This window comes from Aeromonas sp. 601039, from assembly GCF_049174415.1.
Lineage (GTDB): Bacteria > Pseudomonadota > Gammaproteobacteria > Enterobacterales > Aeromonadaceae > Aeromonas > Aeromonas veronii_A.
The window spans coordinates 56,407-114,077 of sequence record NZ_JAAKTL010000008.1 but is presented as its reverse complement, the minus strand read 5'-3'; the positions used below and the strand labels follow the sequence as shown (position 1 = coordinate 114,077).

The following is a 57,671-nucleotide window of genomic DNA, read 5'->3' as shown; positions in this document are numbered from 1 at the left end:
GCAATCGCTGCTTCGTCGTTGTGTCCCTCGGGACAGACGGGCGGAGGGGAGGAAAGTCCGGGCTTCACAGGGCAGGGTGCCAGGTAACGCCTGGGGGGCGCGAGCCTACGACCAGTGCAACAGAGAGCAGACCGCCGATGGCCCGCAAGGGATCAGGTAAGGGTGAAAGGGTGCGGTAAGAGCGCACCGCGCGACTGGCAACAGTTCGTGGCACGGTAAACTCCACCCGAAGCAAGACCAAATAGGCCCCTATTGGCGCGGCCCGCGTTGGGGGCGGGTAGGTTGCTTGAGCCAGCGAGCGATTGCTGGCCTAGAGGAATGATTGCTACCCGGGGCAACCCGGTACAGAACCCGGCTTACAGGCCGACTCCGACCTCATTCCGAAGAGCCCCGCGATTTATCGCGGGGCTCTTTTTTATGCATGAGAAAATATGGCTTCGTTGGCAGGATATTTTCGGCCTTGTCATTTTGAATGAAATTATATGTTTTAAATCAATCGAATAGTTTCGTATTTGGCACGATGGCAGCGATAGATGGTGATAGAACCCAGGATGATTGTTCGCACCCGCATATTGTGTGTGTTCTCAGTTCATTCACTTATTTCAATTAATCACCAGAGCCTAAAGCCAAATAACTTGTGGAAAATCAACCCACTCAATCTGCGGTATGCAAATGCTGCGTCAATATGTTCCCTCTGCCCCATCTCCTTGCTTGAAAAGCCCCCTGCACGTCCTTAAACTTCAAGGTGGGGAAAAGTGGATCAAAGTGGTTTTTAGAGGGGCAATCAGCCTCCTCATTCACCTTCAGGGACAGCAATTTGTTGCGTGGCGCTCATGCCATCAGCCTGGACAGTAAAGGGCGGTTGGCGATTCCGACTAAATTCCGTGACTGGCTGCGCGACGAAAGCGACGGCCAGCTGGTCTGCACCATCGATATTGCCCATCCCTGTCTGCTGCTTTATCCCCTGAATGAATGGGAAGAGGTCGAGCGCAAGCTCAAGACTCTCTCCAGCATGAATCCGCAAGAGCGCCGTTTGCAGCGCCTGCTGCTGGGACATGCAACTGAATGCGAGCTGGATGGCAATGGCCGTCTGCTGCTCAGTCAGCCACTGCGCAACCATGCGGGGCTGGACAAGAAAATTATGCTGGTGGGCCAGCTCAACAAGTTTGAGTTGTGGGATGAAGCCCGCTGGCAACAACAGGTCAATGACGACATCTTGGGTCTGCCCGGGGACGATTGGGCAAGCTCACCACGACTACAGGATTTCTCTTTATAAATGACCCAAGCCGCTGAACACATCACAGTGCTGCTGCACGAAGCCGTTGAAGGTCTGGCCATCAAGCCGGACGGTGTCTACGTCGACGGTACTTTTGGCCGTGGTGGTCATTCTCGTCTGATCCTGCAGCACCTTGGCCCGAATGGCCGCCTGATCGCCATCGACCGCGACCCGCAGGCGATCGCCGAAGCGGCCAAGATCCAGGATCCCCGCTTCGAAATCGTGCACGGCCCCTTCTCCGGTATCACTCGCTATCTGAGCGATCGTGGTTTGCTTGGCAAGGTGGATGGCTTCCTGCTGGATCTGGGGGTCTCTTCACCCCAACTGGATGATGCCGAGCGCGGCTTCAGCTTTATGAAAGATGGTCCGCTCGATATGCGGATGGACCCCACTTCCGGCCAGAGCGCCGCCGAGTGGCTTGCCAAGGCCGATGTGGATGATATCGCCTGGGTGCTGAAGACCTTCGGTGAGGAGCGCTTTGCCAAGAAGATCGCCCGCGCCATCGTCCACGACCGGGTGACCGAGCCTTACGTGCGTACCCGTCAGCTGGCTGAGATGATTGCCCGGGTCAATCCGAGCAAGGAGAAGGGCAAGCATGCGGCAACCCGCAGTTTCCAGGCCATCCGCATCTATATCAACAGCGAGCTGGACGAGATCGAAACCGTGCTCAACGGTGCATTGGACGTGCTGGCACCACATGGCCGTCTGTCTGTGATCAGCTTCCACTCGCTGGAAGACCGGCTGGTGAAACACTTCATTCGCAAGCACGAGAAGGGGCCTGAAGTGCCCTACGGCATTCCCTTGACCGAGGCCCAGCTGGCTGGCGGTCGCAAATTGAAGTCGGTCGGCAAGGCGCTCAAGCCTTCTGATCATGAGGTCTCTGAAAACACCCGTTCGCGCAGCTCGGTGCTGCGGGTCGCCGAGCGGCTGGCGGAGTAAGCGATGAGCGAAGTACGCGTCCACCTAGCCAAGGAGATCGTTGCCGATCTCTGGCGGCACAAGCTGCAGATTTTTCTGTCGGTTGCCGTACTGGTGACCGCGTTTGCCGTGATCCTGGTGACCAACATGACCCGTGGCCTCACCGCCAAACAGAATGACCTAATGGCGGAAGAGGATCGCCTCAATATCGAATGGCGCCACCTCCTGCTGGAGCAGGGCACTCTGGCGGAACACTCCCGGGTCGCCACGCTGGCCATGGACAAGTTGCAAATGGGTCGCCCTCTGGTGACCACCGAGAAGGTAATTACTCTGCCATGAAACGGAAGGCTACAGCCAAAACCGCTAAAGCGAACGTTAAAGCGCCATCTATCTATCCGTGGCGCTTCCGCACGCTGGTCGTATTCATCGGCATCGCCTTTGTCGGGCTGATCCTCCGTCTGGCCTGGATCCAGGTGATCAATCCGGATCGTCTGCGTCAGGAGGGGGACATGCGCTCTCTGCGAACCACCTCCACCCAGGCGGTGCGCGGCATGATCACCGATCGCAATGGTGAACAGCTGGCTGTTTCCGTTCCGGTCGAGGCGGTCTGGGCCGATCCCAAGACTGTGCACGAGTCCGGTGCTATCCACAATGAGCGGGCTTGGATGGCGCTCTCAGCAGTCCTCAAAATCGATATCAATACTCTCAAGCAACGTATCGCCAACCCCAGCAAGCGCTTCGTCTATCTGCAGCGTCAGGTAACGCCCGCTGTCTCTGAATACATCAAGGGGCTCAAGCTGGGTGGTGTCTATCTGCGTCCCGAGTCGCGCCGCTTCTATCCGACTGGCGAAATCAGTGCCCACCTGGTGGGGGTAACCAACATCGATGGCAACGGGATCGAGGGGATCGAGCGCAGCTACAACGAGTGGCTGACGGCGACACCGGGCGAGATGCGGGTGCGCAAGGACCGGCAGGGCAGGGTCATCGAGCGTCTTGGTATCGTCAAAGAGGGCAAGAACGCCAACGATCTGCAGCTCAGCATCGATCAGCGGGTGCAAGCATTGGCCTACCGTGCCCTCAAGCGGGCAACCGACGAGAACAAGGCAACGTCCGGCTCCATGGTGATGCTGGATATCAAGACCGGCGAAGTGCTCGCCATGGTCAATACCCCCTCCTATAACCCGAACAACCGCGGCCAGTATCAGAGTTTCCGGGTACGCAACCGGGTGGTGACCGATACCTACGAGCCGGGCTCCACAGTCAAGCCGCTGATTTTGCTAAGTGCCTTGCAGGCGGGTGTCACCAGCTGGAAGGATTTCATTCCCGGTGGCCCGCTCTTTATTGGTGCCAAGCAGATCAAGGACGTCAGTATTCACAAGGCGACCAACCTTTACGATATCCTGCGCTACTCCTCCAACATCGGCATGTCGCGCATCGCGCTACGGATGCCGGCCCAAGAGATGATCAACACCCTCAGTATGTTCGGTTTCGGCATGGATACCGGCAGCGGACTGATGGGCGAGAGCGGTGGTATGTTGCCTCAGCGTCGGCGCTGGTCCGATATCGAGCGGGCGACCCTTTCATTTGGTTATGGTCTGCGGGTTACCCCGCTGCAACTGGCTTCCGCCTACGCCACCTTGGCCAACAAGGGCAAGCGAGTGCCCATCTCCATCGTCAAGGTGACCACGCCGCCCAAGGGTGAGCAGGTGATCGACCACAACAACGCCTCCGCCATGCTGCAGGCGCTGGAGTACGTGGTCGACAACGCTATTCCCAAAGCCAAGATTCCGGGTTATCGGGTCGGTGGCAAGAGTGGTACCGCCAAGGTCGCCGTTGCCGGAGGCTACGGCAAGGATTACATGGCCTGGTTTGCCGGTTTTGCCCCTGCCAGTAATCCCCGTTTCGTCATGGTGGTGGTGATTAACGAGCCAAAAGGCAGTGCTTACTATGGCGGTGCCGTGGCGACCCCGCCGTTTGCAGAGGCCATGGGCGGGGTACTGCAACTCTTCAACATTCGTCCTGACGCGGTGCCCACAGCGGTGCCCGCCAAACTTGCCCGTACGGAGGCTCCTCTTGTCCCGCGCACTTGATGCATTACTGCGCCCCTTCGGTATCCAGGCGCCGGCGCTCACTCTGACCGATATCCAGCTGGATAGTCGGCGGGTTGGCCCCGGCTCGCTCTTCGTGGCTATTTGCGGTCATCAGGTGGATGGCAGACGTTTCATCGAACAGGCGGTTGCTCAGGGAGCGACCGCTGTTGTGTTTGAGGAGGATGGTGAATTTATCCCACCATCGACTCCGGTTCCCTGTATCGGGATGCGGGATCTGCCCGCTCACCTCTCTGCTCTTGCGGGCTATTTCTACGATCAGCCAGCCCAAAAATTGGATCTGGTCGGGATCACCGGCACCAACGGCAAGAGCACTACCGCTTTGCTGGTCGCCAACTGGCGCACCCTGCTGGGTGGTAAGGCCGGGGTGATGGGCACCATCGGCAACGGCCTGTTTGGCCATCTGATCGAAGCGGAAAATACCACTGGCAGCGCCGTGCAGGTACAAGCCAATCTGGCTGCGCTGCAAGAGCAGGGGGCGGATCTGGTGGCGATGGAGGTCTCCAGCCATGGTCTGGTGCAGCACCGTGTCGCCGCGCTGCCCTTTTCCGCCGCTGTCTTTACCAACCTGAGCCGGGATCACCTCGACTACCACGGCACCATGGAAGCCTATGGCGCGGCCAAGGAGCAGCTGCTGCAGCTGGTCGACGAGTCGAATGCGGTGATTAACCGAGATGACGAATTGGGTGCCAAGTGGCTCGAAAAATACCCGGCAGCGGTGGCTTTCAGTGTGAATGGCCCGATTGAATACCATTTTGGCCGTCAATTAACGGCGCAGCAGCTCGATTTTCACCAGCAAGGTTTTCGCGCGCAGATTAACTCCAGCTGGGGGAATGGTGTATTATCCGCCCCCTTGCTCGGGCGCTTCAACGTCAGCAATGTGCTGGCGGCGATGGGCGTAATGCTGGTGCTCGGTTACGACTTCCATGAGCTACTGGCAACTGCCCCGAAATTGCAGCCAGTGACCGGTCGTATGGAGTGTTTCGGCGGTGGTGATACGCCGCTGGCGGTGGTCGATTACGCCCACACCCCTGATGCGCTGGAAAAGGCATTGCAGGCCCTGCGGGTGCACTGCACCGGCCAGCTTTGGTGTCTGATTGGCTGTGGTGGCGACCGCGATCGCGGCAAGCGTCCCATGATGGCCGCCATGGCCGAGCAGTATGCGGATCGCGTGATCCTGACCGACGACAATCCCCGTACCGAGGAGCCGGCCCGGATCATGGCCGACATGGTGGCGGGTCTTCGCGATCCTGCTGCGGTGCAGGTGGAGCACGACCGGGTCAAGGCGATTGCGCTGGCCATCGGTCAGGCGAGCAAGCAGGACATCATCCTGGTGGCCGGTAAGGGCCATGAGGATTATCAGATCATTGGAACCGACAAGCGGCACTACAGCGACCGGGAAACCGTCGCGGCCGCCTTGCACACATTATTGGAGTCATTCAAATGATGACCCTCAGGCTTGCCGAGCTGGCGCAGGTACTCGATGCCCGTCTGATTGGTGACGATGGCGAGATCACCGTTGTCAGTACCGACACCCGCACTTTGGGCGCGGGTGCCCTGTTCGTTGCCCTGCGCGGCGAGCGTTTCGATGCCCACGATTTTTGCGAGCAGGCTGTTCAGGCAGGGGCCTCTGCTCTGCTGGTCGAGCGTGAGCTGCCGCTGGCCATTCCCCAGCTGGTGGTGGCGGACAGCCTTAAGGGGCTGGGCCGACTCGGCAAGCTGGTGCGCGAGCGCATCAATCCGAAAGTGCTGGCCATTACCGGCAGCTGCGGCAAGACTACGGTGAAGGAGATGGCAACTGCCATCCTGCGCAACGAAGGGGAAGTGCTGGCCACCGCTGGCAACTTCAACAATGAGGTGGGCGTGCCGCTCACCCTGCTGCGCCTCGAGCCGCAACACCAGTTTGCGGTGATGGAGCTGGGAGCAAACCACAAGGGCGAAATCGCTTGGACTACCTCGCTGGCCAAGCCCGATGCCGCCATCATCAACAACGTCGCAGCTGCCCATCTTGAGGGCTTCGGCTCTCTTGAGGGGATCTACCACGCCAAGAGCGAAATTTTTGAGGGCTTGAGCGAAGGCGGCACCGCCATCGTCAACGCCGACAACGAATTCTGGCCGAAGTGGCGCGAGCGTGGCATTCGCTGCGCCTTCTCCATCGAGGATCAGAGCCAGCCGTTCCATGCTCGCGATGTGGTTCTCAACGCTCAGGGTTGTGCCGAGTTCGTCATGGTAACCCCGCAGGGTGAGGTGAGCCTGACTCTGGCGATCCCCGGCCGCCATAACGTGGCCAATGCGCTGGCTGCCGCCGCGGGCTGTCTGGCCCTCGGCGCATTCCTCGACTCCGTCAAGGTGGGGCTGGAGCAGATGGCACCGGTCAAGGGACGCTTCTGCGTCCAGCGCTGGGGCGGTCTGACTCTGGTGGATGATACCTACAATGCCAGCGTGGAGTCCGTGCTGGCGGGCATCGATGCCTTGACCGCCATGAGCGGCTTTAAGGTGCTGGTGTTTGGCGACATGCGGGAACTGGGTGAGGAGTCTGCCGAGCAACATGCCCGGGTTGGCCGTCATGCCCGCGAGTGCGGTCTGGATGCCGTGCTGACAGTAGGGGAACATAGTCGCTATACCGCAGATGCCGCGGCTGGCCGACATTTCGATAACAAGGCGTCGTTGTTTGAAGTGCTTGCGCAAATGATAAATACACATCAGGAAATTTCGATTCTGGTCAAGGGTGCCCGTGGCTCCCGCATGGAAGATATCGTCGAGATGGTCAAAGGCCATCAGGAGTCAGCCACATGCTAGTCTGGCTGGCCGAACTGCTCACCCCGCACTTCACCTTCTTCAACGTCTTCTCCTACCTGACGTTTCGCGCCATCCTGTCGATCATTACCGGTCTGGGAGTTGCGCTCTGGATGGGGCCGCGCCTCATTCGTCGCCTGCAGATCCTGAAGTTCGGTCAGGTGATCCGCAACGATGGTCCCGAGTCCCACCTCAGCAAGCGGGGCACTCCGACCATGGGTGGTCTGATGATCATTGCTGCGATTTTCACGTCTGTGCTGCTCTGGTGCCGCCTCGACAACCCCTATGTCTGGCTGGTGCTGTTTGTGCTGGGTGCCTATGGCGCCATCGGCTTTGCCGACGACTACCTTAAGGTGGTGCGCAAGAATACCGACGGCCTGATCGCCCGCTGGAAGTACTTCTGGCAATCCGCCGTTGCGCTGGGAGTGGCTGTATTCCTCTACGCCACGGCCACCCATGATGGTCAGACCCAGCTGGTGGTGCCCTTCCTCAAGGATGTGATGCCGCAACTTGGCCTGATGTTTATCCTGCTCACCTATTTCGTCATTGTTGGTACCTCCAACGCGGTCAACCTGACCGATGGTCTGGATGGCTTGGCCATCATGCCGACCGTGATGGTGGCGGGCGGCTTTGCGTTTATCGCCTGGGCAACCGGCAACGTCAACTTCGCCAGTTACCTGCATATTCCCTATGTTCCCTATACCTCCGAGCTGGTGATCGTCTGTACCGCCATCGTCGGTGCGGGTCTGGGCTTCCTCTGGTTCAATACCTATCCGGCACAGGTCTTCATGGGCGACGTCGGCTCTCTGGCGCTGGGCGGCGCGCTCGGTACCATCGCCGTACTGGTGCGTCAGGAATTTCTGCTGGTGATCATGGGCGGTGTCTTCGTGATGGAGACTGTCTCGGTGATCCTGCAGGTGGGGTCATACAAGCTGCGCGGCGTGCGGATCTTCCGCATGGCGCCGATCCATCACCACTACGAGAAGAAGGGCTGGCCGGAGCCGCGCGTTATCGTGCGATTCTGGATCATCACCCTCGTGCTGGTGCTGCTGGGTCTTGCCACCCTGAAGGTGAGGTAAGGCCATGGTCATCATCATCGGATTGGGTAAAACCGGACTCTCCTGCGTCGACTACTTCCTCGGCCGTGGCGTTACGCCGCTGGTGATGGATACCCGTACCAACCCGCCTGGCAAGGATCAGCTGCCGCCAGAAGTGGAGCTTATCCACGGGCTGGATGAAGAGCTGCTCAAGCAGGCGCACATGATCGTAGCGAGTCCGGGTATCGCGCTGGCTACCCCTGAATTGAAAGCGGCTGCCGAATGTGGTGTGCAGATCGTCGGCGATATCGAGTTGTTCGTTCGCGAGACCGAGACACCGGTCATTGCCATCACAGGTTCCAATGGCAAGAGCACTGTCACTACGCTGGTGGGTGAGATGATTGCCGAAGCCGGGCTCAAGGTGGGCGTGGGCGGCAATATCGGTACGCCTGCGCTGGAGCTGCTCAAGCAGCCGATGGATCTCTGCGTACTGGAGCTCTCCAGCTTCCAGCTGGAGAGCACTCACAGTTTGCGTGCTGCTGCCTCTGTGGTGCTGAACCTCTCTGAAGATCACATGGATCGCTATCAGGGTATGGCCGACTACCGTGCCGCCAAGATGGAGATCCATCAGCACTCCAAACACATTCTGGTCAATCGCGACGATCCCCAGACTTTGCCCGATGTGGGTCAGGTGTGGCAGAGCTTCGGTCTTGACTGCAATGGCTATGGCCGCTGCCTGCTGGATGGCCGCTACTGGTTGACCCTGCACGGCGAGCCGCTGCTGGCGGTGGACGAGATGAAGATCGTCGGTGCCCACAATCAGGCCAACGCGCTGGCCGCCATGGCGCTGTGCGATGCGGTCGGCATTCCCCGCGCTGCCCAGCTCACCGTGCTGCGCCGCTTTGAAGGCTTGCCCCACCGTGCCCGTTTCGTGCGCGAAGTGAACGGGGTGCGCTGGATCAACGACTCCAAAGCCACCAACGTGGGAGCTACGCTAGCTGCCGTTGCCGGTGTGCGCGAGTCGGTCAAGGGGCGCCTGTTGCTGCTGGCCGGTGGTCAGGGCAAGGGGCAGGATTTTGGCCCGATCCAGGCGCTGCTGGGCAACCAGATCGATCACATGTACTGCTTCGGTCAGGATGCCGAGGTGCTGCTGGCGCTGGGTGAGCAGACCGAACGGGTGGCCGACCTGGCCGCTGCGGTTGCCAAGGCGGCTGCCGATGCCAAGCCCGGTGACTGGGTGCTGCTGGCGCCAGCCTGTGCCAGCCTCGATCAGTTCAAGTCGTTCGAGGTGCGTGGCGATCGCTTTACCGAGATGGTGATGGCGCTATGAATGCCCTTCGCGCAGCCGCAGGTCTGTTCCAGCGCTGGCTATTGCCGGCGCGCCCTGCCGGCCTCTATGACCGGCAGTTGGTGTTGCTGGCGCTCTCCCTGATGGCGGTCGGGGTGGTGATCGTGGCATCAGCCTCGATCCCGGAGGGGATCTCCCTGGGGGATGATCCCTTCATGTTTGTGAAGCGTCACGCCATGTTTCTGGTGATGGCGCTCGGTATCTCCTGGTTTGTGTTGCAGGTGCCGATGGCGCGCTGGCAGGAGTACAACGGACCCATGCTGTTGCTGGCCATTCTGCTGCTGGTACTGGTGCTGGTGGTCGGGCGCAATGTCAACGGTGCGGTGCGCTGGCTGCCACTGGGCCCCTTCAACCTGCAGCCGGCCGAGTTTGGCAAGCTGGCCCTATTCGTCTATCTGGCCGGTTATCTGGTGCGGCGTCAGAACGAGGTGCGTGAAGCCTGGCTTGGCTTCCTGAAGCCCTTGGCAGTATTCGGGGTGTTGGCGATCCTGTTGCTGCTGCAACCGGATCTGGGGTCGACCGTGGTGATGTTCGTCACCTCGTTCGGCATGCTGTTTCTGGCTGGCGCCAAACTGTGGCAGTTCATGATCCTTATCGGTGGCGGTCTTGGTGGGGTGATCATGCTGATCATCGTCGAGCCATACCGGATGCGTCGGGTGACCTCTTTTATGGATCCCTGGGCCGATCCGTTTGGCAGTGGCTACCAGTTGACCCAGTCGCTGATGGCGTTTGGCCGTGGCAGCTGGTTTGGCGAAGGGCTCGGCAACTCCATCCAGAAGATGGAGTACCTGCCGGAAGCGCATACCGACTTCGTGTTTGCGATCCTCGGCGAAGAGCTGGGTTACGTTGGGGTACTGGGCGCCCTGTGTCTCATCTTTGCGTTGGCGATCAAGGCGTTGAAGCTGGGGCATCGCGCCCTGCAAGCCGACCGCCTCTATGATGGCTATCTGGCTATCGGTATCGGCATCTGGTTCAGTTTCCAGACTTTCGTCAACGTTGGCGCAGCCAGCGGCATGATGCCGACCAAGGGGTTGACCCTGCCGCTGGTCAGTTACGGCGGCTCGAGTCTCATCATCATGACAGTGGCGGTGAGCATGTTGATTCGAATCGATTTTGAGTTGCGTCAGGCGACTGCCCAGGCGCGGGTGCGGGAGGTTTAGTGAGCAAGACGCTGTTGGTGATGGCAGGTGGTACCGGGGGGCATGTCTTTCCCGGTCTGGCCGTGGCCGATCGACTGAGGGAGCAGGGCTGGACTGTCCACTGGCTGGGGACGGCGGACCGGATGGAGGCGGAGCTGGTGCCCGCCCATGGTTATCCCATCTCCTTCATCGATATTCAGGGGGTGCGTGGCAACGGCATCAAGCGACTGCTGATGGCGCCCTATCGCATCGTCAAATCAATCTTGCAGGCGCGTCAGGTGATCAAGACTGTTCGCCCGGATGTGGTGCTCGGTATGGGGGGCTTTGCCTCCGGTCCGGGGGGAGTGGCTGCCTGGTTCTCCGGCATCCCGTTGCTGCTCCATGAGCAGAATGCTGCTGCAGGCATGACCAACAAGCTGCTGGCGCGTATTGCCAAGCGGGTGCTGATGGCATTTCCGGGCGCCTTCGCGCCGAGCCGCCGTACCGCCGTGGTAGGCAATCCGGTGCGTCCCGAAGTGGTCGCCCTGCCGGATCCGCAGCTTCGCAGCGAAGCCGAGCCGCTGCATCTGCTGATCGTCGGTGGCAGCCTGGGTGCCCGGGTGCTCAACCAGCAGGTACCCGCTGCGGTGGCGGCGGCTGGTGTGCCTATCGAGGTGCGTCACCAGTGTGGCAAGGGCAATGCCGAGACAGTGTCTGCTGCCTATGCCCAGCACGGCATCAATGCCGAGGTGAGTGAATTTATCAAGGATATGGCCGGCGCCTATGCCTGGGCCGATCTGGTTGTCTGCCGGGCGGGAGCCCTGACGGTATCCGAGGTGGCCGCCGCCGGGGTGGCAGCCATTTTCGTCCCGCTGCCCCATGCAGTGGATGATCACCAGACCCGTAACGCTCTGACTCTGGTCGACGGTGGTGCGGCCGAATTCCTGCCCCAGTCCGAGCTGACCACCACCTCGCTGGCGGCGCGCCTCTCCTGGCTGGCTGGCCGCAGGGAGACCCTGTTTAGCATGGCTCAGGCCGCCCGTCGCGTTGCCATTACCGATGCGGCCGAGCGGGTTGCTGATGAGTGCAAGCGGCTCGCCAGTGGGCAGAGTGGTAAAGATTAATGAGCAAGGTTGCAGTGGTGACTCCGTGCAGCCTTGTACCTGTATGTATTGATGCCGCTGTGCAGCCGAGCTTTGACGGTACATGGCCTGCGGCAGACTAAAGAGACGATTATGACCAAGGTTGAACTGGCAAAACTGCGTACTGTGATCCCCGAAATGCGCCGCGTGCGTCGCATCCATTTTATCGGTATCGGTGGTGCCGGTATGGGCGGGATCGCCGAAGTACTTGCCAACGAAGGGTATCAGGTAACGGGTTCTGATCTGGCTCGCAATGCGGTGACCGAGCGGCTTGAGGCTCTGGGCGCCCATATCTTTACTGGCCACAACGCCGAGCACGTCAACGGCGCCAGCGTGGTGGTGGTTTCTACTGCCATCAAGCAGGACAACCCGGAGTTGCTGGCTGCCCGCGAACTGCGGATCCCGGTAGTACGGCGTGCTGAGATGCTGGCCGAGCTGATGCGTTTCCGGCACGGTATCGCCATTGCCGGTACCCACGGCAAGACCACCACCACCAGTCTGGTGGCGAGCATCTATGCCGAAGCCGATCGCGACCCGACCTTCGTCATCGGTGGCCTGCTCAACAGTGCCGGCACCAATGCCCGCTTGGGAAGCAGCCGCTACCTGATTGCCGAAGCGGACGAGAGCGACGCCTCTTTCCTGCATCTGCAGCCGATGGTCTCTATCGTGACCAACATCGAAGCGGATCACATGGACACCTACGGCGGTGACTTCTCCAGGCTGAAGGCCACCTTCATCGAGTTTCTGCACAATCTGCCCTTCTACGGACTGGCGGTGGTCTGCATCGATGATCCGGTGATCCGTGGCATGTTGCCGGAGATTGCCCGCCCGACCCTGACCTACGGTCTCTCTGAAGACGCTGACGTGCAGGTACTGGATTTTGTCCAGACCAACAACCACAGCCGCTTCCGGGTGCGCCGCAAAGAGGCGGGTGAACTGCAGGTCACCCTTAATTTGCCGGGCATTCACAACGCCTTGAACGCCGCCGCGGCGATTGCTGTCGCGACGGAAGACGGTGTCAGCGACGAGGCCATCATCTCTGCGCTGGCCAAGTTTGAAGGTGTCGGCCGTCGCTTCCAGCAGTATGGCGAGTTCGAAACTGGTCGTGGCAAGGCGATGCTGGTGGACGATTACGGCCACCACCCGAGCGAAGTGAAGGTCACTATCAATGCCGCCCGTGCCGGTTGGCCCGAGAAGCGTCTGGTGATGGTGTTCCAGCCGCACCGTTATACCCGCACCCGCGACCTCTACGAGGACTTCGCCGATGTGCTCTCCAAGGTAGACGTGCTGGTGATGCTGGAGGTTTATGCTGCCGGTGAGGAGCCGATCCCGGGCGCTGATGGACGGGCACTGTGCCGCTCCATTCGCTCGCGCGGCAACCTGGAACCCATCTTCGTCGCTACACCGGATGACGTGCCAGCCGTGCTGGCCGACCTGATTGGCGAGGGGGATTTGGTGCTGACTCAAGGCGCCGGGAACGTCGGGGCACTGGCCCGTCGTCTTGGCGAGATGAAATTGAGCATAGATAGCATGAAATCTGGTGCCTGAGGGCCCAATGAGTATTTTGACCGCCAAGCCGGGGCCTATATAATGGCGAACCGGTCTGTCAAAGGCCGGTTTAGCGCGTTACACGGGGATCGAACGGGTGGAGGCAAGGGCACAGGGGCGCACCAAGGGTGGCTTCATCGCAGGGGTGATGTTTTTCCTGCTGGTGATATGGGGCTGCTACCGGACGGCGCTGGATGTTAAAGATTGGCTGACGGATGCCAATCGGTTGCCCATGAGCGAATTGTTGCTGCAAGGGCAACATCAGTATCTGGAGACGGAGGAGCTGCGGTTAGCGGTACTGGATGGTGCCGAATTACGCAACTTCTTCGAGTTGGATGTCAATGAATTGCAGGCAAGGCTCAATGCCTTGCCATGGGTGGCCTCAGTATCGGTACGCAAGAAGTGGCCGAACAAGATCAAGGTCTACCTGACGGAACAGGACGTAGCGGCGCGCTGGAACGGCAACCGCTTTGTCAACACCAAGGGCAAGGTGTTCAGCGCCCCGGATCGGGTCAAGACGCCGCTGATGCAGTTGTCGGGGCCGGATGACCAGGCCGCCATGGTGTTGAAAGAGAGTCGGCAGTACGAGTCGCAACTGGCTGCCAAGGGATACAAGTTGCTGGGAGTGAATCTGACTCCCCGCCATGCCTGGGAGCTGACCCTGGATGGCAATATCAAGCTGTTTCTGGGTCGCAACGACATAGCGCTCAGGTTGCAGCGATTTATCGATGCCTTCCCGGTTATCGAACCCCGTTCGCAGGTTGCGTATGTGGATCTTCGATACGATACCGGTGTGGCAGTTGGCTGGAAGAAGAGCGAAGAGAAAGTGCATGACCAACACCGCAGATAGGAATTTGATTGTCGGACTGGATATCGGCACAACCAAGGTGGCGGTTCTGGTCGGGGAAGTATTGCCGGACGGTGAGCTGAACGTCATCGGTATGGGCAGTCACGCCTCCCGCGGGATGGAGAAGGGTGGGGTCAACGATCTCGACTCCGTGGTCAAGTCATTGCGCCGTGCGGTGGAAGAGGCCGAGATGATGGCCGACTGCCAGATCAGCTCGGTTTATCTGGGTTTGTCCGGCAAGCATATCGACTGCCGCAACGAGACCGGCATGGTGCCCATCTCCGATGAGGAGGTGACCCAGGAGGATGTGGACAACGTGATCCACACCGCCAAGTCGGTTCGCCTCTCCGACGAGCTGCGTGTGCTGCACGTGCTGCCCCAGGAGTTTGCGATCGACTATCAGGAAGGGATCAAGAATCCGGTCGGCCTCTCCGGCGTGCGGATGGCGGCCAAGGTTCACCTGATCACCTGCCACAACGACATGGCTCGCAACATCGAGAAGTGTGTGGAGAAGGTCGGTTTGCGCGTGGATCAACTGATCTTCTCCGCGCTGGCCTCCAGCTATGCCGTATTGACCGAAGACGAGAAAGAGCTGGGTGTCTGCGTGGTGGATATCGGTGGCGGTACCATGGATATGTCGCTGTTTACCGGCGGTGCCCTGCGCCACACCAAGGTGATCCCGTATGCTGGCAGCACTGTGACCAGCGACATCGCCTACGCCTTCGGCACGCCGCCGCTCGACGCGGAAGCGATCAAGGTGCGTTACGGTTGCGCCCTCGGTCGTCTGGTCAGCAAGGAAGACAATATTGAAGTACCCAGTGTCGGTGGTCGCCCGGCGCGCAGCCTGCAACGGCAGACACTGGCTGAAGTGATTGAGCCCCGTTACACCGAGTTGCTCTCCATGGTGAATGATGAGCTGGTGCGGGTACAAAGCGAGTTGAAAGCGCAGGGGGTCAAGCATCAGCTGGCAGCCGGTGTGGTCTTGACCGGCGGCGCTGCCCAGATTGAAGGTATTGTGGAGTGTGCAGAGCAGATCTTCCAGAGCCAGGTCCGGGTGGGAGAGCCCATGAACATACGTGGTTTGAGTGATTACGTGCAGGCACCGGTGTACTCGACTGCGGTCGGGTTGCTGCAATATGGCCGCACCCATCAAGCCACAGGTAGCAACAAAGAATATGCCGCCAAGGCAAGCGTCGGTGGCCTGGTCAAACGGGTTAGCAACTGGCTGCGTGGCGAGTTCTAAGAATTTTGCTGAGTCAGGCAAATAAAGCGGAGAGACAACATGTTTGAATTTATGGATAGCCACACTGACGAAGCCGTCATTAAAGTGATCGGTGTAGGTGGCGGCGGCGGTAACGCTGTCGAGCACATGGTTCGTCAAAATATTGAGGGTGTTGAGTTCATTACCGTCAACACCGACGCCCAGGCACTGCGTAACTCCAGCGCCAACACTACCCTGCAGATCGGCGGTGGCATCACCAAGGGTCTGGGGGCCGGCGCCAATCCGGAAGTGGGTCGTGATGCGGCCATGGAAGATCGCGAAGCACTGCGTGAGCTGCTGACCGGTTCCGACATGGTGTTCATCGCCGCCGGTATGGGCGGTGGTACCGGTACCGGTGCTGCGCCGATCGTGGCCGAAGTGGCACGCGAGATGGGCATCCTGACCGTTGCTGTGGTCACCAAGCCGTTCTCCTTTGAAGGGAAGAAGCGGATGGGTTTCGCCGCCCACGGTATCGAAGAGCTCTCCAAAAACGTCGACTCCCTGATCACCATCCCCAACGACAAGTTGCTGAAGGTGCTGGGTCGCGGTATCTCCCTGCTGGATGCCTTCAAGGCGGCCAACGATGTACTGCTTGGCGCGGTACAGGGCATTGCCGAGCTGATCACCCGTCCGGGCTTGATCAACGTCGACTTCGCGGACGTGCGTACCGTGATGCGTGAAATGGGTACCGCCATGATGGGTACCGGTTCCGCCTCCGGTGATGACCGTGCCGAAGAAGCGGCCGAGAAAGCCATCTCCAGCCCGCTGCTGGAAGACGTGGATCTGGCTGGTGCCCGTGGCATCCTGGTCAACATCACCGCCGGTATGGACATGACCATCGAAGAGTTCGAAACCGTGGGTAACGCGGTCAAGGCCTTCGCTTCCGAGAACGCCACTGTAGTAGTGGGTACCGTAATCGATCCGGAAATGCACGACGAACTGCGTGTGACTGTGGTTGCTACCGGTATCGGTGCCGAGCGCAAGCCGGACATCACTTTGGTCAAGAGCAGCCAGGTGCAAGAGCGCCCGGTGCGTCAGCCGCTAGTTAGCGACATGATGCAAGGCCGCGTGATGGACGAAGCCCCGGCCAAGGTGGTCAACGCCGAGCCGCAAGCTCGTCGTGAACCAGATTACCTGGATATTCCGGCGTTCCTGCGCAAGCAAGCTGACTAAGCCTCTTATGGCTCTCGTTTGTTTGTTGTTCAAGGAATGTGCTAAGATGGCCTGCCAACGACCATCTGGTCCGGATTTTAAGCTGTTTAGGGTACACCCATGATTAGACAAAGAACCTTGAAAACGAGTGTACAGGCGACTGGTGTCGGCCTGCATTCGGGCCGGAAAGTCACCATGACGTTCCGTCCGGCGCCTGTGAACACAGGGATCGTTTACTTGCGTACCGACCTGAATCCTGTGGTGGAGCTGCCAGCCAATGCCGATCAGGTGCGCGATACCGTGCTCTGTACCGCTCTGGTCAACGAAGCCGGTGTCCGTGTCTCTACCATTGAGCACCTCTCTGCCGCGCTGGCCGGGATGGGGATCGACAACCTCTACGTTGAGGTTGACGCGCCCGAGATCCCGGTGATGGATGGCAGTGCGCATCCCTTTATCTACCTGCTGCAGGAAGTCGGGATCCGTGAGCAAAATGCTGCCAAGCAGTTTGTGCGGATCAAGAAGAGCATCCGGGTTGAAGACGGCGACAAGTGGGCGGAATTCCACCCCTATCGCAACGGTTTCAAGATGGATCTCGAGATCGATTTCCAGCATCCGGTCTTTGAAGGGCGCAATCAGCGTTGCGTACTGGACTTCTCCGGTGCCTCCTTCGTGAAAGAGATCAGCCGTGCCCGTACCTTCGGGTTCATGCGTGATATCGAGTACCTGCGTTCCCAGAACCTGGCGCTGGGCGGAAGCCTGGAAAACGCCGTGGTACTGGACGACTATCGGGTGCTGAACGAAGACGGTTTGCGTTATGAGGACGAGTTCGTCAAGCACAAGATGCTGGACGCGATCGGTGACCTCTATATGTGTAACCGCAGCATCATCGGTGAGTTCCGTGCCTACAAGACCGGGCATGCCCTGAACAACAAGCTGCTGCGTGCCTTGCTGGCCGAGCAGGAGGCTTGGGAACTGGTGACCTTCGAGGGTGAGGGCGACAAAGCGCCTATCGCTTACTACGATAACGGTCTGGTTCTGGCCTGATAGCTGTGCAACGGAACGTCGGTCCTCTCTCCGCACCGACGTTCCGTCATTTGTTTACTCCATCCTTTAATACCGATTATCTCCCGGTTTTATTTCCCGTGCAGGCTCCTGGCCGCACCTGACCGAGCAGACTGATTTCTATGAGCATTACCCTGATCCTCCACGGCAAGCAGCGACGCAAGTTGCACCTGCCCAAACAACGTCTGGCCTGGGTCGGCGGTATTCTCTTCTCCCTGTTGGCCCTTGGTGGTGGTTGGCTCTGGCAGAGCTGGCACCAGAAAATGGAGGCGCTGGAAGTGGCGCTTGCCGTTGCCGAGCAACAGTCCGTCGACCAGAGTGGCGACGAAGCCCGTGAACAGTTGGCAATGCTGGCTGCTCAGGTGGGCACTATGCAAGGCCAGCTTGGCCGTCTCAATGCCCTCGGTGAACGATTGACCGAGCAGGCCGATCTCGATCCCGACGAGTTCAATTTCAAAGAGCTGCCCCCCATGGGCGGCCCTTCTTATGATGAAGAGCTGGAAGTGAGCCTCAACGAGCTGCAAGCCTCGATGAAACACCTCAGCCAGCAGCTCAGCAGCCGTGAAGAGCAGCTGTCGGTACTTGAATCTTTCATCATGAATCACCATATCACCGATGCCGGTTTTATTTCCGGCACGCCAGTCAAACAGGAGCGAGTTTGGGTCTCGTCCGGGTTTGGTGGACGGGTCGATCCGTTCAATGGGCGTGCCAAGATGCACAAAGGGGTCGATTTCCGTGGCAAACCCGGAACCCCGATTCTGGCCACCGGGCCCGGCATTGTCAGCTGGGCGGGCCGTCATCCGGAATTTGGCAATATGGTGGAGATTAATCACGGCAATGGCCTGGTCACCCGCTATGCCCACAACTCCAAGTTGCTGGTCGAGGTGGGCACCTTGGTTGATCAGGGTCAGAAGATTGCCTTGATGGGACGCACCGGTCGCGCGACCGGGGTCCATTTGCATTACGAAGTGTTGAAAGATGGTCGTCAGGTCAACCCCGCACGCTTTCTCAGTGCCAGACGGGGTTAGGTTTTTTTCTTCAGGTTCCAGTGACGGAACGCTTTTATAACCAGAAATAGTTGGTACCCATGATTAGCACACTGCTTACCAAGATTATCGGCAGCCGGAACGACAGAACGCTCAAGGCTTTGCGCAAAATTGTAAAACAGATCAATGCCATGGAGCCGCAGTTCGAGGCTCTGTCCGATGCCGAGTTGCAGGCCAAAACGGCTGAATATCGTCAGCGTATCGAGCAGGGTGAGACCCTGGAGCAGTTGCTGCCGGAAGCGTTCGCGACCGTGCGTGAAGCCTCCAAGCGGGTGTTTGGCATGCGTCACTTCGACGTGCAGCTGATCGGCGGCATGGTGCTGAACTCCAACCGTATCGCGGAAATGAAAACCGGTGAAGGTAAGACTCTTACTGCGACTCTGCCAGCTTATCTGAACGCCCTGAGTGGCCGCGGTGTGCACGTCGTGACGGTGAACGACTATTTGGCCAAGCGTGATGCGGAGGCGAACCGCCCGCTGTTTGCCTTCCTAGGCATGACCGTCGATTGCAACGTGCCCGGTATGGATGCATCCCAGAAGCGTGACGCCTACGCAGCCGACATTACCTACGGTACCAACAACGAATTCGGTTTTGACTACCTGCGCGACAACATGGCGTTCTCGCCAGAGCAGCGCGTACAGCGTCCGCTCAACTACGCGCTGGTGGATGAGGTGGACTCGGTGCTTATCGATGAAGCCCGTACTCCGCTGATCATCTCCGGTCCGGCCGAAGACAGCTCCGAGCTCTATATCCGCGTCAACAAGTTGATCCCGCTGCTGGTCAAACAGGACAAGGAAGACACCGAAGAGTACACCGGTGACGGTCACTACACGGTGGACGAGAAGAACCGTCAGGCGCTGCTGACCGAAAACGGTCAGATCTTCGTGGAAGAGCTGCTCAAGAAAGAGGGGCTGCTGGACGAGAACGACTCGCTGTTCTCTGCCTCCAACATCAGCCTGCTGCACCACGTCAATGCGGGTCTGCGTGCTCACACCCTGTTCGAGCGCAACGTGGACTACATCGTCCAGAAAGACGAGATCGTCATCGTCGACGAGCACACCGGCCGTACCATGCCGGGCCGTCGCTGGTCCGATGGTCTGCATCAGGCCGTTGAAGCGAAGGAAGGGGTGAAGATCCAGAACGAGAACCAGACACTGGCATCCATCACCTTCCAGAACTACTTCCGCCTCTACAACAAGCTGGCGGGGATGACAGGTACTGCGGATACCGAAGCCTTTGAATTCCAGCAGATTTATGGCCTGGATACCGTGGTTATCCCGACCAACAAGCCGATGGTGCGCAAAGACATGGGCGATCTGGTCTACCTGACCGCCAATGAGAAGTATGCCGCCATCATCGAAGATATCCGTCAGTGCGTGGCCAAGGGCCAGCCTGTACTGGTTGGTACCGTCTCTATCGAGAACTCCGAGCTGCTCTCCGGCATCCTGACCAAGGAGAAGATCCCGCACAAAGTGCTGAACGCCAAGTTCCACGCCATGGAAGCGGAGATCGTCGCCCAGGCCGGTCAGACTGGCGCGGTCACTATCGCCACCAACATGGCCGGTCGTGGTACCGACATTGTGTTGGGCGGCAACTGGCAGGCAGAGCTTGCCAAGCTGGAGAACCCGACCAGCGAGCAGATTGCCGAGCTGAAAGCCGCCTGGCAGGTGCGTCACGATGCGGTGCTGGCCGCTGGTGGTCTGCACATTATCGGCACCGAGCGTCACGAATCCCGTCGTATCGACAACCAGCTGCGCGGCCGTTCCGGTCGTCAGGGTGATCCGGGTTCCTCCCGTTTCTACCTCTCCATGGAAGATACCCTGATGCGGATCTTCGCCTCCGATCGCGTGACCGGCATGATGAAGAAGCTGGGCATGGAAGAGGGCGAAGCCATCGAGCACCCATGGGTCACCAAGGCGATCGAAAACGCCCAGCGCAAGGTGGAAGGTCGCAACTTCGACATCCGCAAGAGCTTGCTGGAGTTTGATGACGTGGCCAACGACCAGCGCAAGGTGGTCTACGAGCAGCGTAACGAGCTGCTGGATACCAACGACATCTCCGAGACCATTCACGTTATCCGTGACGACGTCTACGGCGCGGTGATCGACGAGTACATCCCGCCCCAGTCTCTGGAAGAGATGTGGGATGTGCCGGGTCTGGAAGCACGCCTGAAGGCCGACTTCGCGCTGGATCTGCCGCTGCAACAGTGGCTGGCGGAAGATGACAAGCTGTATGAAGAGAAGCTGCGCGAGCGCATTCTGGACGAAGCCACCAAGCTCTATGCCCACAAGGAAGAGCTGGTCGGCAAAGAGGTGCTGCGCAACTTCGAGAAGGCGGTGATGCTGCAAACTCTGGATGGTCTGTGGAAAGAGCATCTGGCGGCCATGGATCACCTGCGTCAGGGCATCCATCTGCGCGGTTACGCCCAGAAGAACCCCAAGCAGGAGTACAAGCGCGAATCCTTCGATCTGTTCACCCAGATGCTGGAAACCCTCAAGCGCGACGTGGTCAGCATCCTGAGCCGTGTTCAGGTGCAGGAGCGCGATGTGGAAGCGATGGAAGAGCAGCAGCGCCAGCAGGCGGAAGCCGCTCCCCGCACCTATACCCACGCCGCTGCCGAGAGCCAGCTGGCCGATGAACAGGCCGCAGGCGAAGAGGGCCACACCACCTTCGTGCGCGACGAGCAGAAGGTTGGTCGCAACGATCCCTGCCCGTGCGGCTCCGGCAAGAAGTACAAGCACTGCCACGGTCAGTTGACCTGATCGACGCTATGCCATAACAGGCGGGCCAAGTGCCCGCCTTGTTTTTGCCAGAGGGTGGCAAAGTCACTAGGGTGGCGCCACTTGACGGAAAGAAATCGGATATCAGGCATCATCGGTCGCTCACCCAGCCGGAGGTTGGGCTCATCGAACGGCACGATCATGTATCGCGTGTAAAGGTAGCAAGATGGAACAGAAAAAACGGATCTGGGTGGCGGTTGGCGTCATCGAGAATGAACGGGGCGATATCTTCATCGCCAGACGCTCCTCCGATCGCCATCAGGGAGATCGCTGGGAGTTTCCCGGTGGCAAGGTGGAGTCGGGCGAGGATCTGCTCACCGCGCTGGATCGGGAGCTGTGGGAAGAGATTGGCATCCGGGTTTTGGATTGTGCCCCCTTTATGGAACTGCAGCACGACTACCTCGAGAAGCAGGTGTTGCTGGATATCTGGAAGGTGACCCGTTTCAGCGGTGAGCCGTTCGGCAAGGAGGGGCAAGAGTGTCTGTGGGTGCCGGTGGCCGAGCTGAACAACTACCACTTCCCCGATGCCAATGGCCCGATTGTAGCGCGGCTACAGGGTCTGCAGGCTTGAGCCGGTAGCAATCAACAAGCATCAAAAAAGGGCCAATCGGCCCTTTTTTGATATTGCAGAGGTGAGTGACCAGGGGCTTATAGCCACTGATCGCCCTCTTCCGGCTCCGGCAGCAGATCCGGGTTGATCTCCCCCGGGATCCGCTTCTCTTCATCGGCCCACTCGCCAAGATCGATCAGTTGGCAGCGCTTGCTGCAGAAGGGGCGAAACGGGCTCTGCGGGCCCCACTCCACTTCGCTCTGGCAGGTCGGACACTTTACCTTGGTGACCATAAGCCCTCCTTAGCAGCAGGCGAGCTGGAACGGCACGTCGCCAATCGGCTGTTCTGCGGTGGGCAGAAAGCGTAGGGCGAAGCGGTTCTTGTGGCCGCTCAGGGTTGGGTAGCAGAACAGATTGCCCGGCAGCTTGATGCGGATCAGCTCGGCGCTCTCGGCGGTGTCCTGGAAGAAACCGTTGCTGGCAACCTGCTCACTGAAGCTGCCCGATTCACGCCACAGGCGCAGCAGCAGAGTGATGGCATTCATCAGCAGATTGATATCGCTCAGCCAGCCTTGCATCTGCTGGTGACGGGCAATGGCCGGTGTGCCGAGCCAGTGGTGTAGCTGCGGCACATCGAAGGCACACAGGCCACCCGGGATGGAGAAACGCTGGCGAATGGAGCCGAGCAGACGATCCTCTTTCAGGCGGGCACCCGGGCGTGGCGAGTTGAGCAGGTTGCGAGAGAGCTGGCTGCTCTCTTGCTGCATCAGTTTGATCTGCTCCAGATCGACATCGGGCAGGCTGGCCCAGTGGCTCAGACGCTGGCCGAGACGCTCCAGATCCTTGATGAGGTCGGCGCGCAGGTCACCACGCTCCAGCAACTCCTGCAGATCGAACAGCCCCTTGAAGAAGGCGATATGTGCCCAGGATTGTTCACTCTCCAGATTGTCGCGGATCTGGGAAAACAGGGACTCCAGACGAAGATAGGTCCGGCTTTTTTCATTGAGGGGGAAATCGTAAATCATGCCTAATCCTGGCCAGCCATAAACCGGCCTAGTGTACTCACACTTGGCGGCCTTGTTGAGAGGCAATTGCCAGATATGTCTCGTGCAGCGCCAAAATCCGCGTTTTAATCGCCATTTCGCTGCCATTGTGGTTTTCGATGACATCATCCGCCGCCGCGAGGCGTTCCACCCGACTCGCTTGGGCGGCGATGATGGCCTTGGCTTGCTCGGCCGATACCCCATCACGGCGACAGGTGCGCTCAATCTGGGTCGCTTCATCCACATCGATCACCAGAACCCGGTTGGCGAGGCCGGTGAGTTTGTTCTCCACCAGCAGTGGCACCACCAGCAGGCAGTAAGGAGAACTGGCCGCGGCACACTGGCGCAGCATTTCGCTGCGAATCAGCGGGTGGAGCAGGGCATTGAGCCACTCCTTGGCCTGTGGATCGCTGAAGACCCGCTCGCGCAGGGCACGACGGTCGAGTTGACCGCTCGGATCAATCACATCCGGGCCAAAATGGTCGGCGATGGCGGCAAGGGCCGGGGTACCCGGCTCGACCACTGCGCGGGCGATCACATCGGCATCCACCACCTCGATACCCAGCGCGGCAAACTGATTGGCGATAGTGGTCTTGCCGCTGCCGATACCACCTGTGATAGCAACTACATACATGGGGGCCTCTTGCTCAAAGCAGGGTAGAGAGATACCAGCGGGTGATGGTATCGCCCCATAGCAGGGCGATCCAGCCCGCTATGGCGAGGTAGGGGCCGAAGGGGATGGGCTTGCCCTGATGATGTTTTTGCAAGGCGATCAGGCTGATGCCGATCACGGCGCCGACCAGAGATGAGAGCAGCAGAATTATGGGCAGGGCCTGCCAACCGAGCCAGGCCCCCAGCGCCGCCAGCAGCTTGAAGTCACCATAGCCCATCCCCTCCTTGCCAGTGAGCAGCTTGAAAGCCCAGTAGAGGCTCCAGAGCACCAGATAGCCCGCCATGGCGCCAATCACGGCATCTGTCAGCGGCACGAAGCCACCAGCCAGATTGAACAGCAGCCCGCCCCACAGCAGTGGCAGGGTGAGCTGGTCGGGCAGCAACATCTTGTCGAGATCGATAAAGGTGAGGGCGACCAGCACCCAGGTCAGCAGCAGGGCGGCCAGCGTGCCCCAGCCCGGGGTTATGACCATTGCTACGGCGAGCGAGAGCAGGGCGGTCAGCAGCTCTACCAGCGGATAGCGGGCCGAAATAGGGGCCTGGCACTCACCACAGCGCCCCTTGAGCCAGAGCCAGCTCAACAGCGGGATATTTTCCAGTGCTGTGATGGCATGGCCGCAATGGGGGCATGCCGAGCGCGGCACCATCAGGTTGTAGCGCGGTTCGGTTGATTGCTCTTCATCGGGGGTGAAGTAGCCTCGATATTCAGCCTGCCATTCTCGTTCCAGCATGATGGGCAACCGATGGATCACCACGTTGAGAAAGCTGCCGATCATCAGGGAGAAAAGAAAAACCAGCGAGAAGTAGAGCCAGGGCAAGCTGTGAGCCAGCTCGAGAAGAAGTGTCATAACCAACCGTCAGTTATTGAATGAGGGGGAGGGCATGGTTTTGGTGCCATGCCCTGATAAATCAGCCTACCACGTCGCCAAGCTTGAAGATGGGCAGGTACATGGCAATAACCATGCCGCCGACCAGCACCCCAAGCACCACCATGATGAGGGGTTCCAGCAGGCTGGTGAGGCCATCGACCAGATCATCCACCTCCTGTTCGAATATGGTGGCGACCTTGGAGAGCATATCATCGATGGCGCCGGACTCCTCACCGATCATCACCATCTGGATCACCATATCGGGGAAGAGATCGACGGTGCGCATCGCCACGTTGATCTGCATGCCGGCCACCACCTCATTACGGATCGCCATGACGGCGGTGCGATAGACATAGTTGCCGGAGGCACCTGCTGCCGAAATCAGCGCATCTACCAGCGGAATACCGGCGGAGAAGGTGGTAGACAGGGTGCGGGCGAAGCGGGCCATGGCCGCCTTGTGCAGGATCATCCCGACCACCGGAATGGTGAGGACGAACTTGTCGGTATTGTCTTTCACCTTCTGAGAGGCCCGCCAGGCCCGCACGTAAAGGAAGATGCCAAGGGCCGTGCCACCAAAGAAGACATACCACCAGTTCTGCATAAAGCGGGAGATGCCGATAACAAACTGGGTGAACACCGGCAGCTCGGCACCGAAGCTCTTGAAGATATCCTCGAACTGTGGAATGACGAACAGCAGCAGGATGGAGGTGACCACGATGGCGACCAGAATGACCATGGTGGGGTAGAACATCGCCTTCTTGATCTTCGACTTGAGCGCTTCCGACTTTTCCCGATAGGTGGCGATACGGTCGTAGATGGTTTCCAGCGCACCGGATTGCTCCCCCGCCTCAACCAGATCGCAGTAGAGATCGTCAAAATGGCGAGGGTGGCGGCGCAACGCCTCCGACATGGGGGTTCCGGTCTCAACATCGGAGGCGATCTCACCCATCAGCTCGCGCATGGCGGCTTTCTCGTGGCTGCGGGCGATGATCTGCAGGCTCTGTACTAGTGGTACGCCGGCGGAGAGCATGGTGGTGATCTGGCGGGAGATAATCGCGATATCCATCGGCTTGATCTTGGCGCCGCCCTTGGAGAAGAGCCCCTGGGATTTTTTGGCCACCTTGGTGACGTTTACCCCCTGCTTGCGCAGCTCCGCCTTGACGGTATTGATGCTGTCAGCCTGCAGCTCGCCGGAGACCTTCTGCCCCTTGCGATTGACCCCGTGCCAGCGGAAGGCGAAGACTTTTTTCGGGGGGGTGTTCTTTTTCGTTAGGGTTGCCATCTTTGCATCCTGCAATTGGGCGGATGGTCAGGGAGCCCCTGAACCATCTGACCTGATAAATATCCTCAAACGGCTTGGCACCATCTGGTCGCTTGCTGGTAGATCATCTTGCTCGCATCTTGGCGAGGTTTAATTGGTGGTGACCCGGTTGACCTCGGCCAGGCTGGTGACACCGAGCCGTGCCTTCTCCAGTCCCGAGGTGCGCAGGGTGCGCATGCCCTCTTTCTGGGCAATCGCCGCAATTTGCAGGGAGTTGGCCCCCTGCATGATCAATTTTGCGATATTTTCCGACATTAGCATGATTTCGTAGATGCCGACTCGCCCCTTGTAGCCACCGGAACACTCCTTGCAACCAACCGGTTTGAACAGTCGCAAGCCGGCTGCCAGCTGCTGTGGGGTAAAACCCAGTTCCAGCAGCTCGGCTTCCGGCACTACCTCCGGCGCCTTGCAGTGGTCACACAGCTTGCGGGCCAGCCGTTGGGCCATGATCAGGGTGACCGAAGAGGCGATATTGAAGGCGGGCACCCCCATGTTCATCATCCGGGTCAGGGTTTCGGCAGCCGAGTTGGTATGCAGGGTCGAGAGCACCAGGTGGCCGGTTTGTGCCGCCTTGATGGCGATCTCGGCGGTTTCGAGATCCCGTATCTCCCCCACCATCACCACATCTGGATCTTGCCGCAAGAAGGAGCGCAGAGCGCTGGCAAAGGTGAGCCCCGCCTTGGGGTTGACCTGTACCTGGTTGACGCCCGGCAGATTGATCTCCACCGGATCTTCGGCGGTGGAGATGTTTACCTCGGTGGTGTTGAGAATATTGAGGCCGGTATAGAGCGAGACCGTCTTGCCCGAGCCGGTGGGGCCGGTGACCAGTATCATCCCCTGCGGTTTCGAGAGGGCTCGCAGGTACTGTGCCTTCTGGCGGTCGTCAAAGCCAAGCTGCTCGATATTGAGGCGGGCCGCCGAGGAGTCGAGCAGACGGATAACGATCTTCTCCCCCCACATGGTGGGCAGGGTGTTGACCCGCATATCCATCGACTTGTTGCGCGACAGCTTCAATTTGATGCGGCCATCCTGCGGCAGCCGCCGCTCGGCGATATCGAGCCGCGCCATCACCTTGAGGCGGGCAGAGAAGCGGTTGGCCAGATTGACCGGCGGGGTAGCGATTTCGTGCAGAATCCCGTCGATGCGAAAGCGCACCCGATACTTGAATTCGTAAGGCTCGAAGTGCAGGTCGGAGGCGCCGCGCTTGATGGCATCCATCAGGATCTTGTTGATGTACTTGACGATGGGGGCATCGTCATCGGCGGTATTGACGCTCTCGTCCAGCCTGCTGCTCTCGTCGCTTACCTCGAGGTCGGAGATCTCGGCCTCGTCGATATCCTCCATGCCGAGGGCGTCGTTTTCGCTCTCCAGCAGCTTGCCGATCGCGGCGGTAAGCTTATTCTCCTCCACCAGCAGCGCCTCGGTATGAAGGCCGAAACTGAAGCCAAAGTCCTCCAGGGCCGAGACATTGGTCGGATCCGACATGGCGATATAGAGGGTGTGGCCCTGGGTATAGATGGGCAGGACGTGGTGCTTCTCAATCAGTTTCTGATTGAGGTACTTCTGCGGGATCTCGGCCAAATCGAAGGCGGCAAGATCCAGCAGAGGTACCCCATACTCCAGCTCGCAAAAATCGGCGAGCGCCTTGCTGTCGAGGATGTCGTTTTCAATCAGAAAGGTCACAAAGGGTTTGCGCTGGGCCTTGGCCTGGCTCAGATAGCGCTGGGAATCCTCTTCACTGATCAGTGAAGAGGCGGCCAGGCTTAACGCCAGGCCGCTATTAGGGCTAGAGGTCATGTGTTAATTAGCAAACACCTGCTGCAGCGCATGTGCCAGCAGCACCTGATGGATTGGGCGTCCAAACAACATTCCCAGTAGATGTTTCACCAACCAAAATATATGTATAGTTCGTGGATAAATTTTGAGAAGTTGCAGTTATTTGGAATTCAGCACCACCAGTGCCTGCAGCTAACACAACACTTGCTACGTTACCTGCGGCACTTGGTGCGGCAGGGATACCATTGGAGCCAGCTGCTTGACAGTTTGCTGCGTTACCTGTGCTTTGGAAGCACAATTCAACAGCAGTTTTCACTGGTCCAGTTGCAGCTATTACTTCAGAAAACTTTGCCTTTTGTGTGTATGTCTGATACGCCGGCAGCGCGACGGCGGCCAGAATGGCCACGATCGCGACCACGATCATCAATTCAATAAGGGTAAAGCCTGATTGTTTCTTCATTTTACTGTTCATGGAAAATATCCTTTTATCCTTGGTTCCTGGGAAGTGCCGGTGGAAAATCATCTGCACGTCAGTATCTTATCCGAGCTGTCAGGGGTGGCAACAGAGATTGTCCATTTTGTTAATCACACTTCTTTCATTTAGCAAAAACTTGATGCGTGTCATAAAAGAAGTGGCCTCCTATGACTCTTTCTGTGGCCGGATTAGGGTCCGTCTGTACACTCCTTTGCCGAGGGATCCTGCATAAAGAAAAGGCGCCTCTGGCGCCTTTTGCAAGTTGTTTGTCCGGTTATATCGAGTGTTTGCTCAAGCCTTTGTGGGGGCGTCTCACGGTTGGATAAAGCGCATGGAGAGATCGAGTGCCCGTACATGCTTGGTGAGCGCCCCGACAGAGATAAAATCGACGCCGGTGGCGGCAAACTCGGCCAGAGTATCCAGCGTCACATTGCCGGAGACCTCCAGCTTGGCGCGGCCCTGATTGATGGCGACCGCTTCCCGCATCATGGTCACGTTGAAGTTGTCGAGCATCACGATATCGGCCTTTGCCGCCAGCGCCTGTTCCAGCTCTGCCAGTGATTCCACTTCCACCTCCACCGGTTTGCCCGGATTGAGATGACGAGCCTCATTGATCGCTTCGGCAATGCCGCCACAGGCGAGGATATGGTTCTCTTTGATGAGGTAGGCGTCGTAGAGACCGATGCGGTGATTCTTGCCACCACCGCAGGTGACTGCGTACTTCTGGGCGGTGCGCAGCCCGGGGATGGTTTTGCGGGTGTCGAGCAGGCGGCAGTCAGTGCCCTCCAGCTCTGCCACATAGCGGGCGGTGAGGGTGGCGACGCCGGAGAGGGTCTGGACAAAGTTCAGCGCATTGCGTTCGCCGGTCAGCAGCAGGCGGGCAGGGCCATGGAGGCGGAACAGCTCCTGATTGGGGGAGAGCACTTCCCCATCCTGCACCTTCCACTCCACCTTCACTTCCCCACCGAGCTGGGCCTTCAGTTGCAGGAAGACTTCATCCACCCAGGGCTGGCCGCAGAATACTCCTGCTTCACGGGTGATGACCCGGGCGCTGGCCATCCGATCCGCCGGGATCAGCTGGGCGGTGATATCGGCGCTGGCGTCCGGTTGGTCCAGCGTGGTGAGGGCATCGCCCAGATCTTCGAGTAGTGCGGCGCGCACGGCGCGGCTGACATCCTGTTGAAACATGCCTTATTCCTGCAAGGGTCTGAGCAGCAGTTGCCGCTCCTTTTGAACCAGCTCCAGCCGACCGAGGGCGTTCATGCCAACCAGCACTTCGTCACCGTCTGCCGCCGGATTGATAAAGATGGCCAGATCGTACAAGGTCAATGGCCCCATCGCCAGCGTTTCGATGGTGCCGTTGCCGACCCGGATCTGTCCCGCGGCAGTATTGACCTGGCTGCTGCCATAAGCGGTCAGGCCGAGCCGCTCGGCAACCTGCTGCGGAATGGTGATGCGGGTTGCGCCGGTATCGAGCAGCAGTTGCACCGGCTGGCCGTTGATGGCACCCTCCAGACGATAGTGGCCGCTCTGGTCGGCCCGCAGCAACAGCTCGCCGCTGGCAGTGACACTTGGTTGGTTGCGGGAGTGAAAATAGAGGGTCAGCAGGCCCATCAAAGAGAGCCAGGCCAGTAACCACATCCAGCGAGCCGTGTGCTGCATACTCCATCCATATCGAGCGGAAGATGACTCAGCCTAACATACCACTTCCCATTGATTCAGTGAGTTGGTGCCGGGTTGCCTATCAGGTATCTTCGTTTTCTCGCCATTTATCAGCCAACTCGAGTAGCCGATGACTCAACTCGCTTCGCAACCTTGTTTCTCTATCGATGCCGCAGGCTGGTGCCAGCAGGCGCGCCGGGTGCCTTCTCCCCATTACAACGAACGGGCAGCGCCGGATGATATCTCCCTGCTGGTGGTGCATGGCATCAGCCTGCCGCCGGGGGAGTTTGGTGGCCCCTTTATCGACGATCTCTTTATGGGGCGACTCGACCCTGAGGCTCACCCCTATTTTGCCGGTATCCATCAGCTGCGAGTCTCGGCCCACTGCCTGATCCGCCGTGATGGCGAGCTGGTGCAGTATGTGCCGTTTGGCGCGCGCGCCTGGCATGCGGGAGTATCGAGCTGGCAGGGGAGGGAGGCATGCAATGACTTCTCCATCGGCATCGAGCTGGAAGGGACCGACGAGACCCCCTATACCGAGGCTCAATACCGGGCGCTCGTGGGGCTCACCCGAGCCATCTCGGAGCGCTATCCGGCGATTACCCACGAAAAAATTGTCGGCCATTGCGACATCGCGCCAGGGCGCAAGACGGATCCCGGAGCCAGTTTCCAGTGGGATTACTACCGGCAACTACTAAACAGCTAAAGTAAATATTCAAATTTAGTTTGGATTTTAAAATCAATGGCTTGCCCATCTGGCAGGCCATTTTTGTCTCTGGTTGCGCAAATGTTATTTGTGAGCGAAGTCAAGAATATTGGTCAGACCATTTTCTATGAGCTAAATCATGTTTCCCCTGCTTTACCTCTTAAGTGGCAGGGCTGATTCTTGACTCAGATCATCTTTTGAGTGGACTTTTCAAAAGGCCTCTGCTAATTTTCGCCCCATCCATGAAATTGGTAATACCAATTTAACAAAGTAGCCTCATGCCCTATCGCAAGATTACGCAACCCAAGTTGGCCGACTCCATTGTCGCCGAGCTGGAACAGATGATTCTGGAAGGCAGCCTGCAGCCGGGACAGAAATTGCCTCCCGAGCGGGAACTCGCCATCCAGTTTCAGGTATCGCGCCCCTCCCTGCGCGAAGCCATCCAGCGACTGGAAGCGCGCGGATTGCTTTATCGCCGTCAGGGCGGCGGCACTTATGTGCAGAATGCCCTGAGCAAGGGGATCGCCGATCCTCTGTTCGAACTGCTCAGTACCCACCCGGAAGCCCAGTATGACCTGCTGGAGTTTCGCCACGCGCTGGAAGGCATCTGTGCCTACTACGCGGCCTTGCGGGGAACCGGGTCTGATTTCGAGCGTATTCGTCAGGTGCAAACCACTATCGAAGAGGCGGGCCAGCTGGGCTCGCTGGTGGCCGAATCGGCAGCCGTGACCCAGTTCTATCTGGCGGTGGCCGAGGCGTCCCACAACGTGGTGCTGCTGCACCTGCTGCGGGCCATGAGCCCGATGCTCGAACAGAACATTCTGCAGAATAACGAGATTTTGAATCGCCGCCCGGGAGTGGTAGCCAAGATACGTCGCCATCGCGCGAATCTGATCGAGGCTATTCTTTCGGGGGCTCCGGAGCGGGCCAGAACAGCTTGTCATGAGCATCTGGCCTTTATCGAGGACACCTTGTTGGATATGCAGAGGGAAGACAGCCGGATCCAGCGATCCATGCGTCGGATCCGTCAGCAGGAAAACTAATCCCACAAGGCTTTATTGTCGAATGCTTGCGCCCTTCGCCGTGCAATGCCGTGCAATCACAACAACATAGGAACCAGCCATGTCTGATATCCTGAAGAACGATGTGGACCCGATAGAAACGCTGGAGTGGCTTGCCTCTCTGGAATCCCTGCTGCGTGAAGAGGGTCCGCAACGCGCTCAGTTCATCCTTGAACAGTTGGCCGAGAAAGCCCGCGCAAGCGGTGTGGACGTGGCTGCCAAGGCAAATCGCGATTACATCAACACCATCCCGTCCAGCGATGAGCCGGACTACCCGGGTGACCTGGAGATGGAACGCCGCATTCGCGCCATCATCCGCTGGAACGCCATGATGATCGTGCTGCGCGCCTCCAAGAAAGACCTGGACCTGGGTGGTCACATGTCTTCCTTCGCTTCTTCTGCGACCATCTATGATGTCTGCTTCAACCACTTCTTCCGTGCTCGCAACGAGAAGGATGGTGGCGATCTGGTTTACTTCCAAGGTCACATTTCCCCGGGCATCTATGCTCGCGCCTTTGCTGAGGGTCGTCTGACCGAAGAGCAGCTGGACAACTTCCGTCAGGAAGTGGACGGCAAGGGTCTGCCTTCCTATCCGCACCCGAAACTGATGCCGGACTTCTGGCAGTTCCCGACCGTCTCCATGGGTCTGGGCCCCATCGCCGCCATCTATCAGGCTCGCTTCCTGAAGTACCTGACCGACCGTGGCATCAAGGATTGCTCCGAGCAGACCGTTTACGCCTTCCTGGGTGACGGCGAGATGGACGAGCCGGAAGCCAAAGGTGCCCTGACTGTTGCCGTGCGTGAAAAGCTCGACAACCTGGTATTTGTGGTTAACTGCAACCTGCAGCGTCTGGATGGTCCGGTTGTCGGTAACGGCAAGGTCATCAACGAGCTGGAAGGCCTGTTCGCTGGCGCCGGTTGGGACGTGACCAAGGTTATCTGGGGTCGCAAGTGGGATGAGCTGCTGAAGAAAGACACTTCCGGCAAGCTGATCCAGCTGATGAACGAGACTGTGGACGGTGACTACCAGACCATGAAGTCCCGCGACGGTGGCTACATCCGCGAGCACTTCTTCAACCGTTATCCGGAAACTGCCGCGCTGGTCAAAGACATGACCGACGAGGAGATCTTCGCTCTGAACCGCGGTGGTCACGATCCTCGCAAACTGTTCGCTGCATTCAACAAGGCGACCCAGACCAAGGGCAAGCCGACCGTTATTCTGGCCAAGACCATCAAGGGTTACGGTATGGGTGAAGCGGCCGAAGGCAAGAACATCGCTCACCAGGTCAAGAAGATGGAGCTGGACTCCGTGCGTCACCTGCGTGACCGCTTCAACCTGCCGGTGGCCGACGAGCAGCTGGCCGATCTGCCGTACCTGAAGATCGAAGAGGGCAGTGAAGAGCACAAGTACCTGCATGCTCGTCGTGCAGCCCTGAAAGGCTATCTGCCGACCCGTCTGCGCGAAAGCACCACCAAGCTGGAAATCCCGGCGCTGGATGCCTTCGGCCCGCTGTTGGGCGAGCAAGCGCGCGAAATCTCCACAACCATGGCGTTCGTGCGTTCCCTGAACGTGATGCTGAAAGACAAGTCCATCGGCAAGCGCATCGTTCCGATCCTCGCTGACGAAGCCCGTACCTTCGGTATGGAAGGTCTGTTCCGCCAGATCGGTATCTACAGCCCGCACGGTCAGCAGTACACCCCGCAAGACCGCGACATCGTCTCCTACTACAAGGAAGACAAGCAGGGTCAGGTTCTGCAAGACGGTATCAACGAGCTGGGCGCCATGTCCTCCTGGCTGGCTGCTGCGACCTCTTACAGCACCAACGATTGCCCGATGATCCCGTTCTACATCTACTACTCCATGTTCGGCTTCCAGCGGATCGGCGACATGGCGTGGGCAGCCGGTGACCAGCAAGCCCGTGGCTTCCTGCTGGGTGCAACCTCCGGTCGTACTACCCTGAACGGCGAAGGTCTGCAGCACGAAGATGGTCACAGCCACATCCTGGCGAACACCATCCCGAACTGCATCTCTTACGACCCGTCCTATGCCTATGAAGTGGCGGTGATCGTACAGGACGGCCTGCGCCGCATGTACGGTGAGAACCCGGAGAACGTGTTCTACTACATCACCACCCTGAACGAGAACTACGCCATGCCGGCCATGCCGGAAGGCGCCGAGGAAGGCATCCGCAAGGGTATCTACAAGCTGGAATCCGTCGCCGGTGCCAAGGCGAAAGTTCAGCTGCTGGGTTGTGGTTCCATCCTGGGTCACGTGCGCAAGGCTGCCCAGATCCTGGCCAGCGAGTACGGCATCGGTTCCGATGTGTTCAGCGTCACCTCCTTCAACGAGCTGGCTCGTGACGGTCAGGACGCGGATCGCTGGAACATGCTGCACCCGACCTCTGAAGCGCGTGTTCCCTACATCGCTCAGGTACTGGGTTCCGAAGCCACCATCGCTGCGACCGACTACATGAAGTCCTTCGCCGATCAGGTTCGCGCCTTCGTTCCGACCGAGAACTACCGCGTGCTGGGTACCGACGGCTACGGCCGTTCCGACAGCCGTGCCAACCTGCGTCGTCACTTCGAAGTGAACGAGTTCTACGTGGTGGTTGCTGCTCTGACCGAACTGGCCAAGCGCGGCGAGGTAGACAAGCAGGTTGTGGCCGACGCCATCGCCAAGTACGGCATCGATGCCGACAAGGTCAACCCGCTGTACGCGTAAGTGGATCAAGGGTCGCGCCGTCATGCGGCGTGACCCTGCCAGGATTTAAAACGGTTAACGCGAGATGTGCGTGGCGGCATCAACCAGTCACGCGGATCGACGCAAGAGGATAAAGCACAATGTCCAAACAGATTATGGTGCCGGATATCGGCGCCGATGAAGTTGAAGTCACCGAGATTATGGTGGCCGTGGGTGACAAGGTCGAGCTGGACCAGTCCATCATCGCGGTAGAAGGCGACAAGGCCTCCATGGAAGTACCGGCCCCGTCTGCCGGTATCGTTAAAGAGATCCTGATCAAGGTAGGCGACAAGGTTGCCACCGGTTCCCAGATCATGATCTTCGAAGCCGAAGGCGCTGCCGCCCCTGCTGAAGTTGCTGCACCGGCTGCCGCTGCTCCGGCCGCCGCACCTGCCGCTGCCGTGCGCAAAGATGTGCACGTACCGGACATCGGTGACGACGAAGTGGACGTGACTGAAATCATGGTTGCCGTGGGCGACATGGTTGAAGCTGACCAGTCCATCATTGCCGTGGAAGGTGACAAGGCCTCCATGGAAGTGCCAGCGCCGTTTGCCGGTCGCGTGGTCGAGATCAAGGTTGCCGCTGGTGCCAAGGTCTCTACCGGTTCTCTGGTGATGGTATTTGAAGTGGCTGGCGCTGCGCCTGCTGCCGTTGCTGCTCCGGCTCAAGCTGCCGCGCCCGTGGCTGCTGCCCCGGTTGCCGCTGCTGCCAAAGAGGTCAACGTACCGGATATCGGTGGCGACGAAGTGGAAGTCACCGAGATCATGGTTGCCGTGGGTGACAAGGTTGAAGCTGACCAGTCCCTGATCGCCGTGGAAGGTGACAAGGCCTCCATGGAAGTGCCTGCGCCGTTCGCCGGTGTGGTCAAAGAGATCAAGGTGAAGGCGGGTGACAAGGTCTCCACCGGTTCCCTGATCATGGTATTCGAAGTGGCTGGCGCAGCTCCTGCTGCCGCGCCGGTTGCTCAAGCTGCCGCTCCGGTCGCCGCTGCCCCTGTTACTGCTGCTCCGGCTCCGGTTGCTCAGGCTGCTGCCGCTGCGACCGATTTCGTTGCCAACGACGCTTATGTACACGCCTCTCCGGCGGTACGCCGTCTGGCGCGCGAGTTCGGCGTCAACCTGGCCAAGGTGAAAGCCTCCGGTCGCAAGGGTCGCATCGTCAAAGAAGACGTGCAAGCCTACGTGAAGGATGCCATCAAGCGTGCCGAGTCCGCTCCTGCCTCTGCTGGCGTAGCCGGTGGCAACGGTCTGGGCGTCCTGCCGTGGCCGAAAGTAGACTTCAGCAAGTTCGGTGATGTGGAAGAGGTCGAGCTGACCCGCATCCAGAAGATCTCCGGTCCGAACCTGCACCGCAACTGGGTCATGATCCCTCATGTCACCCAGTTCGACGAAGCCGATACCACCGAGCTGGAAGCGTTCCGCAAAGAGCAGAATGCGATGCTCGAGAAGCAGAAGGCAGACGTGAAGATCACCCCGCTGGTGTTCATCCTGAAAGCCGCCGCCAAGGCGCTGGAAGCCCACCCGCGCTTCTGCAGCTCCCTGTCCGAAGATGGCAGCAAGCTGATCATGAAGAAGTACATCCACATCGGTGTGGCGGTAGATACCCCCAACGGTCTGGTTGTGCCCGTGGTGCGCGATGTTAACAAGAAGGGCATCATGGAGCTGTCTCGCGATCTGGCCGAGATCTCCAAGAAAGCCCGTGCCGGCAAGCTGACCGCTGCCGACATGCAGGGCGGTTGCTTCACCATCTCCAGCCTGGGTGGCATCGGCGGTACCAGCTTTACCCCGATCGTCAACGCGCCGGAAGTGGCCATCCTCGGTGTTTCCAAGTCCGAGATGAAGCCGAAGTGGAACGGCAAAGAGTTCGCGCCGCGCCTGATGCTGCCGCTGGCTCTGAGCTACGACCACCGGGTGATCGATGGTGCCGATGGGGCTCGCTTCATCACCACCATGAACGGTGTGCTGTCCGACATTCGTCGACTGGTCCTGTAAGTGAGAGGGCGGGCCCAGAGCCTGCCCTTTTTACTTCTCATTTCATTAACATGATCGTAAACTTGCCCCGTTTTTTTCACGGCTGCAGCCACCCGTTTCGGTATAAGACTGCGCTGTCCGGGGATATAAGAACGACAAAGAGGTCATGATGAGTAAAGAAATCAAAACCCAGGTCGTAGTACTGGGTGCTGGCCCTGCCGGTTATTCCGCTGCTTTCCGTGCAGCCGATCTGGGTCTGGATACTATTATCGTCGAGCGTTACTCCACCCTGGGTGGCGTCTGCCTGAACGTGGGCTGCATCCCCTCCAAGGCGCTGCTGCACGTTGCTAAAGTGATTGAAGAAGCCAAAGCGCTGGCCGAGCACGGCATCGTCTTCGGTGCACCGCAGACCGACATCGACAAGATCCGTCTGTGGAAAGAGAAGGTTATCAACCAGCTGACCGGCGGTCTGGCTGGCATGGCCAAGATGCGTAAAGTTCAGGTTGTTAACGGCTTGGGTAAATTTACCGGCCCGAACACGCTCGAAGTGACCGGGGAAGACGGCAAGACTACCGTGACCTTCGACAACGCCATCATCGCGGCCGGTTCCCGTCCGGTGAAGCTGCCGTTCATTCCCCACGATGACCCGCGCGTATGGGACTCTACCGATGCGCTGGAGCTGAAAACCGTTCCCGGCAAACTGCTGGTTATCGGTGGCGGCATCATCGGTCTGGAGATGGGTACCGTTTATTCCTCTCTGGGTTCCGAGATCGACGTGGTGGAATTTGCTGACCAGCTGGTTCCGGCTGCCGACAAAGACATCGTCAAGATCTACACCAAGCGTGTGGCCAAGAAATTCAACATCATGCTGGAGACCAAGGTCACTGCAGTTGAAGCGCGCGAAGACGGCCTGTACGTCTCCTATGAAGGCAAGCACGCTCCGGCCGAGCCGGTTCGTTACGACAACGTGCTGGTTGCCGTAGGTCGTGTGCCGAACGGCAAGATGCTGGATGCCGAGAAGGCTGGCGTTGCCGTGACCGAGCGCGGCTTCATCGAGGTGGACAAGCAGCTGCGTACCAACGTGGCGCACATCCACGCCATCGGTGACATCGTGGGTCAGCCGATGCTGGCACACAAAGGTGTTCACGAAGGTCACGTTGCCGCCGAAGTCATCGCCGGCAAGAAGCACTACTTCGACCCGAAAGTGATCCCGTCCATCGCCTACACCGAGCCAGAGATGGCATGGGTTGGTCTGACCGAGAAAGAGGCCAAGCAACAGGGTCTGAACTTCGAAGTTGCTACCTTCCCGTGGGCAGCTTCCGGCCGCGCCATTGCATCCGATTGCTCCGACGGCATGACCAAGCTGATCTTCGACAAGGAGAGCGGTCGCGTCATCGGTGGTGCCATCGTGGGTACCAACGGTGGTGAACTGCTGGGTGAAATCGGTCTGGCCATCGAGATGGGTGCTGACGCCGAAGATATCGCGCTGACCATCCACGCTCACCCGACTCTGCACGAGTCCGTGGGTCTTGCTGCCGAAGTGTTCGAAGGCTCCATCACCGACCTGCCGAACGCCAAGGCCAAGAAGAAAAAGTAATCTTCTGCCATCTTCATGAAAAAGCCGCTCATTTGAGCGGCTTTTTGTTTTCGGGTTTGGCTAAGAGGTTAGCAGCGCCCCTTCTTGGCCTGACCGGGCGGGCAGAAGGTGCCATAACCGCCACCACTGCCGTCACTGACCCGGATCCGGGTATCGTCTACGCTCACGTCGGCGCCGTGTACTCGTACCGGCCCGCTGCTGCAGGCGCTGAGCACTCCCCCCAGCAATATCATTACGATCAGCTTGCCCATAACTCCTCCTCATATTTCCCTGATTATGAGGCATTTCGAGAGCCGCATAACGGCGGTTGAATGGCCGTGCGTCACCGTTTGCCGTGGCTATGACAGAGGGCGCCGCAGCGCCCTCTGGTGAGTCTTCATAAGTGGGATGCAGACTACAGACGGAAGTTGCCGACCAGCTTGTCGAGTTGACCGGAGAGCTGCTGCAGGCTGCGGCTGGACTCGGTCAGCTGGTGGGCAATGTCGGCGGTCTCCATGGTGAGCTGGTTGATGTCCTCTACGTTACGGTTGATCTCGCCCACTACGCTGGATTGTTCCTCGGTGGCGGTGGCGACCTGGATATTCATGTCGTTGATCTGGGTGATGTGGGCGGTGATCTGGCCGAGGGCGGCGTTGGCCTCATCGGCTTGGCTCACTACCTCCAGACTCTGGTTGCGCCCCTGTGCCATGGCGCTGACGGCGCGGGCACTCTGCTCCTGCAAGCGGTTGATCATCCCCTGGATCTCGGCGGTCGAGGCGGCGGAGCGGTTGGCCAGATTGCGCACCTCATCTGCCACCACGGCGAAACCGCGACCCTGTTCACCGGCCCGTGCGGCCTCGATGGCGGCGTTCAGTGCCAGCAGGTTGGTCTGCTCCGAGATGCTGCGGATGGTTTCGAGGATGCTGCCGATGGAGTCGGTCTGGCTTGCCAGCGACTCGATAACCCCTGCCACCTGCTCAATCTCGCCGGAGAGGCCGACGATGCCGTGGCGCGCCTGCGCTACCACTACTGCCCCTGCATCGGCCTGATCGTTGGCCTGTCTGGCTACTTCTGCTGCCAGCGAAGCGTTACCGGCGATCTCGCTCACCGTGGCCCCCATTTCGTGGATAGCGGTGGCCACCTGCACGGTGCGATCGCGCTGGGCAGTACAGTTGTGCTGGGTCAGCTGTGCCTTGTTGGCCACCTCGTTGGCGGTGGCCGCGAGCTGGCGGGAGTTCTCCGCCACCTGCTCGATGGAGCCGTGGATCTTGGCGACGAAGTTGTTGAAGCCGGTCGCAACCTGACTCAGCTCGTCACGTCCTTCCACCTTGAGGCGCTGGGTAAGATCCCCATCGCCGCTGCCCAGCTCCTTGAACAGGCGGGCCAGTTCGTTGAGCGGGCGGCTGACCGAGCCTGCCAGCAGCATCCCCATCAGCCCCATGGCAAGGGCAATCACCAGCGAGATCATCAGGATCTCGTTGCGGGTCTGATCCAGCTCGGCATAGATCTCGGCTTCTGGCACCTGGGCCACCAGATACCAGTCGAGCAGCGGGATATAGCTGCTGGCCAGTACCATGGGCTCGCCATTGACTTCGGCGTTGATGACGGCAAAGGGACGTTTGGCCAGCAGGCTGCCGGTATCACCGCTGGCGATGCCGCCCAAGGTATCGCGTTCGATACGGTTGGCCTCGGGGTGCAGCTTCACCTTGCCGCTGCCATCGACCATAAAGACGATGCCGCTCTCTTCCAGCCGGAAGTTGGAAACCATGGTCACCATGGTATCGAGGGATTTGGCAAAGCCGGCCAGCCCGCGCCCGTTGAGCTGCTGGAAGTTGACGAACAGCTTCACCTCGCCGTTGCTCTCGCGGAAGATGCTGAGGGTCATCTCCTTCTGGCTCTTGGTGTAGTCATAGAACCAGGCGTCCTGCGCTGGGGTCAGGTTGCGCAGAAAGCCATCCTGGTTGTAGTAGGCTGCGGTCTGGCGATCGGCGAAGGAGGCCGTCACCAGACCATACTGGTTGGCCACATCCTTGAGCTGGTTGATGAGGATCGGCTCCTGCTCTTTGGGCATGCCCCGATCCACCCAGTCGAGAATGAAGCGGTCGGTGGCCAGTTGGCGGGCGGCCTGGGCGATGCCGTGGAGATCCTGTTCAATCTCCTTGCTGATCCGCTGGGTCAGGTTGGGGAGCTCCTGCTCGAACATCCGGTTTTCGATCAGTTGCTGGGCCGAGCGTTGACTGAAGTAGCCTACCAGCAGGCAGGAGACGACCACGGCCAGGGTGACCGTGGCCAGTATTTTCTGTTTAAGAGTGAGGGTTGCCAGCATAAAGGTGCTCAAAAGGTTGAGATTGACGACGCTCATATTAGCGGCAGCGCGGCGCTACCCATGAGGCTTGCAGCCCTTTATTTGCGGATTACGTTTGCGCTCACAGGGGCGGCGACTCGCCCCTTCGCCATGCAGCACAGGCGGGAGGCGGATTGACGGTTGCGCTAACTGCCGGGCCCCTTATAGTAGAGGCCATCCTTGGTGACTGACCCTCTGAATAATATGGAAAATATGATGCGCAGCTTAGGTGCGGGATGGACCCGTCTGCTTTTGGTGATGCTGGCGGCCTGCCCGCTGCTGGCTGTGGCGGCACAGGGGGAGCGCCCGAAAATTGCGGTGGTGCTCAGCGGCGGCGGTGCCAAGGGATCGGCCCATATCGGCATCCTCAAGGTGCTGGAGCAGAAACGGATTCCGGTCGACATCATAGTCGGCACCAGCATGGGCTCTTATGTGGCGGGGATGTACGCCATGGGGCTCAGTGCCGAGGAGGTGGAGCGCACTACCCTGGCCATCGACTGGAACAAGGGCTATCAGGACAAGGTGGGCCGCGACGAGCTGTCGTTGCGTAAAAAGCAGCAGAACGAGCAGTATCAGCTGCGCACCGATATCGGGGTGAATGGCGACACCACCCAGCTGCCGGACGGTTTTTTCCAGGGCCAATCCATGGCCAGCCTGCTGCGGGGGGCCACCTCCAACCTGCCGGTACAGGAGAGCTTCGACGATCTCCCCATTCCCTACCGCGCCATGGCGACCGACATGGAGACGGTCACCCCCTTTGTGCTGGATCACGGCAGCCTGGCCAAGGCAATGCAGGCCTCCATGTCCATTCCCGGTGCCCTCAAGCCGGTGGAGTGGGAGGGGCACATCCTGGCGGACGGCGGTAGCGTCAACAACATGCCGGTGGATGTCGCCAAGGCAATGGGGGCCGACGTGGTGATCGCGGTGGATATCGGTGCCAAGCTGCGTACCCGTGAATCACTCAAGTCAGGGTTGGCGATGATCGACCAGCTCACCACCTACATGACCCAGGTGGGTACCGACAAGCAGAAGGCGCTGATGGGGCCGAAAGACATACTGATCGCTCCCGAGTTTGGCGATATGGGGATCGCCGACTTTGCCCGCATGCCGGAGGGGATCAAAATGGGTGAGGCGGCGGCGTACAAGGCGTCGCTGCAACTCGATAAGCTGTCGCTCACCAAGGCGCAGTACAACGCCTATCGCAACCAGAAGCTGAGCCGCCGTGCCGAGCGAAGTGGTCAACCCGCCTACTTCATCGACAAGGTGGAGATCATCAACAAGTCGCGCCTCTCCGACGAGACGGTGCACGCCATGCTGAAGGTTCGGCCGGACAAGATCCAGACCAACGAGAGTCTGGAGGCTGGCATTCGCCGCCTCTATGCGCTGGAGTCGTTTGACCGCATCACCTATGAAGTGGAGGAGCGCGATGGGGAGAACGTGCTGGTAGTGGATGCCAGCGAGAAGAACTGGGGGCCTGGTTACCTCAACTTCCAGTTCGGTTTCACCGATGACTTCGAGAATACCTCCAACTACAACGTCGGCATGTCCTACACCCTCACCAACGTCAACGAGTGGGGGGCCGAGTGGTTGACCGAGGCATCACTGGGCACGGCCAAACATATCAAGACCGACTTCTATACACCGCTGGAGCCCTCCCAGACCTTCTATGGCGAGGCGAGCCTAGCCTATGACCAGACCCAGAGAAGCCTCTTTAATCCGGATCCGGACGAACCGATATTTACCTATCTCGATACCGAGTACTCCTTCTTCAGCGCCGATCTGGCGGTCGGCTGGAATCGTCAGCCCTGGAGCCGCCTGTCTATGGGGCTGGAAGGGCAGACGGGCAGTATCGAGATCAAAAACTTCAAAGAGCTGCAAGGGGATGCCACGGCGTGGGGCCCCTATGTCCGCTTTGAACACGACAATCTGGATAGCCGCTATTTCCCCTATCAGGGGGTGAAGTGGGATATGAAACTGGGCCACTCCCACGTCAGTGTGGATGGACTCGAGTCGGCAGATGGCCGCAGTGAAGGCTGGAATTATCAACTCTCCATGATCAAGCCCTGGTCATGGGACAGGCACAGCCTCAACCTGATCCTCGAAGGGGGTGGCTCGGGCAGTGAAGAGGTGGTGCCACTGCATATTCAGGATCTGGGCGGGCTGTTCCGCCTCTCCGGTTTCCAGCGCTACCAGCTGAGCGGTCGCTACAGCCTGTTTGGTGGCCTGCGTTACATCTATCGGGTGGCAGACAATGACTTCGGTGCCCTCAAGATGCCGCTCTATCTGGGCGGATCTCTGGAGCAGGGCGGGGTCTGGAACAAGGGGGAGGATATCAGTCTGGAGAGCTCGTTTACCGCCGGGTCGCTTTATGTCGGGGTGGAGAGCTTCCTCGGCCCTGTGTTCCTCGGCTACGGCATGGCGGAGGGGGGCAATGACGTCTTCTATCTGCAATTGGGCAGTACGTTCGAATAATGCCGAAATGATGCCAATTTGTTAACTCTGATTGATGACGTTCAATTAATTATCAAAAAATACCAGCCTGTTTAATTGGTTATGATTTTGTGGTGAATGAGTAAACAGGGTTTGGATTTTAATTAGTCGTTAAAACTTATATAGTGGGGAGCACCCTACGGGGTGTCCCGCAAGGACGATCGCCGCGAGCCTGGGCGAACCCCAAAAAAAGACCAAAGAGGAATTAGTCGTGCTTGAAACATACCGTAAACACGTCGCAGAACGTGCCGCCGAGGGCGTGGTCGCCAAACCTCTGGATGCAGAGCAGGTCGCTGCCCTGGTTGAACTGCTCAAGAACCCGCCCGCTGGCGAAGAAGACTTTCTGAAAGAGCTGTTGTCCTCCCGTATTCCCCCCGGTGTTGATGAAGCGGCCTATGTCAAAGCCGGCTTCCTCACCGCCGTCGCCAAGGGCGAAGCCCACTCTCCCATCCTGACTGCCGCCGAAGCTGTCGAGCTGCTGGGCACCATGCAGGGTGGTTACAACATTCAGCCGCTGATCGACCTGCTGGATCACGCCACTCTGGCGCCGCTTGCCGCCAAGGGGCTCTCCCACACCCTGCTGATGTTTGACTCCTTCCACGACGTGGAAGAGAAGGCCAAGGCGGGCAATGCCCACGCCAAACAGGTGATGCAATCCTGGGCTGATGCCGAGTGGTTCCTCTCCCGCCCGGAGCTGGCCGAGAAGATCACTGTCACCGTGTTCAAGGTGACCGGCGAAACCAATACCGACGACCTCTCTCCGGCACCGGACGCCTGGTCCCGCCCGGACATTCCGCTGCACGCCCTGGCAATGCTGAAAAATGCCCGTCCCGGCATTACCCCGGACAAGGATGGCGCCGTCGGCCCCATCAAGACCATCGATGCCCTGAAAGAGAAAGGCTTCCCGCTGGCCTACGTGGGTGACGTGGTCGGTACCGGCTCTTCCCGTAAATCCGCCACCAACTCGGTGCTCTGGTTCATGGGCGACGACATTCCGTTCGTGCCGAACAAGCGTGCTGGCGGTGTCTGTCTGGGTGGCAAGATTGCCCCGATCTTCTTCAACACCATGGAAGATGCCGGCGCTCTGCCTATCGAAGTGGACGTCTCCAAGCTGGAAATGGGCGATGTGATCGACATCTACCCCTATGCCGGCAAGATCTGCAAACACGGCACCGAACAGGTGCTGGCGCAGTTTGAACTGAAAACCGACGTGCTGATCGACGAAGTGCGCGCCGGTGGCCGTATCCCGCTGATCATCGGCCGCGGCCTGACCGACAAGGCCCGCGAAGCGCTGGGGCTGCCGTTCTCCACCGTATTCCGTCGCCCGCAGCCGGTGGCCGATACCGGCAAAGGCTTCACCCTGGCCCAGAAGATGGTGGGCAAGGCGTGCGGCGTGAAGGGCATTCGCCCCGGCACCTACTGCGAGCCCAAGATGACCACGGTCGGCTCCCAGGACACCACGGGCCCGATGACCCGCGACGAGCTCAAAGATCTGGCCTGCCTCGGCTTCTCCGCCGATCTGACCATGCAGTCCTTCTGCCACACTGCCGCCTATCCGAAGCCCATCGACGTACAGACCCACCACACCCTGCCGGACTTCATCATGAACCGCGGCGGTGTGAGCTTGCGTCCGGGTGATGGCGTCATCCACTCTTGGCTGAACCGCATGCTGCTGCCGGATACCGTGGGAACCGGTGGTGATTCCCATACCCGTTTCCCCATCGGTATCTCCTTCCCGGCGGGCTCCGGTCTGGTGGCTTTCGCCGCCGCCACCGGTGTGATGCCGCTGGACATGCCGGAGTCCGTGCTGGTGCGCTTCAAGGGCGAGCTGCAACCGGGCATCACCCTGCGTGATCTGGTCCATGCCATCCCCTATGCCGCCATCCAGAAGGGGTTGCTGACCGTCGAGAAAGCGGGCAAGAAGAACATCTTCTCCGGCCGTATCCTCGAGATCGAAGGTCTGCCGACCCTGAAAGTGGAACAAGCCTTCGAGCTGGCCGATGCCAGTGCCGAGCGTTCCGCTGCCGGTTGCACCATCAAGCTGGATAAAGAGCCGATCATCGAGTATCTGAAGTCCAACATCGTGATGCTGAAATGGATGCTCTCCGAAGGTTACGGTGACCCGCGCACCATCACCCGTCGCATCAAGGGGATGGAAGAGTGGCTGGCCAACCCGACCCTGATGGAAGCGGACAAGGATGCCGAGTATGCCGAGATCATCGAGATTGATCTGGCCACCATCAAGGAGCCGATCCTGTGTGCGCCGAACGATCCGGACGATGCCCGTCTGCTGAGCGACGTGGCTGGCGACAAGATCGACGAAGTGTTCATCGGTTCCTGCATGACCAACATCGGTCACTTCCGTGCCGCCGGCAAACTGCTCGAGAAGTATCAGGGCGAGCTGCCTACCCGCATGTGGATCGCGCCGCCCACCAAGATGGACAAGGATCAGCTGACCGAAGAGGGCTACTACGGCATCTTTGGTCGCGTCGGTGCCCGCATCGAGATCCCGGGCTGCTCCCTGTGCATGGGCAACCAGGCGCGGGTAGCGGAAGGGGCCTCGGTGGTCTCCACTTCCACCCGTAACTTCCCGAACCGTCTGGGTAAAGGTGCCAACGTCTATCTGGCCTCTGCGGAGCTGGCCGCCGTTGCCGCCATCCTCGGCAAGATCCCGACTGTGGCGGAGTACCTGCAGTATGCCAAGGCGCTGGATGCCACTGCGGCAGACACTTACCGCTACCTCAACTTCAACGAGATCGCCTCCTACACCAAGAAGGCCGATGCGGTGATCCTGCAGCAAGCCGTTTAACGGAGTTCTTGCGCGATTTGCGCGATAAGAAGCCAATAATGCCGCTTATTTACGCGGCATTATTTATTTGTGTGTTATTCACCGTCTTTTTTGAAGATTGTTTGCACGATCCTTGCTAGAGAGATCCAACCACCTGTTTGGTGGTTCGTTTTATAAACGCTTTGGGTTATGTTGTTCGGTTATGTGCGGTAATGATGAGGCATCGTTATCGAGGGAAAGTGGATATCTGTTCACTGGGTGCTTGCGTTGGCAGGCCTGACGAATTGCGGCGTGGTTCTTTATGTTTCTGTTCAGGATCGATCTCTCCCGAACCGGGTTACGCTTCGGCGGTGCCTTGCTGGTCTTTACCCTGCCGCTGCTGGTGGGAGCTTGGCTCATCCACAGCAATTATGTGCAGGAGCTGAAAGCGGAATCCAGCGCCTCGGCCCACAAGGCCAGAACCCTGATGGAGTCGATGCTGGATCATGCGGAGCAGGCCAACCGCTCCGTGCTGCCTCTGGTGAATGCTCCCTGTCGCGACAACCTGCTGGTGCTGCGCAAGAAGGTCGCCATCGAGCCCTTCCTGCGTTCGGTCAATCTGGTGCGAAACGGCATCATCAATTGCACCTCGCTGTTTGGTGAGGCCAATGATGCCGATGACGGCTCCATTTACACCGGCCGCAAGCTGCTGCTGATGAGTGGCAACCGGGTGCGGCAAAATCACCCGCTGCTGGTAGTGCGCACCGAGCAGGGCAAGGATGCCGCCTTGAGCGCCATCGACAGTACCCAGCTCAGCTTCATGCTCTCCATGAGCGGAAAATCCAGTGCGCTCTATCTGCAGGTGGGGTCTGCCTGGCTCAATGAGTCGGGCCGCTATCTGAGCGAGGCGCCCACCCTCCATCGCGGGATCAGCCAGGCCCTCACCTCATCCCATTATCCTTTCACCATCCATGCCGGTTATGCCATGCCGGTCTACTGGAAGTCGCTGTGGGCCGCGCGGCATGTGGCGCTGTCGTGGCTGGCGGTTTCCTCGCTTTTGCTGGCCTGGCTGGTGTGGTGGGTGCTGGGGCGGCCCGGCTCGCCAACAGATGAGTTGCGACGAGCCCTGCGGGCCAGGGAGTTTGTTCCCTATCTGCAGCCGCTGATTGCCAGCCACGACGGCAAGATGATGGGCGCCGAGGTGCTGATGCGCTGGGAACATGTCAATGAAGGAGTGATCCGGCCCGATCTCTTTATTCCGCAAGCAGAGGAGTCGGGACTGATCGTCCCCATGACCACCCATATCATGAAGCAGGTGGCGACAAGGTTGAACCGCTCTCAGGAGCAGTTGCCCGATGGGTTTCATATCAGCTTCAACATCAGCGCCGCCCATTGCCACGATTTTGCCCTGTTGGCCGAGTGCCGCGCCTTTCTCGGTCACTTCCTCCCCGGCAAGGTGGTACTGGTGCTGGAGCTGACCGAGCGGGAGCTGCTGATGTCAGATCCCCAGACCCTCTCCCTGTTCCGCCAGCTGGACGAGATGGGGGTCAAACTCGCCATCGACGACTTTGGTACCGGCCACTCCAGCCTGGCTTACCTGCAGCAGTTTCATGTGGATTACCTCAAGATCGACAAATCCTTTATCGCCCGCATCGGTACCGAGTCGCTCTCGGAGCATATCGTGGACAATGTGATCGATCTGGCGACCCGGCTCGGTCTGGCGCTGGTGGCGGAAGGGGTGGAGAGCGAGCGTCAGGCTGACTACCTCAGGGCCAAAGGGGTCGACTATCTACAGGGATACCTGTTTGCCCGCCCCATGCCGTTGCGCCAGTTCTGCGAGGAGCTGCTGCCGGAAGAAGCACAAACCCGCCAGCCAGATGGGGTGCGAGGCATCCCGAACGCCACCTGATCTATCGGTGACAGACGGGCGGCCACGCTCCCGTCTGGCAGGGTAGGGGAGTGCTCTCCCCCTATCCCCCCTCTAGTGCAGGGGCTTGTTTTCCATGCCTTGTGGCTCACTTTTCGGTAGAATCGGCGCTCATTTTGACGTCAGTAAAAGATGAGGCGCGGTATGACGGTTCAGTTCCAGGCATTTCACAGCATCAAGGCGATCGGTAATCGGGAGGTGCTGTTCAACTGGTCGAGAACCAATCCCCTCGGGGCGCTGGATCAGGTGTGGCGCCCGAAAAACCGCGACGAGCTGCAGGCGCTGCTGCGGGAACACCCCGAGCGCAAGCTGCGTCTTATCGGCTCCGGCCTCTCTTTTGAGCCCATTCACAGCGTCTATACCGAGGGCAGTCAGGCACTGCTGGTGGACTTGCACCACCTGCGCGGCCAGTTGGCGAAAACCGCCGATACCGTGACCTATCAGGCGGGGACGCCGCTCGATACCGTTTATGCCGAGCTGATCGCCATGGAGCGGATGCTGCCCGCATCCCCGGGCGTTATCGGCATCCAGACCCTGGGCGGCGCCCTCAGCACAGGTACCCACGGTCAGGGGCTGCACCAGTCTGCCCTCTGCGATGTGGTGGAGGCGATGACGGTGATGCTGGCCAATGGCGACATCATCCGGGTGGATCGCACCGATCCGCGCTTCGGCGCCTTCGTGATGGGGATGGGGATGCTCGGCATCCTGCTCGACGTCACCCTGCGCACCGTGCCAAATCGCATCATGCGCTGCACCAAGTTCACCACCGACTACCCCTTCCTGCTGGAGCACAACGAACGGCTCAACCGCGAGCACGGCTTTGTGAAGAGCTGGTGGTTTGCCTGGACCGGCGAGAGCCACATCTGGCTGGTGGATCCCGCCTCCGATGACGAGGTGGCCCGCTACCGCGCCGGTGGCAGCGAGCCGCTGCTGCTGGATGGCGATATCGACGCCCGCATGAACGCCACCATTGATGCCACCTTGCAGAAGATGGCGAAAGATACCAAGGATGAGGCGCTGGCCGGTGAGCACTTCGAGACGGTGCGCCGCTTCAAGGATGCCTCCGATCTGGTGGGCAACGTCTACCAGATCCTCTGCAAGGGGATCCCGGCACCTCAGATCAACTGTGAGGTGGCGGTGCCGCTTCATCGGATGAACGAGGCACTGGAGACCCTGCAGGCCTGGCAGCAGGCCAACCCGGGCGTGCTGCACTACCCCTTTATCCTGCGCTGTACCGGCCCTTCCGAGGCCTGGCTCAGCGCCGCTTATGGCCAGCCGGTCTGCTGGATCGGTTTTCTGGTCTATCTGGCGGCGGACGGCACCTTCGTCAACGGCTCCATGGAGCAGATGCGCGAGCTGCAACAACTGCTGGTGCCGCTCGGCGGCATTCCCCACTTCGGCAAACATCTGGCGATGGATCTCTACGACTTCCCGGCCCTGCTGCCGCGCTGGAACGACTTCGTGGCGTTGAAAGCCGAGCTCGACCCCTATGGCCGCTTTGAAAACCGCTGGCTCAGCGACCTGTTTGCCAACCGGTAAGGATCTGACATGACCGATATGCAAGATACCCGTATCCCAGTGACCCTGCTGACCGGCTTTCTCGGTAGCGGCAAGACCACCTTGCTCAATCACTGGGTCAAGCAGCCGGAGCTTGGTGAGTGCGCCGTGCTGATCAACGAGTTCGGCTCGGTGGGGCTGGATCACCATCTGGTGCAACAGGTGGATGAGCAGATGATGCTGCTCGACTCCGGCTGCATCTGCTGCTCGGTGCAGGGCTCTCTGGTGGAGGCGTTGCAGGGGCTCTTTATGAAGGCCATCCAGCGCAAGATCAAACCGTTCAAGCGGCTGATTATCGAGACCACTGGCCTCGCCGATCCGGCCCCCGTGTTCTTTACCCTGCGCGAAGAGGGCTTTATCGCCCAGCGCTACCGCTTCGATGGCACCGTTACTGTGGTGGATGCCGGTCATATCGAGCAGCAGTTGGCGGCCCAGTATGAGGCGGTGAAACAGGTGGCGCTGGCGGATCTGCTGGTGGTGAGCAAGGGGGATCTGGTGGAGGACCAACAGCTGGCGCGGGTCGAAGCCCAGCTGGCTGCACTCAACCCGGCGGCCCCGATCCAGCAGGTGACCAATGGCGAACTGTCGCCAGCAGTGCTGGAGAAGCTCGGCGCCTACAACGAAGCGGCCGGGCGTGATGTACGCCAGCTGCTGGCCTGGCTGCGCACCGAATCCCCCAGGCAGGGGCTGGCGTCACCGATACAACCAAAGATGCAGCCGTTCGCCGCCAAGGTTGGCACGGCGGCGCCCACCCACTTCGAGCACGGCAACATCGAAAGTTTCTCTTTGCGCATCGGTGAGCCGCTCAAGCCCTCTCGCCTCCTGGCCGCCATCGATGCGGTGCAGGCGCAGTATGGCGATGCCCTGCTGCGCCTTAAGGGGATCTTGCAGCTGGAAGGGGAGAGCCAGCCGGTGGTGATCCACGGCGTCCACGGCCAGCTCTATCCGCTGCAGGCGCTGGGCGACTGGCCGGAGGGCAAGGCCCAGTCCCGACTGGTGTTTATCGTGAAAAGTCAGGACAAGGCCGGTATCGAGCAGCTCTTTATGGCGACCCTCAAGGCCCCCGAGCCCACTCTCGAAGAGCGGCTCAAAGCCATGCTGGGTCAGCCCGACAACTGATTTGGTGCGTTGCAGCTCTCCTGTACCGGGTCAGGACGGCGGCGGTTGAACAACACGAACGCCACCGGCACAAAGTAGAACGAGAGCAGGGTCGCCAGCGCTGTGCCACCGGCGATGGCGATGGCAAAGGGGGGCCAGAAGCCGCCGCCCCCCAGCAATAGCGGGATGAAGCCGCCCACAGTGGTGATGGTAGTCGAGACGATGTGGCGGCTGCAACCGGCCACCAGATCGCGGATCTGCGGCAGATTGCCCTGTTGTGCCAGCGGGTCTGCCTTCAGCTCGGCCAGAATGACGATGGCGGCGTTGATGGCCAGCCCCATCAGTCCCAGCAGGGCGATGATCACCGTAAACCCGAAGGGGTACCCCAGCAGCCAGACCCACAGCAGCCCGAGCCCCGCCGACTGGATCGCCACCAGGGTGACGATGCCTGCCAGCCGGAACGAGTTGAAGCTGAGCACCAGCACGGCCACCAGCAGCACGGCGACCAGGCTGACATGGGCCATCAGATTACCCACCGATTCATCCCGTTTGGCGGCTTCTCCGCCAAACTCCAGTCGATAGCCCGGCGGCAACGCCAGCGCCTTGGCGGCCAGCCTCTCTTTGACCTGCTCCAGCACAGTTTGCGGCAGTACGCCGACCGCCAGATAGGCCTCCAGCACATTGACCCGCTCACCATCCCGACGGCTGATCTCCCCCCAGCTTGGCAGCAGCTCGGGAGTGGCCAGTGCCCGCAAGGTGAGATTGGCTACCCCTTGCTGGCCGGTGCCGGTGAGCGACAGCGGCACATTGAGCAGCGCATCCGGATCCTGACGCAAGGGCTCGGCCAGTCGCACCCGAACCGGGATTGACTCGGTGCCTTCCAGCACAGTGCCGCCCAACCTGCCATCCAGTGCGCCCGCCAGCCGGGAGGCAACATCGGTCAGGCTCATGCCTGCCAGTCGGGCGGCCTCCTCATCGACCTGCAACCAGAGTTTGGGGGCCCCTGCCTGCAAGGTGGCGCGGGTCTGCACCACGGCCGGGGTATTGGCGAGCAGATTGCGAAGCTCCTCTCCCAGACGGTGCAGCTGTTCAAGGTCGGGGCCAAACAGCCGCAGCTCGACCGGGGCATTGAAAGGCGGCCCCTGTTCCAGCTTGCGCACCAGGATCTGCGCTTCGGGAAATTTTGCATCGAGCCGCTGCTGCAGTTGTGGAATGAGCCGTTCGGCGGCATCGGCATCCTGCAGGGTGATCATCCCCTGGGCGTAATCGGCCCGCCCCTGTTTTCTGGGCACCAGGTTGTAGTAGAAGCTGGGGGCGTTGTCACCCACCACCCAATCCTGACGAACCAGCTCGGGGAGACTGGCCAGCTCGGCAGAGATCCCCAGTGCCAGCTCGCGGGTGCGCGCCAGGCTCGCCTGTGGGGAGAGGCTGGCCTCGATGTGGATCATGTCCCGGTCGGCAGGGGGAAAGAACTGTTCGGTGAGGCGGCCCGCCACCCAGAAACCGAGCAGGGGCAGCAGACTGACCAGCAGCAGGGTGCGCCAGGGGTGAGCCAGCGCCATGGCGATGCTCTGCTGGAAACGGGCGCACACCCGGGGCAGGTGCAAGCCATCCTGATACCAGCGTCCCCCCTGGTCACTGCCAATCCAGCGGGCTGCGAGGCCTGCCACCAGGGTGTGGGCGATGAGGTAGGATCCCAGCAGCGAGCAGATCACCGCCCAGGCGATGCCGCCGACAAACTCGCCCGCCGGGCCCGGCATCAGAATGATCGGCATAAAGGCGAGCATGGTGGTGAGGGTGGAGCCCAGCAGTGGCAGCCAGAGGTGGCCGATGGCTTCCAGTGCGGCGGCACTCATGGCCATGCCGTGACGGCGCTGATACTGCACCCGATCCGCCATGACGATGGCGTTGTCCACCATGATCCCGAGCGCCACCACCAGACCGGTGACCGACATCTGGTGAATGGGCAGATTGATCAGGTTCATGCAGGCGAATGAGAACGCCACGGTAAGCGGCAGCGACAGGGCCACGATAATGGCGGCCTTGACTCCCAAGGTCACCAGCAGCACGGCCACTATGATGAGGAAGCCCTGCACAATGTTGATGAGCAGGGTGTCGAGCCGCTGATCGGTATAACGCTGCTGATCGAAGCTGGTGACGAGGCCGATATTATCCGGCAAGTCCTGTTGCAGCTGGGCCAGCATGGTGTCGACCCGTGCCGACCAGAGGTCGATGCGGTGATCCTGTGCCATGCGCAGGCCGACCACCACGGCCCGCTCACCATTGGCAAAGGCCAGCTGGCTCTCCGGCTGGTGCAGGGTACGTCTTACCTCGGCCAGATCGCCAAGGCGCAGGGTCTGGCCCTGCTCGCCGGTGCGCAGCGGGATCTGGCGGATCCGCTCCAGGGTATCGAGGGCGCCACGGATCTCCACCTGAAAGCGATTGTGGCTGCCTTGCAACTCCCCGGCGGCCACTTTGGCATCGGCACCGTTCAGCGCCTGGGCAAGCTGTTCGCCACTCATGCCGCTGGCACTGAGGGCGAGGGGATCGAACCGCACCTCGATCTCCTCCTGTGGTGCCCCGACCCGCTCGACGTATTCGGTACCCGGCAGCTGGCGAGCCCGGCGTTCCAGCTCGGCGCTGTAGCGGGCGAGGCGATCCAGCTGCGGCTGGCCCGGCCCGCGCCAGACCACATTGACCAGCCGGGTGAAGGGGTAGCCTTTCTCATCATCCAGCTTGGGGGCACTGGCGCCGGCTGGTAGCACGGCGGCCAGATCTGCCAGCCGATCTCGGACTCTGGACCAGACGGGCTCGACATCGCTGACCTCATCCTTGAGCTCCAGATTGATGATGGAGAGACCGGGGCGAGAGCTCGACTCGATCAGCTTGATCTCGCTCTGGGCCCGCAGCCGGTTCTCGATGGGCTCGCTCACCAGCGCCTCCACCCGCTCGGCGCTGGCCCCGGGGAAGTGGGTAACCACGCTGGCAAAACGGCTGGTGAGCTGGGGATCTTCGGTTCTGGGCAGGGTCTGCAATGCCGCAAGGGCGGCCGTCAGCAGCAGCGCGACCGTCAACAGCAGCAGGCGGCCATTCTCGATAAACGGGCGGATCATGACTGTGGCTCCGGATGGCCTGCCTGATGATCCACGCTGGTTGTCAGGGTGACCTGCTGGCCCGGCACCAGTTTATGCAGGCCATCGGTCACCAGCTGTTCCTGTCCGTTCAGGGCACCACTTATCCAGGCCCGCTCGCCATCTTGTTGCAGCAGAGTGACGTCCCGACTGACCACCCGGGGTGGCGTTTCGTCGTTGAGCAGATAGAGGGTCCAGCTGCCGCGCAATCCCTGGGTAAGCGCGGTGAGCGGCACCTCGTAGGCGCGGGTGGGCTCGCGGGTCTGATGCAGCAGGGTGATCAGTTGCCCTTCTGCCAGTTGTTCGCCGCCCCGGATCAGCTGGAAGCGGGCGGTGCGGGTGTGGGTCTGCCCGTCCACTTGTACTCCCAGATTAAGCAGGCGCCCCTCCAGTGATTGATCCCCGCTTTGCAGGGGGTAGTGTTGGCCGACGATCAGGGTCTCGGCCTGTTTCACCGGCACGCCGATATCGGCCTCCCACTGGCCGCTGCGGGTCAGGGAGAAGAGAGGCTGGCCTGCGGCCACCACGGCCCCCAATGCCTGCTCGCGGCTGACCACAATCCCGTTGAAGGGGGCGCGCAGCTGTGATTTCTCCTGTTTGACCCGGTTGGCTTCGAGGGCGGCGGCCAGCTGGTTGGCGCTTGCCTCCAGCATGCGGACTTTGCCTTGCTGTTCATCCAGCGCCTGACGGGAGCTGAACTGCTGCTGGCGCAGGGCAGTGAGTCGATCGAGCGTCTGCCGGGCAAGGGTCAGCTCGGCCTCGTTCTGGGCTGCCCGGGCGGCCAGCTCTTTGGCTTCCACTGCCAGCAGCCGGGTATCCAGTGTGGCGAGCAGTTCGCCAGCCGCGACCGGCTCTCCCCGTCCCTTGTGCAGGGTAGCGATCCGCCCTGCCAGCTCGAAGCCTATCTGGCTGTGCTCGGGGGCGATCACCCGGCCATTGAAGCGGTGCAGCACCGGGTAGTGATCGCTGGCTTGCAGCGGCTGGGCGATCACCCGGGTCAGGGCGGGTGTTTCTTCTGACTCTGTGACTGGGCTGCAGCCACTCAGTAACAGCGCCAGCAGGATTAAGCAAAGTGTCATGACATCATCCTCTGGTTGACATAACATCAAATCACACCGGTGAGTCTAGTTTTTCGAAACTAGACTGTCCAGTTTGATTGTGGAGGAAAAATGAACATTTCACCCCGTAGTCAGCAGAAGCGGGCTGCGATCCTCGATGCTGCCGGGCGGCTCTTCTGTCAGCACGGTCTGCATCTGGTCAGCATGGACATGGTGGCCAGTGAAGCGGGCGTCTCCAAGCAGACGGTCTACAGCCATTTTGCCAACAAGGAGTCGCTGTTTGCCGAAGCGGTGGGCAGCAAGTGCGTCAGCAGTGAGCTGATGCCGGAGGTATTGTTGCGTGGCAACAATGTGCGGGAGAGCCTGATTGCCTTTGGTCGCAGCTTTCGCAAGTTGATCCTGAGCGATGATGCCATCAATATCTTTCGCACCTGCATCAGCTGCAACGATACCCAGCTGGCCACCCTTTTTTTCGAGGCGGGCCCGCTCTATGTGACCGAGATGCTGTCCAACTGGCTGGAGCAGCAGAAGCAGCAAGGCCTGCTGTGCCATCAAGACAGTGAACAGGCCGCCTTGCAGCTGTTGCTGATGTGGCAGGGCAAGGAGCGCATGCTCCGTGAGCTGGGTCTGCCGTTGACCCAGAGCGCTGCCGAGCAGGATGCCTGGACCCTGAGTTGTGTCGATCTCTTCCTGACCGCCGCCGCTCCCCCGCAAAAATAATGGAGGTGGCAATGAGCCACACAGTGACAGATGCCCAGCGCAAGTGGCTGCCCCTGCTGGCGGCGGTCGGTTTCTTTATGCAGGCGCTGGATGGCACCATTCTCAACACCGCCCTGCCCAGCATGGCCGAGACCTTGGGAGAGAGCCCGCTGCAGATGCAGTCGGTGATCATTGCCTACATGCTGACGGTGGCGTTGCTGATCCCGGCCTCTGGCTGGCTGGCAGACAGATTCGGCACCCGTCGCATCTATCTGGCCGCCATCTCGCTCTTTACCCTCGGCTCGCTCGCCTGCGCCGCCTCCAATTCGCTCTCCATGCTGGTGGCCGCCCGGGTGTTGCAGGGGATTGGCGGTGCGCTGTTGATGCCGGTGGGACGGTTGGCGGTGCTGCGGGTCTATGACAAGCACGAGCTGCTGCGGGTGATGTCGTTTGTCACCATTCCGGGGCTGCTCGGCCCGTTGATGGGGCCGGCACTCGGTGGCTGGCTGGTGGAAGTGGCGAGCTGGCACTGGGTATTTCTCATCAACCTGCCGGTGGGGTTGCTCGGCTTTATCGCCAGCTGGCACTTTATGCCGGAGCTGTGGCAGCAGACCGCCCGGTTCGACTGGCAGGGCTTTGTGATGTTCAGCGTCGGCATGGTGCTGGTGTCGGTCGGCTTGCAGGGTCTGGGGGAGCACAGCATCTCCACCGGTTGGGCGCTGTTTGCACTGATCTTCGGCTTGGCGGCGATGGCGAGCTACTGGCTCTATGCCGCCAATGCACCGCAGCCGCTCTTTAGCCTGAACCTGTTCAAGACCGCCACCTTTGCCATCGGCATCTGGGGCAACCTGTTTGCCCGCCTCGGCAGCGGCGCCATGCCTTTCCTCACCCCGCTGTTTCTGCAGCTGGGGCTCGGTTTCTCCCCGAGCAAGGCGGGGATGACCATGATCCCCACCGTGATTGGCGCCATGCTGACGAAGACGCTGGTTAACAAGCTTATTCCGAAGGTGGGCTATCGCCGCATCCTGATCGGCAACACCCTGTTGCTGGGGGCGATGATCGCCAGCTTCTACTTTATCGACAACCAGCTCCCCTACGGGGTCTTGCTGGGCTGGCTGGCGATCTTCGGCGCCATCAACTCGCTGCAGTTCTCCGCCATGAACACTCTCACGCTGCAAGATCTCAGCCCGACCCTGGCCAGCAGTGGCAACGGTCTGCTTTCGGTAGTGATGCAACTCTCCATGAGTTTGGGGGTGGCGATTGCCGCCAGCCTGCTCGGGCTCTTCTCGGCGGGTACCTCAGCGGGCACCTTAGCGGCCGAGGGCCAGTGGCTGGCCGGGTTCCACCTTACCTACCTCTGTGTCGGGCTGCTCTCCATGCTGGCGGCGCTGATCTTCGCCCAGCTGGCGCGTGATGGGGCTACGCCGTCGGTGCGGGCAGATAGCTGACCTCGCAGGGGAGCTGCGCCAGCACTTCGGCCAGATGCTCGGTCGCCAGCAGAAAGGTCTGCTCCGGGTGGCCCGGAGTCCAGGTGAAGGCGGTGTGGTTGAGCAGTTGCGGATCCACCAGTAGCGGAATATCGGCGCGGGGCAGGAAGGGGCACACCGCCCCCGGCAGGCAGCCAATCTCCGCCTGCATCTCTTCGGCGGTGCAGATGGAGGGCTTGGCACCGAGTGCGGCCTTGACCGCCTTGTTGTCGAGCCGTCCGTCCCTGTGGGTCAGCAGCAGGGCGAAGCGGCCATCCTTGAACTTGAGAAACAGGGTCTTGCTGAACTCCGCCTGCCAGCCGAGGCGGGCCTTGACCTTTTCATCGGTGGCGTAGTCGAGGATGGGTTCATGCTCATAGCGCTGGTGGGGCAGTTCTGCCAGCAGTTGGCAGTTGAAATGGTGAATGGTATCGAGTGGCATGGGGTTCTCCTGTAGTGGGCGCTATCCTGCCAGCCTCGCAGGGTCAGGCCCAATGACACTTTCTTATCCGTGATAAGCAACCCTGTCTGTGCAAACAACAAGGGCGCCGTGAGGCGCCCTTGCGGATCAGTGATGCTGCAATTCGCACGCTTCCCAGTGAAAGGGAATGGGGCACAGCTGCTGGGAGGCCTTGTCATAGGCTTGCCACAGCTCGCCCATGGTGCGGCCATCGACGGGGTGGCGCAGTTTGGGGGCCAGCTCGGCCAGTGGCCAGAGCACGAAGGCGTTGGTGAGCACTTCACCGCGCGGCAGCACCAGCGGGGTGTCGCAGACCAGATCGCCATAGAGCAGTAGGTCGAGATCCAGGGTGCGCGGGGCGAACTTCTTGGCATCCGGCTCACGGCCGTGGGCGAACTCCATGGCCCGCAGTCGCTGGCAGACGGTGGTCAGCGGCAGATCGGTCTCGGCAGCCGCCACCAGGTTGTAGAAGGGGCGGCCGTTGAAGCCGACCGCCTCACTCTCGAATACCCGGGAGACCCGCAGCTCACCAAATTCGGCGTGCAGGGCATCGAGCCCGGCACGGATATGGCGCTCCCGCTCGATGTTGGAGCCCAGGCTGATATAGATGGTGGTCATCAGTTGCTGCTCGCGGCCGGCGTGCGATGGCGCAGGATCTCGACGCCGACCCCGGCGGCATTGGGCACGGCGCCCGGCTTGGTGAGGGTCACCTTGACCCACTGCACCCGCGCGTCGGTCAGAACCAGCATGGCGACCTGCTCGGCCATGGTCTCGACCAGCTCGACCACCTTGCCGCTGACATGTTCGCAAATCT

Annotated in this window: 46 protein-coding genes and 1 other RNA gene (2 of these 47 only partly in view); 31 read left to right on the top strand and 16 right to left on the bottom strand. The window is 60.0% G+C overall.

What is annotated here, in order from left to right:
- The 19 genes from rnpB to mutT all read left to right on the top strand — a co-directional run.
- An RNA gene (rnpB, locus tag G5195_RS09105) (RNase P RNA component class A) lies at window positions 1-375 on the top strand (it extends 12 nt beyond the left edge of the window).
- 442 nt (window positions 376-817) lie between these two features.
- A complete protein-coding gene (gene mraZ / locus G5195_RS09100; protein WP_013723406.1) occupies window positions 818-1,276 on the top strand; it encodes a division/cell wall cluster transcriptional repressor MraZ in 459 nt (152 codons plus the stop codon).
- Entirely contained in the window at window positions 1,277-2,215 is a 939-nt protein-coding gene (gene rsmH / locus G5195_RS09095) for a 16S rRNA (cytosine(1402)-N(4))-methyltransferase RsmH (RefSeq protein WP_421223119.1), read from the top strand.
- Window positions 2,216-2,218: 3 nt separating this feature from the next.
- A complete protein-coding gene (ftsL, locus tag G5195_RS09090) occupies window positions 2,219-2,533 on the top strand; it encodes a cell division protein FtsL (RefSeq protein WP_216952213.1) in 315 nt (104 codons plus the stop codon).
- On the top strand, window positions 2,530-4,284 hold the full coding sequence (locus tag G5195_RS09085) for a penicillin-binding transpeptidase domain-containing protein (RefSeq protein ID WP_216952212.1): 1,755 nt from the start codon (window positions 2,530-2,532) through the stop codon (window positions 4,282-4,284). Before ftsL ends, G5195_RS09085 begins: the two co-directional genes overlap by 4 nt.
- Window positions 4,268-5,749 (top strand): UDP-N-acetylmuramoyl-L-alanyl-D-glutamate--2,6-diaminopimelate ligase, encoded by a 1,482-nt coding sequence (gene murE / locus G5195_RS09080; RefSeq protein ID WP_421223117.1) that lies wholly within the window; start codon window positions 4,268-4,270, stop codon window positions 5,747-5,749. Before G5195_RS09085 ends, murE begins: the two co-directional genes overlap by 17 nt.
- Window positions 5,746-7,101 carry a UDP-N-acetylmuramoyl-tripeptide--D-alanyl-D-alanine ligase gene (locus G5195_RS09075; protein WP_421223115.1) on the top strand — a complete coding sequence of 452 codons (1,356 nt, stop codon included), beginning with the start codon at window positions 5,746-5,748 and terminating at the stop codon, window positions 7,099-7,101. The genes murE and G5195_RS09075 overlap by 4 nt, the downstream gene beginning before the upstream one ends.
- On the top strand, window positions 7,095-8,177 hold the full coding sequence (gene mraY / locus G5195_RS09070) for a phospho-N-acetylmuramoyl-pentapeptide-transferase (protein ID WP_005341701.1): 1,083 nt from the start codon (window positions 7,095-7,097) through the stop codon (window positions 8,175-8,177). Before G5195_RS09075 ends, mraY begins: the two co-directional genes overlap by 7 nt.
- 4 nt (window positions 8,178-8,181) lie before the next feature.
- Window positions 8,182-9,465, top strand: coding sequence for a UDP-N-acetylmuramoyl-L-alanine--D-glutamate ligase (gene murD, locus G5195_RS09065; protein ID WP_421223114.1), 1,284 nt, complete (start codon window positions 8,182-8,184; stop codon window positions 9,463-9,465).
- Window positions 9,462-10,643, top strand: coding sequence for a cell division protein FtsW (ftsW, locus tag G5195_RS09060; protein WP_005341699.1), 1,182 nt, complete (start codon window positions 9,462-9,464; stop codon window positions 10,641-10,643). The genes murD and ftsW overlap by 4 nt, the downstream gene beginning before the upstream one ends.
- Window positions 10,643-11,725 carry an undecaprenyldiphospho-muramoylpentapeptide beta-N-acetylglucosaminyltransferase gene (gene murG, locus G5195_RS09055; protein WP_421223112.1) on the top strand — a complete coding sequence of 361 codons (1,083 nt, stop codon included), beginning with the start codon at window positions 10,643-10,645 and terminating at the stop codon, window positions 11,723-11,725. Before ftsW ends, murG begins: the two co-directional genes overlap by 1 nt.
- A 111-nt stretch (window positions 11,726-11,836) precedes the next feature.
- Window positions 11,837-13,291 carry a UDP-N-acetylmuramate--L-alanine ligase gene (murC, locus tag G5195_RS09050; RefSeq protein ID WP_216952207.1) on the top strand — a complete coding sequence of 485 codons (1,455 nt, stop codon included), beginning with the start codon at window positions 11,837-11,839 and terminating at the stop codon, window positions 13,289-13,291.
- A 97-nt stretch (window positions 13,292-13,388) separates the two neighbouring features.
- Window positions 13,389-14,141, top strand: a complete 753-nt coding sequence (locus tag G5195_RS09045; protein ID WP_216952206.1) for a cell division protein FtsQ/DivIB — start codon at window positions 13,389-13,391, stop codon at window positions 14,139-14,141.
- The gene (ftsA, locus tag G5195_RS09040; RefSeq protein WP_005336148.1) at window positions 14,122-15,381 is read left to right on the top strand and encodes a cell division protein FtsA; all 1,260 of its coding nucleotides are present in this window, start codon (window positions 14,122-14,124) and stop codon (window positions 15,379-15,381) included. Before G5195_RS09045 ends, ftsA begins: the two co-directional genes overlap by 20 nt.
- A 39-nt stretch (window positions 15,382-15,420) precedes the next feature.
- Window positions 15,421-16,572 (top strand): cell division protein FtsZ, encoded by a 1,152-nt coding sequence (gene ftsZ, locus G5195_RS09035; protein ID WP_005336147.1) that lies wholly within the window; start codon window positions 15,421-15,423, stop codon window positions 16,570-16,572.
- A gap of 99 nt (window positions 16,573-16,671) precedes the next feature.
- Window positions 16,672-17,595, top strand: coding sequence for a UDP-3-O-acyl-N-acetylglucosamine deacetylase (gene lpxC, locus G5195_RS09030; protein WP_005336146.1), 924 nt, complete (start codon window positions 16,672-16,674; stop codon window positions 17,593-17,595).
- Window positions 17,596-17,735: 140 nt separating this feature from the next.
- Entirely contained in the window at window positions 17,736-18,641 is a 906-nt protein-coding gene (locus tag G5195_RS09025; protein ID WP_005355107.1) for a M23 family metallopeptidase, read from the top strand.
- 59 nt (window positions 18,642-18,700) lie between these two features.
- The gene (gene secA / locus G5195_RS09020; RefSeq protein ID WP_164535949.1) at window positions 18,701-21,421 is read left to right on the top strand and encodes a preprotein translocase subunit SecA; all 2,721 of its coding nucleotides are present in this window, start codon (window positions 18,701-18,703) and stop codon (window positions 21,419-21,421) included.
- A gap of 184 nt (window positions 21,422-21,605) precedes the next feature.
- Entirely contained in the window at window positions 21,606-22,010 is a 405-nt protein-coding gene (mutT, locus tag G5195_RS09015) for an 8-oxo-dGTP diphosphatase MutT (protein WP_421236044.1), read from the top strand.
- Window positions 22,011-22,087: 77 nt separating this feature from the next.
- Here the strand turns inward: mutT and yacG are convergent, their stop codons facing one another.
- The 9 genes from yacG to G5195_RS08970 form a co-directional block, all read right to left on the bottom strand.
- Window positions 22,088-22,282: a DNA gyrase inhibitor YacG gene (gene yacG / locus G5195_RS09010; protein ID WP_005336142.1), complete on the bottom strand. Its 195-nt coding sequence runs from the start codon at window positions 22,280-22,282 to the stop codon at window positions 22,088-22,090.
- A 9-nt stretch (window positions 22,283-22,291) separates the two neighbouring features.
- Window positions 22,292-23,014, bottom strand: a complete 723-nt coding sequence (gene zapD, locus G5195_RS09005) for a cell division protein ZapD (RefSeq protein WP_005355104.1) — start codon at window positions 23,012-23,014, stop codon at window positions 22,292-22,294.
- 37 nt (window positions 23,015-23,051) lie between these two features.
- Complete coding sequence (gene coaE / locus G5195_RS09000; protein WP_338455675.1) at window positions 23,052-23,666, bottom strand: dephospho-CoA kinase; 615 nt, start codon at window positions 23,664-23,666, stop codon at window positions 23,052-23,054.
- A 13-nt stretch (window positions 23,667-23,679) separates the two neighbouring features.
- Window positions 23,680-24,552 (bottom strand): prepilin peptidase, encoded by an 873-nt coding sequence (locus G5195_RS08995; RefSeq protein WP_421236043.1) that lies wholly within the window; start codon window positions 24,550-24,552, stop codon window positions 23,680-23,682.
- Window positions 24,553-24,613: 61 nt separating this feature from the next.
- Window positions 24,614-25,855 (bottom strand): type II secretion system F family protein, encoded by a 1,242-nt coding sequence (locus G5195_RS08990; protein ID WP_421223102.1) that lies wholly within the window; start codon window positions 25,853-25,855, stop codon window positions 24,614-24,616.
- Between the two features lie 129 nt (window positions 25,856-25,984).
- Window positions 25,985-27,691: a PilB family type IVa pilus assembly ATPase TapB gene (tapB, locus tag G5195_RS08985; protein ID WP_216952199.1), complete on the bottom strand. Its 1,707-nt coding sequence runs from the start codon at window positions 27,689-27,691 to the stop codon at window positions 25,985-25,987.
- A 7-nt stretch (window positions 27,692-27,698) separates the two neighbouring features.
- Window positions 27,699-28,142 carry a type IVa pilus major pilin TapA gene (gene tapA / locus G5195_RS08980; protein WP_421236042.1) on the bottom strand — a complete coding sequence of 148 codons (444 nt, stop codon included), beginning with the start codon at window positions 28,140-28,142 and terminating at the stop codon, window positions 27,699-27,701.
- 315 nt (window positions 28,143-28,457) lie between these two features.
- Window positions 28,458-29,333, bottom strand: a complete 876-nt coding sequence (nadC, locus tag G5195_RS08975; RefSeq protein ID WP_421236041.1) for a carboxylating nicotinate-nucleotide diphosphorylase — start codon at window positions 29,331-29,333, stop codon at window positions 28,458-28,460.
- Between the two features lie 3 nt (window positions 29,334-29,336).
- Window positions 29,337-29,807 carry a retropepsin-like aspartic protease family protein gene (locus G5195_RS08970; RefSeq protein WP_005336129.1) on the bottom strand — a complete coding sequence of 157 codons (471 nt, stop codon included), beginning with the start codon at window positions 29,805-29,807 and terminating at the stop codon, window positions 29,337-29,339.
- A 130-nt stretch (window positions 29,808-29,937) separates the two neighbouring features.
- On the opposite strand from G5195_RS08970, the gene ampD reads away from it, so the two are divergent.
- The 5 genes from ampD to lpdA all read left to right on the top strand — a co-directional run bounded on the left by ampD (window position 29,938) and on the right by lpdA (window position 37,881).
- A complete protein-coding gene (gene ampD / locus G5195_RS08965) occupies window positions 29,938-30,513 on the top strand; it encodes a 1,6-anhydro-N-acetylmuramyl-L-alanine amidase AmpD (RefSeq protein ID WP_421231503.1) in 576 nt (191 codons plus the stop codon).
- Between the two features lie 278 nt (window positions 30,514-30,791).
- A complete protein-coding gene (gene pdhR / locus G5195_RS08960) occupies window positions 30,792-31,556 on the top strand; it encodes a pyruvate dehydrogenase complex transcriptional repressor PdhR (protein ID WP_005336127.1) in 765 nt (254 codons plus the stop codon).
- 79 nt (window positions 31,557-31,635) lie between these two features.
- Entirely contained in the window at window positions 31,636-34,296 is a 2,661-nt protein-coding gene (gene aceE, locus G5195_RS08955; protein WP_421209448.1) for a pyruvate dehydrogenase (acetyl-transferring), homodimeric type, read from the top strand.
- Window positions 34,297-34,415: 119 nt separating this feature from the next.
- A complete protein-coding gene (gene aceF / locus G5195_RS08950; RefSeq protein WP_335812138.1) occupies window positions 34,416-36,305 on the top strand; it encodes a pyruvate dehydrogenase complex dihydrolipoyllysine-residue acetyltransferase in 1,890 nt (629 codons plus the stop codon).
- 148 nt (window positions 36,306-36,453) lie between these two features.
- A complete protein-coding gene (gene lpdA, locus G5195_RS08945; protein WP_005341659.1) occupies window positions 36,454-37,881 on the top strand; it encodes a dihydrolipoyl dehydrogenase in 1,428 nt (475 codons plus the stop codon).
- A gap of 68 nt (window positions 37,882-37,949) precedes the next feature.
- Here the strand turns inward: lpdA and G5195_RS08940 are convergent, their stop codons facing one another.
- Entirely contained in the window at window positions 37,950-38,132 is a 183-nt protein-coding gene (locus G5195_RS08940; RefSeq protein WP_005341657.1) for a hypothetical protein, read from the bottom strand.
- 143 nt (window positions 38,133-38,275) lie between these two features.
- A complete protein-coding gene (locus G5195_RS08935; protein WP_421172500.1) occupies window positions 38,276-40,186 on the bottom strand; it encodes a methyl-accepting chemotaxis protein in 1,911 nt (636 codons plus the stop codon).
- Window positions 40,187-40,420: 234 nt separating this feature from the next.
- Between G5195_RS08935 and G5195_RS08930 the strand changes: the two genes are divergently transcribed.
- The 5 genes from G5195_RS08930 (at window position 40,421) to G5195_RS08910 (ending at window position 50,064) form a co-directional block, all read left to right on the top strand.
- The gene (locus G5195_RS08930; protein ID WP_407959346.1) at window positions 40,421-42,676 is read left to right on the top strand and encodes a patatin-like phospholipase family protein; all 2,256 of its coding nucleotides are present in this window, start codon (window positions 40,421-40,423) and stop codon (window positions 42,674-42,676) included.
- Window positions 42,677-42,905: 229 nt separating this feature from the next.
- The gene (gene acnB / locus G5195_RS08925; protein ID WP_101530043.1) at window positions 42,906-45,503 is read left to right on the top strand and encodes a bifunctional aconitate hydratase 2/2-methylisocitrate dehydratase; all 2,598 of its coding nucleotides are present in this window, start codon (window positions 42,906-42,908) and stop codon (window positions 45,501-45,503) included.
- A 280-nt stretch (window positions 45,504-45,783) separates the two neighbouring features.
- Complete coding sequence (locus G5195_RS08920) at window positions 45,784-47,370, top strand: EAL domain-containing protein (RefSeq protein ID WP_005355079.1); 1,587 nt, start codon at window positions 45,784-45,786, stop codon at window positions 47,368-47,370.
- Window positions 47,371-47,532: 162 nt separating this feature from the next.
- Window positions 47,533-48,927, top strand: coding sequence for a D-arabinono-1,4-lactone oxidase (locus G5195_RS08915; protein WP_421209441.1), 1,395 nt, complete (start codon window positions 47,533-47,535; stop codon window positions 48,925-48,927).
- 9 nt (window positions 48,928-48,936) lie between these two features.
- Window positions 48,937-50,064 (top strand): CobW family GTP-binding protein, encoded by a 1,128-nt coding sequence (locus G5195_RS08910; RefSeq protein WP_421236040.1) that lies wholly within the window; start codon window positions 48,937-48,939, stop codon window positions 50,062-50,064.
- Here G5195_RS08910 and G5195_RS08905 read toward each other — a convergent pair.
- Together G5195_RS08905 and G5195_RS08900 are read right to left on the bottom strand one after the other, a co-directional pair.
- Window positions 50,049-53,156, bottom strand: coding sequence for an efflux RND transporter permease subunit (locus G5195_RS08905; protein WP_421236039.1), 3,108 nt, complete (start codon window positions 53,154-53,156; stop codon window positions 50,049-50,051). The two genes, G5195_RS08910 and G5195_RS08905, sit on opposite strands and share 16 nt — an antisense overlap.
- Window positions 53,153-54,253, bottom strand: coding sequence for an efflux RND transporter periplasmic adaptor subunit (locus G5195_RS08900; RefSeq protein ID WP_421236038.1), 1,101 nt, complete (start codon window positions 54,251-54,253; stop codon window positions 53,153-53,155). Before G5195_RS08900 ends, G5195_RS08905 begins: the two co-directional genes overlap by 4 nt.
- Before the next feature lie 90 nt (window positions 54,254-54,343).
- Between G5195_RS08900 and G5195_RS08895 the strand changes: the two genes are divergently transcribed.
- Together G5195_RS08895 and mdtD are read left to right on the top strand one after the other, a co-directional pair.
- On the top strand, window positions 54,344-54,952 hold the full coding sequence (locus G5195_RS08895; protein ID WP_157161853.1) for a TetR/AcrR family transcriptional regulator: 609 nt from the start codon (window positions 54,344-54,346) through the stop codon (window positions 54,950-54,952).
- An 11-nt stretch (window positions 54,953-54,963) separates the two neighbouring features.
- Window positions 54,964-56,379, top strand: a complete 1,416-nt coding sequence (mdtD, locus tag G5195_RS08890; RefSeq protein ID WP_421236037.1) for a multidrug transporter subunit MdtD — start codon at window positions 54,964-54,966, stop codon at window positions 56,377-56,379.
- Here mdtD and G5195_RS08885 read toward each other — a convergent pair.
- The 3 genes from G5195_RS08885 to folB all read right to left on the bottom strand — a co-directional run.
- Window positions 56,351-56,839: a YbaK/EbsC family protein gene (locus G5195_RS08885; RefSeq protein WP_005336108.1), complete on the bottom strand. Its 489-nt coding sequence runs from the start codon at window positions 56,837-56,839 to the stop codon at window positions 56,351-56,353. The two genes, mdtD and G5195_RS08885, sit on opposite strands and share 29 nt — an antisense overlap.
- A gap of 126 nt (window positions 56,840-56,965) precedes the next feature.
- Window positions 56,966-57,475, bottom strand: a complete 510-nt coding sequence (folK, locus tag G5195_RS08880) for a 2-amino-4-hydroxy-6-hydroxymethyldihydropteridine diphosphokinase (protein ID WP_107684303.1) — start codon at window positions 57,473-57,475, stop codon at window positions 56,966-56,968.
- A protein-coding gene (gene folB, locus G5195_RS08875) for a dihydroneopterin aldolase (RefSeq protein WP_270905374.1) crosses the window boundary here: on the bottom strand, window positions 57,475-57,671 show its 3' portion. Its footprint extends 175 nt past the window's final position; only the last 197 of its 372 coding nucleotides appear in the window; the start codon falls outside the window, past its right edge — the gene reads right to left on this strand; its stop codon occupies window positions 57,475-57,477. The genes folK and folB overlap by 1 nt, the downstream gene beginning before the upstream one ends.

Coding starts and splice junctions, on each gene's coding strand:
- ftsZ (WP_005336147.1), top strand. CDS start 15,421: ATGTTTGAATTTATGGATAGCCACACTGACGAAGCCGTCATTAAAGTG.
- secA (WP_164535949.1), top strand. CDS start 18,701: ATGATTAGCACACTGCTTACCAAGATTATCGGCAGCCGGAACGACAGA.
- G5195_RS08915 (WP_421209441.1), top strand. CDS start 47,533: ATGACGGTTCAGTTCCAGGCATTTCACAGCATCAAGGCGATCGGTAAT.
- G5195_RS08970 (WP_005336129.1), bottom strand. CDS start 29,807: ATGCAGCACACGGCTCGCTGGATGTGGTTACTGGCCTGGCTCTCTTTG.
- ampD (WP_421231503.1), top strand. CDS start 29,938: ATGACTCAACTCGCTTCGCAACCTTGTTTCTCTATCGATGCCGCAGGC.
- murC (WP_216952207.1), top strand. CDS start 11,837: ATGACCAAGGTTGAACTGGCAAAACTGCGTACTGTGATCCCCGAAATG.
- G5195_RS08885 (WP_005336108.1), bottom strand. CDS start 56,839: ATGCCACTCGATACCATTCACCATTTCAACTGCCAACTGCTGGCAGAA.
- aceE (WP_421209448.1), top strand. CDS start 31,636: ATGTCTGATATCCTGAAGAACGATGTGGACCCGATAGAAACGCTGGAG.
- mraY (WP_005341701.1), top strand. CDS start 7,095: ATGCTAGTCTGGCTGGCCGAACTGCTCACCCCGCACTTCACCTTCTTC.
- G5195_RS08900 (WP_421236038.1), bottom strand. CDS start 54,253: ATGACACTTTGCTTAATCCTGCTGGCGCTGTTACTGAGTGGCTGCAGC.
- mdtD (WP_421236037.1), top strand. CDS start 54,964: ATGAGCCACACAGTGACAGATGCCCAGCGCAAGTGGCTGCCCCTGCTG.
- lpxC (WP_005336146.1), top strand. CDS start 16,672: ATGATTAGACAAAGAACCTTGAAAACGAGTGTACAGGCGACTGGTGTC.
- murD (WP_421223114.1), top strand. CDS start 8,182: ATGGTCATCATCATCGGATTGGGTAAAACCGGACTCTCCTGCGTCGAC.
- pdhR (WP_005336127.1), top strand. CDS start 30,792: ATGCCCTATCGCAAGATTACGCAACCCAAGTTGGCCGACTCCATTGTC.
- G5195_RS09085 (WP_216952212.1), top strand. CDS start 2,530: ATGAAACGGAAGGCTACAGCCAAAACCGCTAAAGCGAACGTTAAAGCG.
- ftsL (WP_216952213.1), top strand. CDS start 2,219: ATGAGCGAAGTACGCGTCCACCTAGCCAAGGAGATCGTTGCCGATCTC.
- G5195_RS08940 (WP_005341657.1), bottom strand. CDS start 38,132: ATGGGCAAGCTGATCGTAATGATATTGCTGGGGGGAGTGCTCAGCGCC.
- tapA (WP_421236042.1), bottom strand. CDS start 28,142: ATGAACAGTAAAATGAAGAAACAATCAGGCTTTACCCTTATTGAATTG.
- yacG (WP_005336142.1), bottom strand. CDS start 22,282: ATGGTCACCAAGGTAAAGTGTCCGACCTGCCAGAGCGAAGTGGAGTGG.
- G5195_RS08895 (WP_157161853.1), top strand. CDS start 54,344: ATGAACATTTCACCCCGTAGTCAGCAGAAGCGGGCTGCGATCCTCGAT.
- G5195_RS08990 (WP_421223102.1), bottom strand. CDS start 25,855: ATGGCAACCCTAACGAAAAAGAACACCCCCCCGAAAAAAGTCTTCGCC.
- folK (WP_107684303.1), bottom strand. CDS start 57,475: ATGACCACCATCTATATCAGCCTGGGCTCCAACATCGAGCGGGAGCGC.
- G5195_RS08905 (WP_421236039.1), bottom strand. CDS start 53,156: ATGATCCGCCCGTTTATCGAGAATGGCCGCCTGCTGCTGTTGACGGTC.
- nadC (WP_421236041.1), bottom strand. CDS start 29,333: ATGTTTCAACAGGATGTCAGCCGCGCCGTGCGCGCCGCACTACTCGAA.
- ftsW (WP_005341699.1), top strand. CDS start 9,462: ATGAATGCCCTTCGCGCAGCCGCAGGTCTGTTCCAGCGCTGGCTATTG.
- G5195_RS09025 (WP_005355107.1), top strand. CDS start 17,736: ATGAGCATTACCCTGATCCTCCACGGCAAGCAGCGACGCAAGTTGCAC.
- ftsA (WP_005336148.1), top strand. CDS start 14,122: ATGACCAACACCGCAGATAGGAATTTGATTGTCGGACTGGATATCGGC.
- G5195_RS08935 (WP_421172500.1), bottom strand. CDS start 40,186: ATGCTGGCAACCCTCACTCTTAAACAGAAAATACTGGCCACGGTCACC.
- G5195_RS08930 (WP_407959346.1), top strand. CDS start 40,421: ATGCGCAGCTTAGGTGCGGGATGGACCCGTCTGCTTTTGGTGATGCTG.
- tapB (WP_216952199.1), bottom strand. CDS start 27,691: ATGACCTCTAGCCCTAATAGCGGCCTGGCGTTAAGCCTGGCCGCCTCT.
- rsmH (WP_421223119.1), top strand. CDS start 1,277: ATGACCCAAGCCGCTGAACACATCACAGTGCTGCTGCACGAAGCCGTT.
- G5195_RS08920 (WP_005355079.1), top strand. CDS start 45,784: ATGTTTCTGTTCAGGATCGATCTCTCCCGAACCGGGTTACGCTTCGGC.
- G5195_RS08910 (WP_421236040.1), top strand. CDS start 48,937: ATGACCGATATGCAAGATACCCGTATCCCAGTGACCCTGCTGACCGGC.
- aceF (WP_335812138.1), top strand. CDS start 34,416: ATGTCCAAACAGATTATGGTGCCGGATATCGGCGCCGATGAAGTTGAA.
- G5195_RS08995 (WP_421236043.1), bottom strand. CDS start 24,552: ATGACACTTCTTCTCGAGCTGGCTCACAGCTTGCCCTGGCTCTACTTC.
- mutT (WP_421236044.1), top strand. CDS start 21,606: ATGGAACAGAAAAAACGGATCTGGGTGGCGGTTGGCGTCATCGAGAAT.
- lpdA (WP_005341659.1), top strand. CDS start 36,454: ATGAGTAAAGAAATCAAAACCCAGGTCGTAGTACTGGGTGCTGGCCCT.
- G5195_RS09075 (WP_421223115.1), top strand. CDS start 5,746: ATGATGACCCTCAGGCTTGCCGAGCTGGCGCAGGTACTCGATGCCCGT.
- coaE (WP_338455675.1), bottom strand. CDS start 23,666: ATGTATGTAGTTGCTATCACAGGTGGTATCGGCAGCGGCAAGACCACT.
- zapD (WP_005355104.1), bottom strand. CDS start 23,014: ATGATTTACGATTTCCCCCTCAATGAAAAAAGCCGGACCTATCTTCGT.